Source organism: Colwellia sp. Bg11-28 (genome assembly GCF_002836245.1).
GTDB classification, from domain to species: Bacteria; Pseudomonadota; Gammaproteobacteria; order Enterobacterales; family Alteromonadaceae; genus Colwellia; species Colwellia psychrerythraea_A.
The window spans coordinates 115,344-173,014 of sequence record NZ_PJBA01000003.1 but is presented as its reverse complement, the minus strand read 5'-3'; the positions used below and the strand labels follow the sequence as shown (position 1 = coordinate 173,014).

55 protein-coding genes are annotated in these 57,671 nt (G+C 38.0%); 30 read left to right on the top strand and 25 right to left on the bottom strand.

The features are described from left to right. Nucleotides 1-175: 175 nt before the first annotated feature. Nucleotides 176-364, bottom strand: coding sequence for a hypothetical protein (locus tag CXF79_RS03680; RefSeq protein ID WP_011041246.1), 189 nt, complete (start codon nt 362-364; stop codon nt 176-178). 515 nt (nt 365-879) lie between these two features. On the opposite strand from CXF79_RS03680, the gene CXF79_RS03675 reads away from it, so the two are divergent. The 6 genes from CXF79_RS03675 to CXF79_RS03650 all read left to right on the top strand — a co-directional run bounded on the left by CXF79_RS03675 (nt 880) and on the right by CXF79_RS03650 (nt 9,106). Next, a complete protein-coding gene (locus CXF79_RS03675) occupies nt 880-2,253 on the top strand; it encodes a DUF3422 family protein (RefSeq protein ID WP_157825831.1) in 1,374 nt (457 codons plus the stop codon). 158 nt (nt 2,254-2,411) lie between these two features. Further along, complete coding sequence (locus CXF79_RS03670; protein WP_101153994.1) at nt 2,412-3,833, top strand: aldehyde dehydrogenase family protein; 1,422 nt, start codon at nt 2,412-2,414, stop codon at nt 3,831-3,833. Between the two features lie 8 nt (nt 3,834-3,841). After that, entirely contained in the window at nt 3,842-5,245 is a 1,404-nt protein-coding gene (locus tag CXF79_RS03665) for an APC family permease (protein WP_101153993.1), read from the top strand. Between the two features lie 119 nt (nt 5,246-5,364). Further along, nucleotides 5,365-6,189 (top strand): helix-turn-helix transcriptional regulator, encoded by an 825-nt coding sequence (locus CXF79_RS03660; protein WP_101153992.1) that lies wholly within the window; start codon nt 5,365-5,367, stop codon nt 6,187-6,189. Between the two features lie 447 nt (nt 6,190-6,636). Continuing rightward, a complete protein-coding gene (locus tag CXF79_RS03655) occupies nt 6,637-8,034 on the top strand; it encodes an NAD(P)/FAD-dependent oxidoreductase (protein WP_101153991.1) in 1,398 nt (465 codons plus the stop codon). A 148-nt stretch (nt 8,035-8,182) separates the two neighbouring features. Beyond that, nucleotides 8,183-9,106: a manganese-dependent inorganic pyrophosphatase gene (locus CXF79_RS03650; protein ID WP_101153990.1), complete on the top strand. Its 924-nt coding sequence runs from the start codon at nt 8,183-8,185 to the stop codon at nt 9,104-9,106. A 79-nt stretch (nt 9,107-9,185) separates the two neighbouring features. On the opposite strand, the gene fadA is transcribed toward CXF79_RS03650, so the two are convergent. The 3 genes from fadA to CXF79_RS03635 all read right to left on the bottom strand — a co-directional run bounded on the left by fadA (nt 9,186) and on the right by CXF79_RS03635 (nt 15,308). Then, on the bottom strand, nt 9,186-10,346 hold the full coding sequence (fadA, locus tag CXF79_RS03645; protein WP_101153989.1) for an acetyl-CoA C-acyltransferase FadA: 1,161 nt from the start codon (nt 10,344-10,346) through the stop codon (nt 9,186-9,188). 15 nt (nt 10,347-10,361) lie between these two features. After that, entirely contained in the window at nt 10,362-12,530 is a 2,169-nt protein-coding gene (fadB, locus tag CXF79_RS03640) for a fatty acid oxidation complex subunit alpha FadB (RefSeq protein ID WP_101153988.1), read from the bottom strand. Between the two features lie 555 nt (nt 12,531-13,085). After that, nucleotides 13,086-15,308: a bifunctional diguanylate cyclase/phosphodiesterase gene (locus CXF79_RS03635; RefSeq protein WP_101154028.1), complete on the bottom strand. Its 2,223-nt coding sequence runs from the start codon at nt 15,306-15,308 to the stop codon at nt 13,086-13,088. 438 nt (nt 15,309-15,746) lie between these two features. On the opposite strand from CXF79_RS03635, the gene CXF79_RS03625 reads away from it, so the two are divergent. Continuing rightward, complete coding sequence (locus CXF79_RS03625) at nt 15,747-16,754, top strand: TIGR03899 family protein (protein WP_101153987.1); 1,008 nt, start codon at nt 15,747-15,749, stop codon at nt 16,752-16,754. Between the two features lie 168 nt (nt 16,755-16,922). Further along, the gene (locus CXF79_RS03620) at nt 16,923-17,303 is read left to right on the top strand and encodes a MerC domain-containing protein (RefSeq protein WP_011041257.1); all 381 of its coding nucleotides are present in this window, start codon (nt 16,923-16,925) and stop codon (nt 17,301-17,303) included. Nucleotides 17,304-17,382: 79 nt separating this feature from the next. Here the strand turns inward: CXF79_RS03620 and glnG are convergent, their stop codons facing one another. From glnG to glnA, 4 genes are all read right to left on the bottom strand, one after another. Continuing rightward, complete coding sequence (gene glnG / locus CXF79_RS03615; protein ID WP_011041258.1) at nt 17,383-18,783, bottom strand: nitrogen regulation protein NR(I); 1,401 nt, start codon at nt 18,781-18,783, stop codon at nt 17,383-17,385. Continuing rightward, nucleotides 18,780-19,895: a nitrogen regulation protein NR(II) gene (gene glnL, locus CXF79_RS03610; protein WP_101153986.1), complete on the bottom strand. Its 1,116-nt coding sequence runs from the start codon at nt 19,893-19,895 to the stop codon at nt 18,780-18,782. The genes glnG and glnL overlap by 4 nt, the downstream gene beginning before the upstream one ends. Nucleotides 19,896-20,055: 160 nt before the next feature. Beyond that, nucleotides 20,056-20,574: a DUF4124 domain-containing protein gene (locus tag CXF79_RS03605; protein ID WP_011041260.1), complete on the bottom strand. Its 519-nt coding sequence runs from the start codon at nt 20,572-20,574 to the stop codon at nt 20,056-20,058. Between the two features lie 246 nt (nt 20,575-20,820). Then, nucleotides 20,821-22,227, bottom strand: a complete 1,407-nt coding sequence (gene glnA / locus CXF79_RS03600; protein WP_011041261.1) for a glutamate--ammonia ligase — start codon at nt 22,225-22,227, stop codon at nt 20,821-20,823. 420 nt (nt 22,228-22,647) lie between these two features. Between glnA and CXF79_RS03595 the strand changes: the two genes are divergently transcribed. Beyond that, nucleotides 22,648-23,766 carry a DUF481 domain-containing protein gene (locus CXF79_RS03595; RefSeq protein WP_101153985.1) on the top strand — a complete coding sequence of 373 codons (1,119 nt, stop codon included), beginning with the start codon at nt 22,648-22,650 and terminating at the stop codon, nt 23,764-23,766. A 117-nt stretch (nt 23,767-23,883) separates the two neighbouring features. After that, the gene (locus tag CXF79_RS03590; RefSeq protein ID WP_101153984.1) at nt 23,884-25,002 is read left to right on the top strand and encodes a DUF481 domain-containing protein; all 1,119 of its coding nucleotides are present in this window, start codon (nt 23,884-23,886) and stop codon (nt 25,000-25,002) included. Nucleotides 25,003-25,011: 9 nt separating this feature from the next. Here the strand turns inward: CXF79_RS03590 and CXF79_RS03585 are convergent, their stop codons facing one another. Further along, nucleotides 25,012-26,133: a hybrid-cluster NAD(P)-dependent oxidoreductase gene (locus CXF79_RS03585; protein ID WP_101153983.1), complete on the bottom strand. Its 1,122-nt coding sequence runs from the start codon at nt 26,131-26,133 to the stop codon at nt 25,012-25,014. Nucleotides 26,134-26,242: 109 nt separating this feature from the next. Here CXF79_RS03585 and mpl point away from each other — a divergent pair, with 109 nt between their 5' ends. From mpl to CXF79_RS03565, 3 genes are all read left to right on the top strand, one after another. After that, nucleotides 26,243-27,682 (top strand): UDP-N-acetylmuramate:L-alanyl-gamma-D-glutamyl-meso-diaminopimelate ligase, encoded by a 1,440-nt coding sequence (gene mpl, locus CXF79_RS03580; protein WP_101153982.1) that lies wholly within the window; start codon nt 26,243-26,245, stop codon nt 27,680-27,682. A 323-nt stretch (nt 27,683-28,005) separates the two neighbouring features. Then, nucleotides 28,006-28,506 (top strand): peptide deformylase, encoded by a 501-nt coding sequence (gene def / locus CXF79_RS03570; protein WP_101153981.1) that lies wholly within the window; start codon nt 28,006-28,008, stop codon nt 28,504-28,506. 66 nt (nt 28,507-28,572) lie between these two features. Beyond that, on the top strand, nt 28,573-29,193 hold the full coding sequence (locus CXF79_RS03565) for a flavin prenyltransferase UbiX (protein WP_011041269.1): 621 nt from the start codon (nt 28,573-28,575) through the stop codon (nt 29,191-29,193). Between the two features lie 95 nt (nt 29,194-29,288). On the opposite strand, the gene CXF79_RS03560 is transcribed toward CXF79_RS03565, so the two are convergent. From CXF79_RS03560 to CXF79_RS03545, 4 genes are all read right to left on the bottom strand, one after another. Next, the gene (locus tag CXF79_RS03560; protein WP_011041270.1) at nt 29,289-29,753 is read right to left on the bottom strand and encodes a chemotaxis protein CheX; all 465 of its coding nucleotides are present in this window, start codon (nt 29,751-29,753) and stop codon (nt 29,289-29,291) included. Nucleotides 29,754-29,877: 124 nt separating this feature from the next. Beyond that, the gene (locus CXF79_RS03555; protein ID WP_101153980.1) at nt 29,878-30,402 is read right to left on the bottom strand and encodes a DUF6702 family protein; all 525 of its coding nucleotides are present in this window, start codon (nt 30,400-30,402) and stop codon (nt 29,878-29,880) included. Continuing rightward, nucleotides 30,402-32,780 (bottom strand): M1 family metallopeptidase, encoded by a 2,379-nt coding sequence (locus tag CXF79_RS03550; RefSeq protein WP_101153979.1) that lies wholly within the window; start codon nt 32,778-32,780, stop codon nt 30,402-30,404. Before CXF79_RS03550 ends, CXF79_RS03555 begins: the two co-directional genes overlap by 1 nt. 174 nt (nt 32,781-32,954) lie before the next feature. After that, nucleotides 32,955-33,395 carry a transcriptional repressor gene (locus CXF79_RS03545; RefSeq protein ID WP_011041273.1) on the bottom strand — a complete coding sequence of 147 codons (441 nt, stop codon included), beginning with the start codon at nt 33,393-33,395 and terminating at the stop codon, nt 32,955-32,957. A 317-nt stretch (nt 33,396-33,712) separates the two neighbouring features. Here CXF79_RS03545 and CXF79_RS03540 point away from each other — a divergent pair, with 317 nt between their 5' ends. The 6 genes from CXF79_RS03540 to rplI all read left to right on the top strand — a co-directional run bounded on the left by CXF79_RS03540 (nt 33,713) and on the right by rplI (nt 37,983). Then, complete coding sequence (locus CXF79_RS03540; protein ID WP_101153978.1) at nt 33,713-34,789, top strand: acyltransferase family protein; 1,077 nt, start codon at nt 33,713-33,715, stop codon at nt 34,787-34,789. 141 nt (nt 34,790-34,930) lie between these two features. Beyond that, on the top strand, nt 34,931-36,286 hold the full coding sequence (locus tag CXF79_RS03535; RefSeq protein ID WP_011041275.1) for a hypothetical protein: 1,356 nt from the start codon (nt 34,931-34,933) through the stop codon (nt 36,284-36,286). A gap of 192 nt (nt 36,287-36,478) precedes the next feature. After that, complete coding sequence (gene rpsF / locus CXF79_RS03530; protein ID WP_011041276.1) at nt 36,479-36,910, top strand: 30S ribosomal protein S6; 432 nt, start codon at nt 36,479-36,481, stop codon at nt 36,908-36,910. A gap of 34 nt (nt 36,911-36,944) precedes the next feature. Beyond that, nucleotides 36,945-37,232 carry a primosomal replication protein N gene (priB, locus tag CXF79_RS03525; RefSeq protein WP_101153977.1) on the top strand — a complete coding sequence of 96 codons (288 nt, stop codon included), beginning with the start codon at nt 36,945-36,947 and terminating at the stop codon, nt 37,230-37,232. 53 nt (nt 37,233-37,285) lie between these two features. Further along, the gene (rpsR, locus tag CXF79_RS03520) at nt 37,286-37,513 is read left to right on the top strand and encodes a 30S ribosomal protein S18 (protein ID WP_011041278.1); all 228 of its coding nucleotides are present in this window, start codon (nt 37,286-37,288) and stop codon (nt 37,511-37,513) included. Nucleotides 37,514-37,530: 17 nt separating this feature from the next. Further along, nucleotides 37,531-37,983: a 50S ribosomal protein L9 gene (gene rplI, locus CXF79_RS03515; RefSeq protein ID WP_011041279.1), complete on the top strand. Its 453-nt coding sequence runs from the start codon at nt 37,531-37,533 to the stop codon at nt 37,981-37,983. Between the two features lie 271 nt (nt 37,984-38,254). Here rplI and CXF79_RS03510 read toward each other — a convergent pair whose 3' ends face one another. The 3 genes from CXF79_RS03510 to CXF79_RS03500 form a co-directional block, all read right to left on the bottom strand. Further along, on the bottom strand, nt 38,255-39,430 hold the full coding sequence (locus CXF79_RS03510) for a BamA/TamA family outer membrane protein (protein ID WP_101153976.1): 1,176 nt from the start codon (nt 39,428-39,430) through the stop codon (nt 38,255-38,257). A gap of 106 nt (nt 39,431-39,536) precedes the next feature. Next, nucleotides 39,537-40,466 carry a LysR family transcriptional regulator gene (locus tag CXF79_RS03505; protein WP_101153975.1) on the bottom strand — a complete coding sequence of 310 codons (930 nt, stop codon included), beginning with the start codon at nt 40,464-40,466 and terminating at the stop codon, nt 39,537-39,539. A gap of 192 nt (nt 40,467-40,658) precedes the next feature. Then, nucleotides 40,659-41,534, bottom strand: coding sequence for a LysR family transcriptional regulator (locus CXF79_RS03500; protein WP_101153974.1), 876 nt, complete (start codon nt 41,532-41,534; stop codon nt 40,659-40,661). Nucleotides 41,535-41,620: 86 nt separating this feature from the next. Here CXF79_RS03500 and CXF79_RS03495 point away from each other — a divergent pair, with 86 nt between their 5' ends. Further along, the gene (locus CXF79_RS03495; RefSeq protein ID WP_011041283.1) at nt 41,621-42,049 is read left to right on the top strand and encodes a PACE efflux transporter; all 429 of its coding nucleotides are present in this window, start codon (nt 41,621-41,623) and stop codon (nt 42,047-42,049) included. 138 nt (nt 42,050-42,187) lie between these two features. On the opposite strand, the gene yrfG is transcribed toward CXF79_RS03495, so the two are convergent. Beyond that, nucleotides 42,188-42,880: a GMP/IMP nucleotidase gene (gene yrfG, locus CXF79_RS03490; protein WP_011041284.1), complete on the bottom strand. Its 693-nt coding sequence runs from the start codon at nt 42,878-42,880 to the stop codon at nt 42,188-42,190. A gap of 126 nt (nt 42,881-43,006) precedes the next feature. Between yrfG and nudE the strand changes: the two genes are divergently transcribed. The 3 genes from nudE (at nt 43,007) to CXF79_RS03475 (ending at nt 45,711) form a co-directional block, all read left to right on the top strand. Beyond that, on the top strand, nt 43,007-43,558 hold the full coding sequence (nudE, locus tag CXF79_RS03485; protein ID WP_011041285.1) for an ADP compounds hydrolase NudE: 552 nt from the start codon (nt 43,007-43,009) through the stop codon (nt 43,556-43,558). Nucleotides 43,559-43,614: 56 nt separating this feature from the next. Continuing rightward, a complete protein-coding gene (gene cysQ, locus CXF79_RS03480; protein ID WP_011041286.1) occupies nt 43,615-44,436 on the top strand; it encodes a 3'(2'),5'-bisphosphate nucleotidase CysQ in 822 nt (273 codons plus the stop codon). 477 nt (nt 44,437-44,913) lie between these two features. After that, complete coding sequence (locus CXF79_RS03475; RefSeq protein ID WP_011041289.1) at nt 44,914-45,711, top strand: DUF1338 domain-containing protein; 798 nt, start codon at nt 44,914-44,916, stop codon at nt 45,709-45,711. Nucleotides 45,712-46,154: 443 nt separating this feature from the next. Here the strand turns inward: CXF79_RS03475 and CXF79_RS03465 are convergent, their stop codons facing one another. The 4 genes from CXF79_RS03465 to CXF79_RS03450 form a co-directional block, all read right to left on the bottom strand. Next, nucleotides 46,155-46,391 (bottom strand): YheU family protein, encoded by a 237-nt coding sequence (locus CXF79_RS03465; RefSeq protein WP_011041290.1) that lies wholly within the window; start codon nt 46,389-46,391, stop codon nt 46,155-46,157. A gap of 346 nt (nt 46,392-46,737) precedes the next feature. Next, nucleotides 46,738-46,875 carry a DUF3149 domain-containing protein gene (locus CXF79_RS03460; RefSeq protein WP_011041292.1) on the bottom strand — a complete coding sequence of 46 codons (138 nt, stop codon included), beginning with the start codon at nt 46,873-46,875 and terminating at the stop codon, nt 46,738-46,740. A gap of 78 nt (nt 46,876-46,953) precedes the next feature. Further along, a complete protein-coding gene (locus tag CXF79_RS03455) occupies nt 46,954-47,694 on the bottom strand; it encodes a tetratricopeptide repeat protein (RefSeq protein ID WP_011041293.1) in 741 nt (246 codons plus the stop codon). A gap of 56 nt (nt 47,695-47,750) precedes the next feature. Next, a complete protein-coding gene (locus CXF79_RS03450) occupies nt 47,751-49,676 on the bottom strand; it encodes an ATP-binding cassette domain-containing protein (protein WP_101153972.1) in 1,926 nt (641 codons plus the stop codon). A 202-nt stretch (nt 49,677-49,878) separates the two neighbouring features. Here CXF79_RS03450 and CXF79_RS03445 point away from each other — a divergent pair, with 202 nt between their 5' ends. Then, nucleotides 49,879-50,082 carry a YheV family putative zinc ribbon protein gene (locus CXF79_RS03445; RefSeq protein WP_011041295.1) on the top strand — a complete coding sequence of 68 codons (204 nt, stop codon included), beginning with the start codon at nt 49,879-49,881 and terminating at the stop codon, nt 50,080-50,082. Between the two features lie 180 nt (nt 50,083-50,262). Here the strand turns inward: CXF79_RS03445 and CXF79_RS03440 are convergent, their stop codons facing one another. Both CXF79_RS03440 and CXF79_RS03435 read right to left on the bottom strand, forming a co-directional pair. After that, nucleotides 50,263-50,526, bottom strand: coding sequence for a SlyX family protein (locus CXF79_RS03440; RefSeq protein ID WP_011041296.1), 264 nt, complete (start codon nt 50,524-50,526; stop codon nt 50,263-50,265). Next, entirely contained in the window at nt 50,508-51,491 is a 984-nt protein-coding gene (locus CXF79_RS03435) for a WD40 repeat domain-containing protein (protein ID WP_101153971.1), read from the bottom strand. Before CXF79_RS03435 ends, CXF79_RS03440 begins: the two co-directional genes overlap by 19 nt. A gap of 183 nt (nt 51,492-51,674) precedes the next feature. On the opposite strand from CXF79_RS03435, the gene CXF79_RS03430 reads away from it, so the two are divergent. Both CXF79_RS03430 and CXF79_RS03425 read left to right on the top strand, forming a co-directional pair. Continuing rightward, complete coding sequence (locus CXF79_RS03430; RefSeq protein WP_011041298.1) at nt 51,675-52,442, top strand: FKBP-type peptidyl-prolyl cis-trans isomerase; 768 nt, start codon at nt 51,675-51,677, stop codon at nt 52,440-52,442. A 304-nt stretch (nt 52,443-52,746) separates the two neighbouring features. Next, on the top strand, nt 52,747-54,006 hold the full coding sequence (locus CXF79_RS03425; RefSeq protein ID WP_011041300.1) for a glycosyltransferase: 1,260 nt from the start codon (nt 52,747-52,749) through the stop codon (nt 54,004-54,006). A 529-nt stretch (nt 54,007-54,535) separates the two neighbouring features. Here CXF79_RS03425 and CXF79_RS03415 read toward each other — a convergent pair. Next, nucleotides 54,536-55,012, bottom strand: a complete 477-nt coding sequence (locus CXF79_RS03415; RefSeq protein ID WP_011041301.1) for an acyl-CoA thioesterase — start codon at nt 55,010-55,012, stop codon at nt 54,536-54,538. Nucleotides 55,013-55,402: 390 nt separating this feature from the next. Between CXF79_RS03415 and CXF79_RS03410 the strand changes: the two genes are divergently transcribed. The 4 genes from CXF79_RS03410 to sodX are packed head-to-tail and all read left to right on the top strand — an operon-like array spanning nt 55,403 to nt 56,898. Further along, nucleotides 55,403-55,843, top strand: coding sequence for a hypothetical protein (locus CXF79_RS03410; protein ID WP_101153969.1), 441 nt, complete (start codon nt 55,403-55,405; stop codon nt 55,841-55,843). Nucleotides 55,844-55,867: 24 nt separating this feature from the next. Beyond that, entirely contained in the window at nt 55,868-56,050 is a 183-nt protein-coding gene (locus CXF79_RS03405) for a hypothetical protein (protein WP_101153968.1), read from the top strand. A gap of 25 nt (nt 56,051-56,075) precedes the next feature. Further along, nucleotides 56,076-56,579, top strand: a complete 504-nt coding sequence (gene sodN, locus CXF79_RS03400) for a superoxide dismutase, Ni (protein ID WP_101153967.1) — start codon at nt 56,076-56,078, stop codon at nt 56,577-56,579. Nucleotides 56,580-56,601: 22 nt separating this feature from the next. Further along, on the top strand, nt 56,602-56,898 hold the full coding sequence (sodX, locus tag CXF79_RS03395) for a nickel-type superoxide dismutase maturation protease (protein ID WP_101153966.1): 297 nt from the start codon (nt 56,602-56,604) through the stop codon (nt 56,896-56,898). A gap of 67 nt (nt 56,899-56,965) precedes the next feature. Here the strand turns inward: sodX and CXF79_RS03390 are convergent, their stop codons facing one another. Further along, nucleotides 56,966-57,511, bottom strand: a complete 546-nt coding sequence (locus CXF79_RS03390; RefSeq protein ID WP_101153965.1) for a DUF2780 domain-containing protein — start codon at nt 57,509-57,511, stop codon at nt 56,966-56,968. Between the last annotated feature and the right edge of the window lie 160 nt (nt 57,512-57,671).

The window sequence follows — 57,671 nt, the reverse complement described above, 5'->3', positions numbered from 1 at the left end:
TTCTTCTTAATTCTTACTGGTCGTAGTTTTAAAAGGCACTGTTCTATCTGTTGGAGGGGTATGTAATGAGTAGGCCTGTTCTGTGCCGCGTAGATATCGAGTATGAATCTATATGGTATAACACTGACTCAGAAAGGCTGGGAACTGTTCAGTGAAGTATTACTTTGAATGACGATTAATTGTAACCGAGCACGTAACAGCTATTCGCTTCTTGTTCTACATATAAGCGTTTTTTAAGTAAGTTAACTGCAAAGTTACTACTGAATTCAACATCAGAGTTGAAAGTAGCTTCCTGAGATAAGCTCTCTTCATTACTTGCTGTATTTAACTCCTGAGAGGTTTTTGCTTCGTTACGGTTATTCATAATCACTCTACCTATTGTCGTAATGTGTAGTATTAGCTTATTACAATTTCAGAAGTAACTTGATTAATAAATACCCGAACGGGGGGATTACTCACGTTAGTAATGCAATGCCGTTTTAGTAAATCCACCCAGTTCATCTGTTGAAACGAAAGTACTCCTTAAACACAATTCACACTCATCGAGAGGCATTTTTATGGGTGATTGTGCGTGCAAAAAGATCTATTAAGTTTGATAGATGTAAAACTTAACGTGTATTGTTTTGTATTTAACATAAGCTTAAATTGTTATTCAATAGATAAAACAGATTACAGTGCAGATTGTAATCACTCATCCTGCCAGAGTTAATGGAGTAATGCAGGCATTGTGAAGACTGAACTGGCTTAACAATGTGGTCAACTAAATCGGTTAATGAGCGCGTCCGCTTATTAAGTAATTAGTTTAACTTAATGATACCTAACCAAGATGACTTGGATCTGAACTAGTTAAGCTAAGTGACGAAAATAAGAGGAAGTAGATTGGAACTTTTTACCGCGAATGAGAGTCCGGAAAAACTGGGGATAGGCAAAGCTAATATCTTTATTCAACCGAATCATAAAGCGTATGGCCAACTGAATAAACATGCCTATTTCAGTCAAAGTTATGCCGATTTACATGCTAGACCGTTTCCTGTTTCAAATGTACCGCTTCGCGTTTCACAAGTTTGCTTTCTTCATCAAGAGGGTGATAGTCAAGCCGTTGAATTAGCTCACTTACATGAGTTATGTCATCGATATAGCGTCAATCCTCCTTTAGCCAATGCATCGTGTTTTTACCAAAAAATGGGTGAATACGAAATTAGGTGGGAGCGCCATACAGAATTTAGTAGTTACACCTTTTTAATACATGACAGCGGATTGAAACCCTTTGACTGCCCACCTGTAGCGCTAGTACCCATTGATTGGCTTGAGGGGATATCAGGTGAGTTAATTGCTGCCGTTCATATTGATGCGTTAAGTGAAGGAAGCGTGACCTTAGAAAGAGATCATTTACGTCAATATTTTGAGGGACAGCGGTTAATGGGCTCTGAATTACATAATGGCGAGGCTATTATACTCAGTGCATTGCGGTTACATGAGGATAACTTTAACCGAATATTGTTGGTTAATACTAGTTTGAATGAATGTCAAAGTGGCCGCGTGCTTAGAGCACTATTAGAGATTGAAGCCTATCGAAATATGACCTTATTGGCTTTTCCGCTTGCACAACAAGTGAGTATCAAAGTCAGCAAAATGGAATCGCAATTGGCCATGTTGCTCAAGAAGCAAAAAGATATTAAGTCGTCGAATGATGAGCAGAAACAACTGGCTGAATTGTCATCAATGGCAGCTAATATTGCTGAAATCATCGCTAGCTCACGTTATCGCTTTGATGCAGGCAGTGCTTACTATGAAATGGTAAGAAGTCGGTTGGCTGAATTAGAAGAAAAAGACATTAATGAATTACAGACTTTTAGTGCCTTTATCGACCGACGATTATCTCCGGCATATCGAACCGTACTTGCGGCAAAACGTAGGCTTGATGATTTATCGAGTCGAGTCGATCGCGCGAGTGACTTTTTACGCACCCGTATTGATATGGCGATTGAAGCACAAAATCAAGCATTGCTGACATCAATGGATAAAAGAGCGCAGATGCAATTCAACTTACAACAAACAGTTGAAGGGCTTTCAGTAATTATTATGACCTATTACGTACTGGCACTGTGCAAGTATTTATTGGATGCCAGCAGTAGCCTTGGTTATACATTTAATAGGGAAGTAGCCTTGACGTTGTTGATGCCAATTGTACTTATTAGCGTCTGGATGTTTAGCCGCCGGATAAAAAATGCAGTACAAAAAATTGCACCCTGATTGAAATAATCTATTGGTTAACAATGAAATAAGTTCGTTATTTATACAGTTGTAAATAGAGTTTTGAATGGTTTGGTTTGTGTACTCCCCTAAAGGGGGTACTTAACTTGATAGGGCTAGCATAGTCTAAGTTATTATTTTTATAGCGGGATCAAAAAATGTATACATATAACAAGCTCTATATTAATGGTGACTGGCAATTGCCAAACACTGAAGACACCATTGATGTGATCAATCCGGCTAACTCAGAACTTTGCGCTAAAACACCCAGTGCATCAATTGCAGATGTTGATAAGGCAATAGCAGCAGCAAAATATGCATTTGCGCAATGGTCAGCAACAACACCAGCAGAGCGAAGTCAGTTAATTACTGCTATTGCTGATGAAATGCAAAATAGAATAGATGATTTTGCGAGTGCTATATCTACCTCTATGGGCTGTCCTAAACATCTTGCTTTTGATATTCAAGTGCAAGGCGCGATCGACGCCTTTAGAGGTTATGCCGACATGGCGTCTTATGTTGATGAATCATCAACAGAACATGGCGTGATGCAATGTCATTCCGCAGTTGGTGTTTGTGTTTTAATCAACCCATGGAATTACCCGTTATCTCAATTAGTTGGCAAGATAGGTCCAGCATTGGCAACCGGTTGTACTATTGTTGCTAAACCCGCAGAGCAAACGCCTTTGCAAGACCTTATTTTGGCTGAAATCTTTGACAAAGTTGGCGTACCTGCTGGCGTGTTTAACGTAATTACCGGTTATGGTTTCAAAATTGGTGAGCATTTATGTTCACACCCTGACGTTGATATGGTTTCGTTTACTGGCTCTACAGGAGCGGGTATTAAAGTTGCTCAAGCGGCGTCAACAACAGTTAAACGTGTTTGTCAGGAACTTGGTGGAAAATCTCCGTTTATTATCACTGACGATGCAGATTTAGCTGCAGCTGTTCGGTATGGCGTTGAAGATGTCATGATTAACTCGGGTCAAACATGTTGTGCATTAACTCGTATGTTAGTGCCTGAATCACTTTATCAGCAGGCGATTGTTATCGCCAAAGCCGTAGCAGAAGAAAATGTGGTTGGTGACCCACAAGACGAAAACGTTACCATGGGGCCTTTGAGCTCGTCCTTACAACAAAAAAGAGTTTTAGACTATATCAATATTGGTATTAAAGAAGGTGCTGAACTTGTGACCGGTGGACCAGAGATCCCCGCTCGATTACAACAAGGCGCTTATGTAATGCCAACTATTTTTACCAATGTAACCAATGACATGACCATAGCACAAGAAGAAATATTCGGACCTGTGTTATGTATGATCCCTTATTCAGACGAACAAGAAGCAATTAAAATTGCCAATGATACTGTCTTTGGGTTGTCATCAGGTGTTTTTGCAAAAGATGCAAATGCTGCACTTCAAATAGCTCGAAAAATCCGTGCTGGACAAAGTTATATTCAAGGCACTTATTTCAATTCTCATGCACCGTTTGGTGGCTTTAAGCAGTCAGGAAATGGTCGTGAATGGGGAATTGAAGGATTACGCGAGTTTATTGAAGTGCAGTCTATAATTATAACTTAGGGGAAAGTATGAGTGAGCTACATTTACATGAGAAAACGCTTGGAAAAAGGGATATATTTTTATTCTGTATTTCAGCCGTATTATTACTAGATACCTTAGCTGCTGGGGCCGTAATGGGACCAACAGTTATCTTTTGGTGGGTAATACTGACTATCTTTTTTTTAGTACCTTTCGGTGCTATCAGTACTGAACTTGGATCAGCTTACCCTGAACAAGGCGGTATTTATGCTTGGGTAAAAAGGGCATACGGCCAAAAAATGGCATCACGAATTAGCTGGTATTACTGGTCTAATGTTGCCGTTTGGGTACCTGCTATCTTCATTCTTTTTGCGGGCGTATTCTCGCAAATATTCATGCCTGATATGTCGCTAACAGCACAAATCATCATGGGTGTGGTACTGATATGGGTTGTGGTTTTTGTTAATATTGTTGCCTTAAATGTGGGTAAATGGATCCCAAATATTGGGGCAGCGATCAAGTTAATTATCTTTGCATTATTAATTATCGGTGGCATCTTGTATGGCATGGAGCACGGTATAGCAAATGAATTTACCTTAGCTACGATGATCCCAAGCACAGAAAATGGCGGCTTGAGCTTACAATATTTACCTGCAGTTGTTTACGGTATGCTCGGTTTTGAATTAGCCAGTGCTAGTAGCGCTGAAATGAAAGACCCACGTAAAGATTTACCTAAAGCTGTTTTCTCATCAATTGCTGTAGTGGTAGGTGCATATATCTTAGCAACTACTGCGATATTAATTGCACAACCTGCTGATAAAGTTGATGTAGTTGATGGTTTGATGGATACCTTAGGTCAGTTCTTCGGTGGCAGTCCATTGGGTGATGCTTTCGTTGTTGTTCTCGGTGTTGGTGCACTTTATACCTTCTTCTCAAATGGTGCAACGTGGGCAATGGGTGCTAATCGTGCAGCAGCAGAAGCGGCTATTGATGATGAATTACCGGCATTGTTTGCGGTTGAATCTAAGCATGGTACACCCGTAGGTGCGTCTATATTACTTGGTATTTCTGCTTCAATATTACTGATTTTATATGGTGTGATGGCGGGTAATAACGAAGATTTATTCTGGTCTTTATTTGCTTTTAGTGGTGTTATTTTTATGTTGCCTTACGTTGCTGTGTGTACAGCATTTGTTAAAATACGTGAAACGCATATTGGTATTAATGGCAAAATTGCAGAGGATGGCACGTTTAGATTTCCAGGTAGTCCTAAATTTGTAAAAGCTTGCGCCTATCTTTGTGCCGCCATATTAATGGTAACGATAACGTTATTTATTTATGTACCAGGCGAGGGTGTTGCTTGGGAAGTATTATGGGGTGCCATTGGTGTTATCATCATGGGTGAAGTAGTTACTTATCGTGGCATGAAAAAAATGAAAACAGCTACAGTGTAACCAATATTGGTTTAGGTATTGTAATCGCTTGAAACAGCGACTCTTTTGAGTCGCTGTTTTGTTTGTATTTCAAACTTTACTATTATTAAGTAGAAACTTTTGTTAAGTGCGGTCATTTTATGAAATTAGATAAATATAGTTTAGCGCTAATTGAGCTAACTCAGCATGTTGGTACAGAGCACTTTTATTCTAAATTGAAAGACTTTTTTAAAATCACTTTTGATTTTGATGAGCTAATTGTTCTGCAATTTCATAAGTCTGCAGATACAAAGTTACATTATCGTTATGGAAATGATGGTAAAAAAAACATGCTGTATGGTGAGGAGTCTTGGCGCTATTTAACACGCTTATATGTACTAGATCCTTTCTACCGAGTGTTTGCTGATAAAGGGAAAGAGGGCTTTTTTTCTCTAGATGAAATAGCGCCGGATGAGTTTTCAAACAGTTACAGTTCTTACTTTAATTTTTTATCACTGACTGATGAGGTAGGTTATCTATTTCCGATAGATAAGGATAATTGTTTACACCTTGATATCTCTCGATTTGGCAATAGTGAGAAGTTCTCGTCTTTGGATAAAACACTTTTTGCTCAGTTAGTAACCCCCATTCAAAACCTATGTAATAGCCACTTGGCTATGATTGGTGAAAGCAGCGAAACTACCCACTCAAATGTTGAAAATGTACTGCTTAATTTCGGCAAAGACATCCTAACCAAGAAAGAATATCAGGTATGCCAACTATTGCTACAAGGGCATTCCACAAAAGCCATTGGCACTATTATGACCATTGGCTACGAAACAGTAAAAATGCATAAAAAAAATATTTATAGCAAAACCTTTTTATCAAGCCAGTCAGAACTATTAGCCTTGTTTATTGATATTTTACAATCAGAGTCATTAGACAAAGATGTCGATCATTTATCTTTTTATGTCGATGGACAATAACTCCCACCAATAAATTTTATTAGCTACCTTTTAGGGGGTATCTAAAAACTCTCATCAGGTTAACTTAGTACTATAAAACTAAGATGGTGTGTACGAGGAGTATTTATAAAAGTAAGGCTTTTATAAATAACTTACTTTGTTATATACCCGCTCCACTTGAAGATGCTCGTTTCATGAAGTCTGAGCGATTCATAATCAAGGCGTATTTTTTTATTAAGGGCTTTCCTTAAAAAGAAATGTAACGCAGAGTATGATTTACTCAGCCTTCCCCAAGGGGCTGGTTTAGAAACGCTTTATGCTGCGTTATTGATTTCGACAATAGAATAACTATTTTCTTCAATCAATGCCTTGCCTAAAGGCGTTTCTAATTCCAGCTGAATCATGCATCTTCAAGTGGAACGGGTATAGATGCTCACACCAATGTAATATTATAGAGGAGTTAGTACTGTGCAAGACCAAGCTAAACTAGCATTAGAAAACACGAAATTCACCCCTTTTTGGTTAGACAATCCAGATCGTCCAGCTGCTGAAGCTCATCTCACAACAGCGATTACCACCGATTTATTGATTGTTGGTAGTGGTTTTACTGGTTTGTGGACGGCGGTACAAGCCAAAGAACAAAACCCTGATCGAGCAATTGTTGTGATAGAAGCCAATACTGCTGCAATTGGCGCATCAGGTCGTCCAGGTGCTATTTTATCTACTTCGCTAATGCACGGTATGGAAAACTCTAACCGTTTATTCAAAAATGACATGGAAGAGTTGGAACGTCTCGGTAAAGAGAATATGGATCAGTTCCGTGACACCATTGAAAAATACAGTATTGATTGTGATATTGAATGGACAGGTGAATTAACGGTTGCCGTCGGGAAACATGGCATTGACGATATTGAAGGTGAACATGAGCTGTACGTTAAATTTGGTCACGATGCCCATTTATTAGATAAAAAACAAATTCAAGCAGAGATTAACTCTCCATTTTTTGAGGGAGGTCTTTGGTCTAAAAAACGCTCAGGAACTATTCATCCTGCAAAAATGGCCTGGGGCCTAAAACGCGTTGCAAAAGATCTCGGCGTAGTGTTTTATGAAAATACACCTATGCTGACAAGTAAAACGCGAGGACAACAAGTTTTTATTAATACGCCTGAAGGCAGTATTACAGCGAATAAAGTTATTTTAGCGACCAACGCATTCACTAAACATAAAAAGAAAATCAGTACACGTGTAGCGGCCATTCGTGATCGTATTGTGATGACTGAGCCGCTAACTGAAGAGCAGCTTGCCGAGCTAGGTTGGAAAAATAGACAAGGTATTTACGATACTCGAACGCAGTTAAACTACATGCGCTTAACAAAGGATAATCGTGTCTTATTTGGTGGCCGTTTAGGTTACTTTTTTGATAACGATACCGATCCTGAACATGATAAAACCCCTGAGCCATTTATTAAACTGGTGGGAATGTTATACAAAACGCTACCCGCATTAAAAGATATTAAAATATCGCATGCGTGGAGTGGGCCTATTGCTTTGACAACCAGAATGGCGGTGCATTATCAGTATTATCACGGTGGAAAAATGATCTATGCGGGCGGCTATTCTGGGTTTGGTGTTACCGCAAGTCGCTTTGCCTCTCGCGTTGCTTTGGCGATTGTTGACGATGTTGATATTCCCGAGCGTAATTTAGAATTTGCCAAAACAGTACCTGCTTGGATCCCACCTGAGCCATTTCGTTGGATTGGTGCCAAGATCACTATGTATGCATTAGATACCTGTGATGCAAAAGGTGGCTGGAGAATACCTTGGTTAACCCTTGTTGATAAAATGGGCTTCCCTTTAAAACCTTAAGCTATTTATAAGTAACGCTAAAGCGCGACTGTGATCACCTGAACTAGGTGATCATTTAAGTTATAATATATCGTTAAGCACTGCGTGATGAGCATACACAATCCATAGTTATTTTGGTAGAATGGAATAATTTAAGGAGAGCACTTTTATGCCCAATTACGTTGTAGGACACAAAATACCTGATTCAGATTCTATCTGTTCAGCTATCGCATTATCATATTTGAAAACCACTTTAGGCGAGGAAACTGTTCCTGCTCGTCTAGGTGAACTTACCCCTGAAACACTGTTTATCTTAGACAAGTTTGGCTTTGAACAGCCAGAGCTAAAAACTAGCTATGCTGGCGAAGGTGTTTATATTGTTGATCACAGTGATATTGAACTTGCTCCTGATGATATTGATCAAGCGACTATCTTAGGTATTATTGATCACCACAAACTTGGTGATTTAACGACGTCTACACCGCTTGAAATATGGGTCCGCCCGGTAGGCTGTACTAATACAATCATCAAGATGATGTATGATTTTAATAATGTTGAGATCCCGAAAAATATTGCGGGTGCAATGTTATGTGCCATTTTAAGTGATACCGTTATTTTTAAATCACCAACCTGTACAACTGCAGATATTAAATGTGTAGAAGCATTAGCTGAGATTGCCGGTATTGAAGATTTTAAAGAGCTTGGCATGGACATGTTTAGAGTAAAATCTGCTGTTGAAGGTACTCCTGTTAGAGATCTAGTAAAACGAGATTTTAAAGATTTCAATATGAACGGTAAAAAAGTGGGCATAGGCCAACTTGAAGTTATTGATTTAGCCGTTTTTGATGACATTAAAGATGCGTTATATGCTGATATTGCTGAGTTAAAAGCTGAGGGTGACCGTCACAGTGTTTTCCTACTATTAACTGATATCATGAAAGAAGGCTCAGAGCTTTTAATTGCCAGCGATAGCGATACGTTAGCTGAGCAAGCATTTGGTGTTACACCAACAGATGGTAAAGCTTGGTTAGACGGTGTACTTAGCCGTAAAAAGCAAGTTGTACCACCACTGCAAGAAATTCTTCTTAAATAGTTATAGCAAACGGATTAATTTATTTAAGACAATAAAAAACCCAGCAATTGCTGGGTTTTTTTATGGCGATAATTAAATATTACGCACGTTCAAATACTGTTGCGATACCCTGACCTAAGCCGATACACATAGTAGCTAAACCAATATTAACATCTTGCCCTTCCATCAAGTTAATCAACGTACCTGAGATACGTGAACCTGAGCAACCTAAAGGATGACCTAATGCAATAGCACCACCATTTAAGTTAATTTTATCCATTTTATCTTCCACTTTTAATGAGCGAACACAAGACAAGGCTTGTGCAGCAAAAGCTTCATTAAATTCAAATAACTCAATATCTGCAATAGATAAACCGGCACGTTTTAATGCTTTCTTGGTAGCAGGAACAGGACCAAAGCCCATGGTCGCAGGATCGCAACCAGCAACAGCCATACCACGAATTTTAACGCGTGGTGTTAAACCTAGTTCTTTTGCTTTAGCAGCAGACATAACCAACATTGCTGAAGCGCCATCTGATAACGCAGATGAAGTTCCGGCAGTTACTGTACCGTTTGCAGGGTCAAATACTGGACGTAATGCTGATAAGCTTTCTGCCGTTGTTTCAGGGCGGATAACTTCATCGTGCTCTACTAATGTTAATGCACCAGTAGCATCATGACCTTGTGTTGCAACAATTTCATTATCCCAACGACCAGCCAAGTGTGCTTCATGCGCTTTTTGATGCGAACGCGCACCAAAAGCATCTTGCATTTCACGCGTAATGCCGTGTTGTTTACCTAATAACTCAGCCGTTAAGCCCATGTTACCAGAGGCTAAAGCGATATTTTTATTCAGTGCTGGATCAAAATCAACGTCATACATCATAGGTACGTGACCCATGTGCTCTACGCCACCAATAAGGAATACATCGCCTTGTCCTGACATGATGCTAGTACTTGCTTGATGTAACGCTTCCATAGAAGAGCCACATAAGCGATTTACCGTAACGCCACCAATGGACTTTGGTAAACCAGCAAGTAATGATGCATTACGTGCAATATTAAAACCTTGTTCTTTAGTTTGCTTCACACAACCCCAAATAACATCTTCAATGTCTTCTGGGTTTAATGCAGGATTACGTACTAAAATTTGTTTCATTAAGTGTGCTGATAGTGCTTCAGCACGTACATTGCGAAAAACACCGGCCTTAGAGCGACCCATTGGAGTTCGTATGCAGTCTACAATTACAACTTCGTTCATTTTATTCTCCTCGGCTTAAGCTAATTTAACATCGGTAGTGAAGTAAGATTTACCTGATTTTGCCATTTCACGAAGGCCATCAGTCACATGATAAATTTCACCTAAATCAGTATACTTATCAGCCATTGCGATGAAGTTATCTAAACCTAGAGTTTCTAGGTAGCGAATTGCACCACCTCTAAATGGAGGGAAACCAACGCCATAGATTAAGCCCATATCGGCTTCAGCTGCAGTATCAACTACACCTTCTTCTAAACAACGAACCACTTCATTAACCATAGGGATCATCATTCGAGCTATGATTTCTTCGCTGCTAAAGTCTTTTTTATCAGCACAATGTTGACCAAGTAACTCGTAAGCAACAGGAGCTGGAACTTTCATTGGACGACCACGCTTGTCTTTGATGTGATCGTAAAAGCCTTTACCGTTCTTTTGACCTAAGCGCTCGTTAGCATAAAGAGTGCTAACAGGGTCATTGTCAATTTTTTTCATTCGCGTAGGGAAACCAGATGACATAACACCTGTACAGTGATCAGCAGTATCAACGCCAACAACATCAAGTAAATAGGCAGGGCCCATTGGCCAACCGAATTGTTTCTCCATTACTTTATCGATAGCGGTAAAGTCAGCACCTTCAAGTACTAATTGGCTAAAACCAGCAAAGTATGGGAATAAAACACGGTTAACATAGAAACCAGGACAGTCATTAACAACAATCGGAGATTTACCCATTTTAGCGGCATAAGCCACGACTGCCGCAACCGTTTCATCTGAAGTATCTTTGCCACGAATAACTTCTACTAATGGCATTTTATTTACAGGGTTGAAAAAGTGCATACCACAGAAGTTTTGTGGACGTTTTACGCTTTGTGCCAATAAATCGATCGAGATAGTAGAAGTATTTGACGTTAGAATCGCATCTTCACTGATCACACCTTCAACTTCAGCTAAAACCATGCCCTTAACTTTAGGGTTTTCTACAACCGCTTCAACAACAATATCTACGTCTTTAACACTGTCATAACTTAAAGATGGAGTGATGTTGTTTAATACACCTGCCATTTTCTTAGCATTCATACGACCACGTTCAACTTGTTTAGTTAAAATGCCCGTAGCGGTTGTTAAACCTAAATCAAGTGCTTGATCATTAATATCTTTCATAATGATCGGGGTGCCTTTATAAGCTGATTGGTATGCAATACCACCACCCATAATACCAGCACCTAATACAGCCGCTTTATTGACAGCTTTTGTCGCAAGTTTACTTGCTTTCTTAGCTTTGCCTTTAATCACTTGGTCTGCCATAAACAAACCAATTTGTGCTGTTGCTGCATCAGTTTTCGCTAATTTAGCAAAACCAGTATTCTCAGCAGCCATTGCACCAGTGCGATCTAAGTTAGCACTAGCAATCAATGTATTTATCATAACCATTGGTGCTGGATAATGTTTACCCGCTTTAGCGGCAATCATACCTTTACAGGTAGTTGATGACATGATGAGTTCTGTCGGCGATAACTTTAATGCTTCCAATTTCGGCTGGCGTTTCGCGCGCCAATCTAGTTTGCCGTCAATTGCCAGTTTAAGCATGCTAATAGCAGCAGCTTGTAAATTTTCTGGTTCTACAACGGCATCAATAGCACCTTGTGCTAGTGCTGCTGCAGGTTTGAATGCTTTACCTGTAGACATCCAAGTTGCCGCATTATCAAAACCAATAAGTCGAGGTAGTCGTACAGTACCACCAAAACCAGGCATCAAACCTAGTTTAACTTCTGGCAGTCCGATACTGGCAGTAGTCGCTGCAACTCGGTAGTCACATGCCAGCGTCATTTCACAACCACCGCCTAAAGCGATGCCATTGATAGCGGCTATAGTGGGTAATTGAATATCTTCAAATGAGTCAAAAACGTCTGAGGCTTTTTTTGCCCAAGATGCTAAGGCATCTTCTGGCTGACTAAATGAAACTAAAAATTCTGTAATGTCAGCACCAACAATAAATGTTGATTTGCCTGAAGTAACTATTACGCCTTTAGCTTCACTGCAGTTATTAATTGCGGCCACTACGGCTATATATTCTTCAAAAGTTGCTTGATCAAACTTATTTACTGAACCCTGAGCATCGAACTTAAATTCTACAATGCCGTCTTCGAGTAATTGGGCTGAAAGGCTCTTGCCTTGATATATCATGCTTTGTCTCCTTCACCTAAAAGTGGTGTTGATGTTTTGATGATTAATCTAGATTTTTTAGTGCCATTCTGCACTCTAAAAAAACGTAGATAACTAATAATAGCTGACTGAGTGTGCCTTGAAAAAAAGTGAAATGCAATGAATTTAAAACAAGTGTTTTAATTGTGTGTATGTTTATTCTTTGTATATACCCAAACTCGTTGGAAATACATGATTTCAGCGGGAGTTTAAATGGTCAAATACAAGGTGTTTATCTTAAGCATAGTCATTCTATGGTTATTATAAATAGTGCGGTAGTTGGCCATTTAAAACCCGCCCGTAGGGAGTTTCTCAGGTAAGTAATCACAGCGTAACATCAATTTGAAAGGCAATAAGCATTCCTACATTGGTGTACTTTGTGCTGACTCACCGGAGTAACTCTGAAACACGCATTATCAAGGAGCTTGGGTATAGCGATTAATAACAGGCAAAAAAAAAGCACTCCACCCATACTTAGGGGAGTGCTTTCATAAATTTTATCGTTTTTGAGCGGACTACAATTTATATTTGGAAGAATTAACTTTGTTGATGTAAAAAATTGATGAACTCATCTGCCGGCATTGGCTTAGCATAATAGAAACCTTGTACCTCATCACAACCTAATTCAATTAAACGCTCTTGCTGTTCAATTTCTTCAATGCCTTCAGCAATGACTTTTAGTTGCATCTTTTTACCTAAATTAATAATAGTTTCAGCAATAACTGACTGACCTTCTTTATTAATATCGGTGACAAAAGCGCGATCAACTTTTAGGCGATTTAGAGGCAATTTTTGCAAGTAACTTAATGAAGAGAAGCCAGTACCAAAATCATCGAGTGCTATGCTTATTCCTTGAGCTTTTAACTTGGTTAGCGCATCAATGATGATTTGTGGCTCATCCATTAAAATGTTTTCTGTAATTTCTAGTTCAAGTTTGTTTGGCTTAATTCCATGCTGAGTCATTGTGTTTATTATATTATCGACAAAATTATCTTGTCTAAACTGTGGGATAGAGACATTGACTGAAATACTAAGCTCAGAGAAATTTTCTTCTAATATTTTTAGTTGCTTACATGCCTGACTAATAACCCAGTCTCCGATTTCAATAATTAATCCTGAATATTCAGCTAAAGGAATAAAAACAGCAGGAGAAACAAATTTACCATCAGCAGTTCGCCAGCGAAGTAAGGCCTCAGCACCAATAACTTTACCAGTAGTTAATGATAATTGTGGTTGATACCAGAGTTCAAGACAGTTATTTCCAAAATCATTACGAAGTTGGCGAATCATGTTTAGGCGCCATTGCATTTGATCTTCTATATCTGAGTGATAATAAGCAAAATGTTCTAAACGATTCTTTTTGGCAATATTCAACGCAATATTAATTTGATTCAATACTTGTACGCCGCTGCTTTGAGCATGTTCTTTAGTACATAAACCAAAACAAGCATTGATGGGAAGGTGTTGTTCACCTGCAGCAAAAGGCTGGTGGAATAAAGCGATTAAACTTTCAGGGGTTAAACAATCGGCCGGACCAATAATGCCAAAAACGTCAGCACCTACTCGTGCCAGTTGGCAGTCAGAACCTATACTTTGAATTCGTTGACCTACAGCAGATAGCAGCTTATTGCCAATATCTTGTCCTAAGGCATCATTGATATCACTGAAATGATTTATATCAATTAAGGCTGCAACCGTATTTTTACAATCATTTTGAGCAAAACTATCAAGTAAGCGCACAAATTCAAGACGATTCGGTAAGTTAGTTAACCAATCTCTGTAAGCCGCATTGGTGAGCTTTTGAAATAGGTGGACATTTTCATAACCTACAGCGACTCCGGTTAAAAATACATTCAATAGTTGAGTTTGGATTTCGGTTAACGGGCTAGAAAGCCTGACATGAATGACTGCACGGTAATCACCTTTAGCAACATAAAGATCAAGGCTATCATCAAGATATTGATGTTTTTGTTGTAAGAAGCACGCTTTTACTTGTTTGTTCGCTTGGTTATCTTCTAACGTATCAATTTTTTGGTTCAGTAAGCTATCATCAAAGCCAATTTGTGCTAAAACATAAAAACTCAAGTCATCAATATTATCAATAATACCTTGGCCTCTAGCGCAAAAAACTGCAGATATATCATCACTTATGAGGGTTCTTAATTGGGATAAAACACTTTGACTAAAAGTAGGGAGAGAGTGCTGTGACGATAATTCGGTAGCACCAGAAACTATTTTCTCAAGACCTTGACGGTTCTCATTGACAGTAGCTATTTGTTGGAAAGAGCGAATAGCGGCAAAAACGGTAGTGACTAACTTTCGACGAGTTAGCTCGGTCTTTGTCTTATAATCATTGATATCATATTCTTTTATGACACTTTCTTCGGGGGCATAGCCAGGTTGCCCGGTACGTAAAACAATGCGGATATCTTTTCGCTGTAATGTTTCTCGGATATATTTGACAACATTTAAGCCAGCATCATCAGTTTCCATAACTACATCGAGTAGTACTAGAACAATGTCATCATTATTTTCAATTAGTTGACAAGCATCTTTACCTGAATAAGCATGTAAGTACTCAAGACGACGTCCTAATACGACCAGATCTGATAATGCTAATTGAGTCACTGAATGAATCTCTGGATCATCATCAACAATTAGAACTTGCCAAGTTTCATTACTGCCAAACGCTAAAATCTCGTCTTCATCACTATCATCGATGAATAAAAAGTCATCATGGGAATTTTCTGATGCTTGCATACCGCCCTCATAACTAAGCATATTATCTGGGAATATAAATAGTTAAAATTGAAATTTATTGTATTGAGCTTAACTATAACTCAGTACTACTTTTTTACACCATTGGGCGTGATAATGAAACCTGTTTGGTCATATTTTATTTGTTTTATTTTACTGGGTTATAATAAATTGAATTTAATCATGTATCGTTAGCCTTGCTTTTGACATAGTGTGTTAAAACGTATATACCCATTCCACTTGAAGATGCATGATTCAGCTGGAATTAGAAACGCCTTTAGGCAAGGCATTGATTGACTAGAATAGTTATTCTATTGTCGAAATCAATAACGCAACATAAAGCATTTCTAAACCAGTCCTTTGGAGAAGGCTAAGCAAATCATACTCTGCGTTATCTTTCTTTTTAAGGGATGACCCTTAATAAAAAAATGCGCCTTGATTATGAGTCGCTCAGAATTCCTGAAACGAGCATCTTCAAGTGGAACGGGTATAGGCATCAAGTGGAATATTTCTGCTTATTTTAAGGGTACTAAAAAGGGAGGTAATACAGTGAGTAAAGACAAATCAGATGTTGTGATACTTGAAAAGGATGTTAATAAAGACGGTGATAATACTGCCATAGTAAAGAGTAATAAATCGACTCAAAACTCAACAGAAGCCGGCGTCTCTCAACAGTTTTTGAAGCTCGCTAAAAGATTTGTTATTGATGGCGCTTTGTTACCTGAAGAAAAACAAATGCTCATTGAAGATCGCACTGTGAAGCGAGCAAGACTGAGCCAATTACGCAAGCAGCAAAATATCGAAAATATTATGCAGAAAACGCTTGGTTATTGTGCAAGTTTTGAAATCGGGCAAAGAACAGATCATGACTGGTTCAGTCGCTATATTGCGTTATCTGAAGAAGTCAGTAATCCGACCATGCAAGATTTGTGGGCAAAGATTTTAGCAGGAGAACTCACTAAACCTGGGTCTTTTTCATTCAAGGCTTTGCAAGTTTTTCGAGATATGAGTATTTATGATGCGAAACTATTAGCGAAAGCTTGCTCATTAGCGATAAAAGATCCCAATAAGAAAAATATTAGGCTAATCACTGGTGCTTATCAACAACCAGGTCTGTTCAATTTTTTCTCTAAGCAGCGACAGCAATATTGTAACTTAAGTCACTATGGTTTGAATTATGCGGATCTACTTGCGTTATCAGAAAATCATCTTATCTATTTGCAAGAAAGTGAGTCTAGCTTATTAAGTAAGGACGACTCTCTGCAATTTACATACAATGGTTTACCATTAAAATTAACTGCAAAAAAATCAAATGTTTGTTTACAGTTTTATAAGTTTACCCCGCTAGGAGCGGAGCTTGCTCATCTGATTAGTGATAAAAGCAATGATGAGTTTTTTGATCATTTAAAAAATATGTTAACTCATTACTTTGCAGTTAATAGTGATTAAATAGCAGAATCTTTTAGTAGATGCACGTCCTAGAGGTATGAAGAACCCTCACTTGCATCCTTAGCGTAAATTTACTAATGTTATATTATATCAATTGTGATATTATCTCACTTTGAAGGTCAACGCTGGCCAGTTAACAGTAAATTACTCTAGATTCGCGGAATAAACATGTTAGATAGAATAGGCATTACAGCAACTTCCTTATGTGCATTACATTGCATTTTATTACCTATTATATTGCCAATGCTACCTTTGCTTGGGTTAAGTTTTTTAGCTGATCATGCTTGGGAACATGTTTTTCTTCTGATGACTGCGGCTCTTGGTACTATCGCATTATTTTCTGGTTTTAAACGTTATCACAGACGTTTGTATCCCTTCTATTTGCTTTATTTGGGCGTGACTTTATATTGGATTAAACATGACTTTTCTGAAGCGTTAGAACCGTTTTTTATTATTGGCGGCGCAAGTCTTATTATTGCAGCCCATTTCATTAATATTAAGTTATGTAATAGCTGTAAACAATGTGATGATGAAACTTGCAGTAGCTAACTTCCTTATCGAAAGTTAGCTAACAGTTCGTTCAATTTCTTCTTATACCAGTCGGATCAATCAATTAGTCAAATTGGTATTACTTATCAAATTCTTTCAATTTTCTCGTTAAGGTATTTCTACCCCAGCCTAATTTTTTGGCTGCATCTTGTTTATGACCCTGAGTAAATATTAACGCTCGTTCAAGCATTATCTTTTCAAATTCAATCTGAGCATAATCTAAAATGGCATCTTTCCCCTGTGCTAGTTCTTGGTCCATCCAAGTACTTAGTACGTCTTGCCATGCATTTGAATCATTCTTCAACGATGTTGATTTCTCAACTAATTCATTAGGTAAATCTTCAATAAGAATTTCCTGACCACTTGCCATAACCGTTAAAAAACGACAAATATTCTCTAATTGTCTAACGTTCCCAGGCCAATGGCAGTTATTGAGGAAGTTACTTGCTTTTTTACTTAATGTTTTGACCTCAACACTTAGTTCATTGGCTGCTTGCGTTAAAAAGTGCTGGCTCAGCTGTGGAATATCTTCTTTTCGTTCTCTAAGGCTAGGTAAATGAATACGAATAACATTGAGCCGGTGAAATAAATCTTCTCTAAATTCACCTTTCTTCACACGTTCCTCAAGATGTTGATGAGTAGCGGCAATAATCCGTACATCGACTTGAACGGGTAGATGCCCGCCAACACGATAAACCTGACCATCAGACAGTACACGTAACAGACGAGTTTGAATGTCTAATGGCATATCGCCAATTTCATCTAAAAATAAAGTCCCTCCATGTGCTTGTTCAAACCGTCCTTGTCGAATAGCATTAGCTCCGGTAAAGGCACCTTTTTCATGACCAAATAATTCAGATTCAATTAAATCTTTTGGGATGGCGGCCATATTTAACGGAATAAAGGGTTCATTTACGCGAGGGCTATGAGAATGAAGCGCTTGAGCAACTAATTCTTTACCTGTTCCTGATTCACCATTAATTAGCACACTAATACTTGAGCGGGATAAGCGACCAATAGCACGAAATACTTCTTGCATGGCGGGGGCTTCACCAATTAGGCCGACGGCTAAAGGTATATCTTTTTGATTTTTATTTTTCTCATTTTGCTCTCTTGCATGAGTGAGGGCACGTTTACTTAAGTTGATGGCTTCGTCAATATCAAATGGTTTAGGCAAGTATTCAAATGCACCACCTTGATAGGCATTAACAGCGCTGTCTAAGTCAGAGTGAGCTGTCATAATAATCACAGGAATATGAGAATGTTGCTTATTTAACCTTTTTAATAACTCCATTCCATCGATATTTGGCATACGAATATCAGAAATAATGATTTCTGGTTGACCATGTTCTAATGCAATCAATAAATTTTCAGCACTTTCAAAAGCAGCACAACTTATATTTGCATTAGCAAAAGCTTTCTCAAGTACCCATCTAATTGAGCTATCGTCATCAACTATCCAAACTTGTTCGGTGATCATAATGTACTCTCTTGTGATAAAGGTGCTCGATTTAAAGGTTGCTGTTTTAATGGCAGTAGAATTGTAAATTCAGTATGACCAGGGCGGCTATGACACGATAGCTTACCTTGGTGTTGATTTATTAGTGTTTGTGAAATAGATAAACCTAACCCTGTACCATTAGAACGGCCAGAGACCATAGGATAAAAAAGTGTGTCTTGAATTTTAGTGGGGATACCAGGTCCATTATCAATTATGCTAATTTCAATGGCTAACTTGATTCGTTTGCCATGAATGGTTCTATTACTAGCAATTCGAGTACGTAGGGTTATGTTGTGTTTTTCATCAATGGCTTGAATAGCATTGTTAACAATATTAAGCACTGCTTGTTGCAGTTTTTCTTGATCACATTCAACCGTAGGAAGTGAGGGATCATAATCGCGTAACAAATGAATTTTTTGTCCATTTGAATAGCCGACCAATTGGCATACCTTCTCAAGTATGCCATGGACATTTTGTGCCTGCATTTGGGGCAGTTGGTTTGGACCTAATAGACGATCAACCAAGTTAGTTAATCTGTCAGCTTGCTCAATGATCATGCTGGTATATTCTTGTTGCTCACTAGTCACTTCTTTACTAAGTAACTGTGCTGCGCCTCTTAACCCCCCAAGCGGATTTTTAATTTCGTGAGCCAGACCTTTAATAAGATCACGTGCAGCAAGCCATTGCTGATGTTGAAAAACTTCTAAGCTAATTTGCTTTTGTTGATCTATTTGTTTGAATTCGAGCAATACATGGGGAGTTCTTTCAAACTCGACTGAAGACGCGGTTACTTCTGCCGTAAATCGGTGGCTTTCATTTAGCTCTACAACAATGTCGCAATCTGTAAATTCTTGACCGGTGGCAAGCAGTTGTATTAAACGTGAGCGATTGATACTGGTATTAGCAAAAATCATTTCAGATTCTGTATTGAATAAACGATACAAGCTTTTATTTAATAGTGCTTCAGCGGCTGGGTTCACATAAACGATGGAGAGTTTTTCATTGAGAATAATTACAGCAGTCACCAACTGATTGGCAAGTGATTGCTGGTAAGACAACTTGTGATCTTGTATATAACTACGGCTATGCATAAAAACCCTTAGGAAGATAATTTCATGCACCGTTTTGGTGCGTGCAATTTAAGTTTACTAAAGAAAGGTTTTATTTGCAGTGTTAATTTTGCTTGGAACAAAAGTGCTAACTCTTTTATACCTCTTTAATAGCAAGGGGTTAAAAGTAATGGATGTTAACCTAGTTTGTTGAAGCTCTATGCATATAAAACGTTACTGATGCTGATGATGCAATAACCTTGCCTTTTTCATCTAGTAGTAACATTTTTATTTTATGCTCGCCTCTATCAATATCTCTTAGTGAAAACATAGAGTGCTTTTGAGGCTTTTGATGGGGTTTACCGTCAAGTACTAATTGTACTTCTAATCCAGGCTTAAATCTTGGCTTGATACCTCCACCAATATATATGGAGCCTGTGTTATCACGTATAGTGGCATTATTTTTAGGGGTACTTATCGCTATTTCGTATTCTTCTACCGTTTCTTGAGGAGTGATATCGAGTACTTCAGTATCAAGAGAGGTACTTGATTGAATGATATTACCAGGTTTAGTTTTTACCTCTTCAGCGCCAGGCATTGGAGAATCAGAAAAAACCAATACACCTTGTTCATTACGCCATACATAAATTTTGGCTGTTTTTGGGTGTACAGGAGCAGCTAAGGTGACGCCTAGTAGTATAAATAGTAATAACTTGATCATAGTTCCTTATATTTCCCTGTGCTTTGGGTAGTCAATATTTACATCATTCCATAATGTAGGCTAATTTAAGTATATATCTATAGTTTATACAAAAAAATGTTTTTTAATATTTTTCTATCAATAAGTGACTTTAGTGAGTGGAATGTAAGTAAATTGTGATTTTTATTTTGGTTGTAAACATAAAAAAGCTCACCTAAGTGAGCTTTTTATTGACCGTAAAGCGCTTCAAAGTGAAGCTAAGCGAGATTAAACGCTGTAGTAAAGTTCAAACTCTAACGGGTGAGTAGTCATGTTTACACGTCGAGACTCTTCACGCTTAATAGCAATATAAGCATCAATCATATCTTTATCCATAACGCCGCCAGCGGTTAAGAATTCAAAATCTGCTTCTAAATTATCAAGTGCGTCATCAAGAGATGTTGCTACTTGTGGAATTGATGCGGCTTCTTCTGCTGGTAAGTCGTATAAATCTTTATCCATAGCATCGCCAGGGTGAGTTTTGTTTTTAATACCGTCAAGACCCGCCATTAATAAAGCAGAGAAAGCTAAGTATGGGTTACATGCAGGATCAGGGAAACGTGCTTCAATACGCATTGCTTTTGGTGATGGTACAAGTGGAATACGAATTGATGCAGAGCGGTTACGTGCAGAGTATGCAAGCATAACAGGTGCTTCAAAATGTGGAACTAAACGTTTGTATGAGTTAGTCGCAGGGTTAGTAAACGCGTTTAATGCCTTAGCATGTTTGATGATACCACCAATGTAGTAAAGCGCTGTTTCAGACAAACCGCCGTACTTATCACCAGCGAATAAGTTAACACCATCTTTAGCAAGAGACATATGTACGTGCATACCAGTGCCGTTATCACCAACTAAAGGCTTAGGCATGAAAGTCGCTGTTTTACCGTAAGCATGTGCTACGTTATGAACAACATACTTATAAATTTGAACTTCATCAGCTTTTTTAACCAGTGTATTAAAGCGACAAGCAATTTCGTTTTGGCCACAGGTAGCTACTTCATGGTGATGTGCTTCAACAATTAAGCCCATATCTTCCATAACTAAGCACATAGCTGAACGTAAATCTTGTGATGAATCAACTGGAGCTGTAGGGAAATAACCGCCTTTAACACCAGGACGATGACCCATATTGCCTTCTTCGTATTCAGTACCTGAGTTCCAAGACGCTTCTTTATCATCAATTTTATAAAAAGAACCACTCATATCAGTATGGAAACGTACATCGTCAAATACGAAGAACTCTGGTTCTGGACCAACTAATACATCATCGGCAATACCAGTACTACGTAGATATTCTTCAGCACGATTAGCAACAGAACGAGGATCACGGCTGTAACCTTGCATTGTGCTTGGTTCTAAAATATCACAACGGATATTTAAAGTAACAGCATCAGTAAAAGGGTCTAGGATCGCTGTTGATGCATCAGGCATCATAACCATGTCAGATTCGTCAATGCCTTTCCAGCCTTCAATAGATGAACCATCAAACATTTTGCCATCTTCGAAAAAGTCTTCAGTTACTTGATGATGAGGAATAGAAATGTGCTGTTCTTTACCTTTTGAATCAGTAAAGCGAAGGTCAATAAATTTGACGTCGTGTTCTTTAATTAAGTCGAATACTGCTTGTGACATTGTGTCTCTCCACTGGGGTTAATTGTATAAAATGTTGTAAATAATTCAGTAAGTCGTAAAACGGATGAAGTTATAAAGGTTGGTTATTATCATTATTCATCTATTATTATTCGTTTAATAGCTAAAATCGTGCCAAGAGGAAGGTCATTGATTAATAAGCTTTTTTATTCTATTCATAAACTTTGTTGCACCTTAGTGGTGCTTGCTGTGCGTTATATTGGTGCACATGGGTAATTGTAAGAATCCCACTATAGAATATATTTAGCCGCTTGCCTTTAATAATTTATATTTTTTTTTGTCTTGTTGTGTTTAAAATACTCAGCTGAGAACACAATATAGATCATCAATTTATATTAATCTTCGCTATATTTATAATTTATTGTCTTTAATCTAAAAAATACCTTAAAGGTATGAGGTTTTATGAATAACACAATAGCAACTCTAATAACTTTTACTTTTCTCCTTTCGTTAACACTTTCTACTGTCAGCTATGCAGAGGACGATAAGAGTAAGTGGCAGAAACCCACACCAGTTTTTAAGCAAGATTTTGATTGGATAAAATTGACATCTGATGAGTGGCTTAAAGGCGATATTGTTTCGATGTATGATGAAAAACTCGAGTTCGATAGTGATGAACTTGATATGCAAACAATTGATTTAGAAGATGTTGCTGAGTTACGGAGCAAGTCATGGCAAAGTATTCGAATGTTTGATGGCACCATTGCTGAAGGATATTTAGTGATAAAAGATGGGCAACTATCTTTAGTAAAAAATGGTGTGACCACTAATTACGAGCTTAGTAATCTTTTATCCATTGCATCCTCAGGAAAAAATGAACGAGATTTATGGGATGGCTATGTTAATTTAGGTATTAATTTACGTGAGGGTAATACTGTTCAATTTGATTATACCTTTTCTGCCGGAATACAGCGACGAAGCTCGAGCAGTCGTTTTAAAACGGATTACACCGCAGATTACAGTCGCTATGAAGATCAAGACAATGGGGAAACAATAGTTACTGCCGATAGCGATCGATTAACGTCCTCTTATGATTGGTTTTTCAATCCTAAAATTTATTTCCGAGCGGCAGACTTTGAATACATGACCGATGAATTTTTAAACATCGATTATCGAGTCCATTATGGTATCGCATTGGGTTATCATATTATCGATACTAGTCGTACTAGCTGGGATATCAATCTCGGTCCAAGTTACCAAAAAACTAAATTTATTGATGTTGGAACAGATGATAGTGATAGTGAGAATTCTTTAGGGGTAACACTTGGTACCGATTTTACTTTTGAAGTTACCAGTGATATTGACTACGAAGCATCGTATAGTGTACAAGTGATTGATGAAGCCTCCGGTGGCAATATTCATCACTTTCAAACAGGTCTAGAAATTGACCTGACTAACGACTTTGATCTTGATTTAACCTTTTATGCCGATCGTACGGAAAATCCAAAAGAGGATAGTGAGGGTAAGGTACCAGAGAAAAATGATTTCCGCTTAGTAGTGGGTTTAGGTTACGATTTTTAACTAATTAATCCAGTGTTTTTATACGCAAGCATCGTGAAACACTAATTTTCAGATAGCCTGGGTATATATAAGGCTTGTACCTCAACTAGTACAAGCCTTTTTTAATGTAATTCAGTAGTGAGAGTAACCACACTTAATATTGTGAATAAGTATTTATTATTAGCGCTAGTTTTAATTACCTTTAACAGTGAAGGGCAACAAAGTTCAGAACATACCGAGGTATGGAGCCCGCCAACGCCTGTTTTTTCACAGCAATTCGATTGGCTTAAACTACGCTCAGGGGAATGGCTCAAAGGCGACATTATTTCCATGTATGACGATGAGTTGGAATTTGAAAGTGATGAGTTTGATACCATCACTTTTGATTGGGATAAAGTAACAGAACTTCGCAGTCGATTTGATCAACAAATACGTTTTGCTAATGGGGAAGTGAAACAAGGCTTTCTCATCGTTAAGGATCAGCACCTTGTTATAATCAGTGGTGGTACTGAGCAGCACTATCCATTATCGGAACTTTTATCGATCACGTCCTCTTCTGATGTTAGAAAGGAGTTATGGGATGGTAAAGTCAGTTTAGGCCTTGATGTTAATACCGGCAACGTTAGTCAGTTAGATTACTCGGTCAATGCGAGAGTTCAACGAAGAACACCGTTTACCCGTTTTAACGTTGAATTTACTTATAATTATAGTAAATCGACTGAAGATGAAAATGAATTAGTTATTACGGATGCTAGTCGCTTAACGTCAAATCTTGATTGGTTCTATAGTCGAAAAGTCTTCTTCCGAGTGTTTGACTATGAACATGTTACAGATCTACAGCAAAATATTAAGTCTAAAAACACCCTAGGGTTTAGTTTAGGTTATCACATTTTTCAAAATAAGCGTTTACAGTGGGATGTAACCCTTGGACCAAGTTATCAACAAACAGTGTATAACAGTAATACTGATGAAAATGACCAAAAAAGTGGTGTTATCGCTTTAGGTACATTATTTGATTACAGTATTTCAAGCAGATTAGATTTCTTATTTGATTATCAATTACAATTTGTAGAAGAAAAATCAGGTAAGCGAAATTCACGTTTAAAAACCGGTTTTGAATTCGAACTTCAAAATGATTTTGAGTTAGATGTTATCTTCTATTGGGATCGCGTAGTTAAACCAGTTGCCGTTACGGGGGCTACTCTTCCCCAGGAAAATGATTACAAACTAGTGCTCAGTCTAGGTTACGACTTCTAGTATTATAAATTACTCATGACTTACTTCGACATCAGTTAAAGCATTGCAACTGCATAGTAATATGTAACCTTGTTGTTGTTCACTTGCGGATAATCCATCTGTTGAGTTTTGCTTAACCTGACCACTAATTAGTTTTGCTTTGCAACTGCCACAAGACCCCGCGCGACATGAATAAGGTAAAATTAGTCCCGCTGCCTCTCCTTGATCTAGCAAAGAATCTTGTTTATTACCTTGAACTCGTTTTTTCCATCGACTAAAGTAAATCGACACTTTAGCTTTGCTGCTTTGGTGTTCTAAGTTTTGTGGTCTCACTTTTTGGCTTTCTATTACGGGAGCTAATGGAGGGGTACTTTCTTCAGTATTAATGGTTTGTTCTTTTGAATATTCATGTGCACCAAAACTCTCCTCATGGTAGTTACTTGGTTGTAAGCCTAATTTAAATAATAGCGCTTGAGTGGCTTTGCGAAATAATTTGGGTCCACAAACAAAAGTTTGATAATGACTAATTTGTTCAATATTGCCAAGTATTTGTTCATTTAGACGTCCTTGATATCCATACCACTGTGAATTAGCACCTTGAGTAAGGGTGTAAATTATTTGGCAATTACCATGTTGCTTCGCTAAGTTACTAATTTCAGTTTGAGCAATTAGGTCCATTTTCTGTTTTGCGCTATGAACAAATATTACTTGGTTCTTACATTGTGTAGCGACCATAAAACGTAACATAGAGAGCATTGGCGTGATGCCACTACCAGCGCTGATAAGTAAAACATTTTTAGGCATTGGGTCGGTTAAGTAAAAGTGACCAGCCACCCCTTGCACATCAATTGATTGTTCTACTTTAAAATGATCATGAAAGTAGTTCGAAACCTTGCCTTGAGGAATTCGTTTTATCGTAATGCTGACATAATCAGAGGTTGTAGGTGAAGAGGAAAGGGTATAACAGCACGTTTGCATTGTACCGGCCATATTAACGGTAAAATTTAAGTATTGACCAGCGTGATAGTTAAAACCTATTTGTTGCTTAGGCATAGAGAAAATGAAAGTTTTCACATCACGGGTTTCTATTTGGATTTTTTGGCAGACTAAGGTAAATCTTTGCTTGGTGACAGTATTGCTCGATAGAGTCATTTATTATTTTACTCGACTAAGTTTATAGCGCGTATTTACAGATAAAGCTTAGTTATTAAGGTATGATATCGCCAATTATAGCGCTTCTTTATGTTTTGATTATTATACTATGACTAATAAAATTCAACACCTTCATATCTTAGGTATTTGTGGCACTTTTATGGGAGGGATCGCTGCTATAGCCAAGCAACTTGGCTTTAAAGTTAGTGGTTCTGATGCCAATGTCTATCCGCCAATGAGCACTCAGTTAGAGCAGTTAGGCATTGAGTTAATGTCAGGTTATCAAGTCGATAATTTCTCTGATGATATCGATTTGGTTATTGTTGGCAATGCGATGTCTCGTGGAAATCTAATGGTGGAATATATGCTAGATCGCAATATTCCTTATACATCAGGCCCACAATGGTTGCTTGAAAATGTATTAAAAGATCGTTGGGTCCTTGCCGTTTCGGGTACGCATGGTAAAACAACGACCAGTAGTATGCTGGCGTGGATTTTAGAGTATGCTCATATGTCGCCAGGTTTTCTTATCGGTGGAGTACCACAAAATTTCTCTAGTTCAGCTCGTTTAGGTGATACACCTTTCTTTGTCATTGAAGCTGACGAGTACGATAGCGCCTTTTTTGATAAACGATCTAAATTTGTGCATTACCGTCCACGAACTCTAGTGATTAATAACTTAGAGTTTGATCATGGTGATATTTTTAATGATCTCAGTGATATTCAAAAACAATTTCATCACCTCATCCGTATGGTGCCAAGTAATGGTTTGATTTTATCACCCGCTAATGAAGAAGCTATTACTGAAACGTTAGCTATGGGCTGTTGGACACCGACCGAATTCTCTAATGGAGAGCTTCAACAAGATGAACCGTCCGATGCAGGTTGGCAAGTCGAGAAATTAAATGCTCAGGGCAGTGAGTTTATCGTTAAGTTTAACGGTAAAGAGCAAGGTGTGGTCAAGTGGGATCTTATCGGTGATTTTAATATCGATAACGCAGTGATGGCAATAGCGGCAGCACGCCATGCGGGTGTGCCAAGCGCAGTCTCTATTGAAGCGTTAGCCGAGTTTATTAATACTAAGCGTCGTTTTGAGCTTCGAGGTATAGTTAATAATATTAGTGTGTATGATGATTTTGCTCATCACCCAACGGCCATAGCAAAAACATTAGCTGGTGTACGTGCTAAACTTTCACAACAAGAAAGTGAGCAAGAACAAGTTGGGCGCATTTTCGCAGTATTAGAGCCAAGATCGAATACCATGAGATCAGGAGTTCATAAAGAATCATTACCTAAGTCATTGATTGATGCGGATCAGGTTTTTATCTATCAAGGTGAACAGGTGACTTGGTCAGTGAGTGATTTAATCAAACAATGCAAGCCAGCGTGTCAAGTTGAAGACAATGTTGAACGCTTAGTTGAAGCTATTGCCCAACAAGCGCAAGCTGGCGACATAATTGTTGTTATGAGCAACGGTGGTTTTGCCGACATTCATAATAAATTATTGAACCGTTTAGCGAATATACCCGTACCACTTGAAGATGCATGATTCAGCTGGAATTAGAAACGGCTTTAGGCAAGGCATTGGTTGAAGATAATAGTTATTCTATTATTGAAATCAATAACGTAGCATAAAGCGTTTCTAAACCAGCCCCTTGGGGAAGGCTGAGCAAATCATACTCTGCGTTACATTTATTTTTAAGGGAGTAACCCTTAATAAAAAAAGTGCGCCTTGATTATGAATCGTTCAGACTTCCTGAAACGAGCACCTTCGAATGGAGCGGGTATATAGCCCTATAAACAGTAAACCTTTAGAAACAAAACAGTTTAACCAATTTAGTTTAATCAAAATAGTAAAGAGAACTTAGCACAATGACAGTATTAACTATACTTACCGCACCTAATGATAAGCTTATAGAGCAAGCAAAACATGTATCTGATGTAAGTCAAATTCAGATGTTAATCGATGACTTAATTGAAACTATGTACGATACCGAAGATGGTATCGGTTTAGCGGCAACTCAAGTGGGTCGTAGTGAAGCCGTAGTGGTTATTGATATTTCAGATAATCGTGATGAACCACTTGTATTAGTAAACCCTGTGATAACTCACGGAGAAGCAACAGCCAAGGGGCAAGAAGGATGTTTATCTATCCCTGGCTACTATGCAGATGTTGAGCGTTTCACTCATGTTACGGTTGAAGCGTTAGATCGCAATGGAAAAGAGCTTACTATTACCAGTGATGAATTTCTTGCGATTGTGATGCAACATGAAATAGACCATTTAAAAGGTAAGTTATTTATTGACTATTTATCGCCGCTTAAACAACAAATGGCACTAAAAAAAGTTAAGAAAACGATTAAAAATGGTTAAGGATAGTCATAGACTACATAGTGAGTTTGTTAATTAATGCTACAAAATTCGAACAAGGTGGGTAAGGTGAACAATGATTTTAATGGTAAAATAACCCTTGCCATCACCGGTGCCTCGGGTGCTTCTTATGCTATGCGGCTAATAGAGTGTTTAATCGCAGCAAACTATCAGCTCTATATTTTGTGCTCAAGTGCCGGTCGTATTGTTTTAGATACTGAAGTGGGCGTTAAAATACCCAGTTCTCCTGATGCTGCCAGTAAATTTCTCACCGAAAAATATCAGGCCAAAGATCAACAAATAACGGTTTTTGGTAAAGAACAGTGGTTTTCTCCTGTTGCTTCGGGCTCTTCAGCACCGAAACAAATGGTTGTTTGTCCCTGTTCTACTGGAACAATGGCCGCTATTTGTCATGGTATGAGTGACAACTTAATTGAACGTGCCGCGGATGTGGTGATAAAAGAACGTGGTCAATTGATTTTAATGGTAAGAGAAACACCCTTTTCAACGTTACACTTGCAAAATATGCTCAGCTTATCTCAGCAAGGAGTCACTATTATGCCTGCGTCCCCTGGATTTTATCATAAGGTTGAAACCATTGAAGATCTCATCGATTTTATGGTGGGTAGAGTATTAGATCACCTTGGTATTGAACAAGATATTATGCCGCGTTGGGGTTATAACATTTAAATGTTAAGCGCGAATTAATACTGAGGGTACAAAAAAAGCGACTATAGTCGCTTTTTTTATGAGTAAATTACAGGTAGTCGACTTACTTGTTTGTTTTACTCATCAAAACTAAATTCAATATATGCTCTACCTAATTCACTTTTAAGTGGAATGATAACGATAGGGCCTTTAGCCTTATGATGAATGGAGTGGTTTGGTCCAGACACCACAATCGGAGTTGCCATATCAAACTCGATGCCCTTTTCACTCAGCATACGTTTTGCACCGCCGGTAACCATATTTGTTATTTCACCGATTAAATCGATAATCTCTTCATTGACTTCATCGGGTGCTTCACCGACCATTTTTTTCATTGTGGCTAAGGCTAAGGCCCCTTCAAAAGTTATGGATAATGAACCCTTTGCTTGATCACTCACCATGCCAATTAAACCTGAAACATCACCCATGGCGACTTCATTTTTTTTAAGGCGTGGCTTCTCCGGAATTAATTCCATTTGAGCCATCGTTGACATGACATTAAGCATTGAAGATAAAAATGGGTTGATAAACTCTACATTCATGGAGATTCCGAATCGTAACTGTTTAGATAAAGTGCTTTATTTGATTCTGCATGCTTATTTTACAAATGTAAATCAAATAGCGTAATAGTTTTATAATTTATGGTGTTAAGTGCTGGTGGCTCAACTACTGGCTAGTGTCCGATGTAATTATTGCTTCTTTGATCCTGTAGTCAAAAGTTAAGCTGCCAAAAAGAGCTTCACCTTTAACATTTACACCTTGAAAGTTAACTGTATTCACTTGCTTAGGGTAAGTATCGATGAGTATTGCATTCTTTACCACTGTTTGCGGTAATAAATTTCGCTGGCTACTTTCTTGGTAGGCAATAATTTTTCCTGAAGTTACTTCAAAACCTAACCAAATTAGTGGGATTTTCACTTGATTTTTTTCTAGTGAAAATTGTTGTTCAAAATATTGCTGGATATATACATCATAGTTTTTATGTTCAGCTGAAAAGTGAACCTGTTTTTTTTCTGCAATTGCATTTTCAATATCATGGGTAGTAAATTGATGTACTATTTCCAGATGCTTAGTTTTAGGATTGATAGATACATCACTAACCCCAAAAAAATAGGTATGACTTGTAGCTGAAGCTACAAGTCCTATGTAAAAGCCGATAGCAATTAAATACTTGCTAAATACTTTGCTCATTATTTCCCTTCTTCTTGATGCTCTGCTTCATTGTTGATTTTCTCAGCTGAGATATCTTTAAGCGCTTCATTATAATCGCGCATCATATCTTTTTTCTTTTCTTTATAAAGATCAAAACGAGATTGGATAGGGCGTGCTGGCCAGTAATTATTATTAATGTTCACATCAGCTGTTTGCCACTTGGCATCTAGTGCAATTTCAGTGATCTCTTTATCACGAATTAATAACTTAGATACTTTTTTACTATTTTTACGCCAAATTTCAGCGGGAATGTAAATATGTTCAGTTGTGTTATCAGCATACGTAATATCGAGTAAAATTGGCATTACTAGGCCACCATGATTAGAAAAATCGATGACATAGAATTTGCTATTATTAGTTAATAGGTCTTTTTGCCAAGACTCTAATTTTTCATGTTCTTCATTGTATTTATTACGGTCAGCATTGGTGGCGGTAAATTTATCATGGTCATTGTAAAAATCTAATAACTCAGGTTTATCTTGAGTGCGTACCCATTGGTTTTTATTGCGTAAATCACTGATAAATTCAGGTTGCTCGTTATCTAGTGCACGTTCCCAGGCTTCTTCCACATCAGGATTTTGACTATTTGGGCGATATAAATAGACATTATCAATAGCTAAATCAACGTGGTCGGTGGTGTAGAACCAACCACGCCAGAACCAATCTAAATCGACCGCTGAAGCATCTTCCATAGTGCGGAAAAAGTCAGCTGGCGTAGGACGTTTGAACTTCCAACGTAGGGCATACTCTTTAAAAGCAAAGTCAAATAATTCACGACCCATGATGGTTTCACGTAAAATATTTAATGCTGTCGCGGGCTTGCCATAAGCATTATTGCCAAACTGTAAAATAGACTCTGAGTTAGTCATAATGGGTACTTGATTATCACTCTTCATGTAACTTGTAATATTTGTCGCATGGCCACGGCGAGATGGATAACCTTCTTCCCAAGCCTGCTCTGCAAGGAACTGTAAAAAGGTATTTAATCCCTCATCCATCCAAGTCCACTGTCGCTCATCAGAATTGACAATCATAGGGAAGTAATTATGACCGACTTCATGAATAATAACGCCAACTAAACCGTATTTGGTACGGCGAGAATAGGTTTTTTCGCCAGTTTCATCATCAAGTGTTGGTCGAGGTCCATTGAAGGTAATCATTGGGTACTCCATACCACCGACAGGGCCGTTAACTGAAATAGAAACAGGATAAGGGTAATCAAAAGTATATTTACTGTATTGTTCCATCGTATGGATTATGGCTTCGGTTGAATACTTCTCCCAAAGCGGGTTACCTTCGTTAGGGTAAAACGACATGGCCATAGTATTGCTATTACCTTGTTGATAACCTTGCGCATCCCAGATAAATTTTCGGCTTGATGCAAAGGCAAAATCACGAACGTTTTTGGCTCTAAAGTGCCATGTTTTTGTCTTACTACTACGTGACTTTTCATTCGCTAATGCTTCTGCAGGTGTAATGATCAATACAGGTTTTTTAGCTTTCTTGGCTTGTTTTAAACGTTTTCGTTGCGTGCTAGTGAGTACTTTACTTTCATTTTGTAAAACCCCGGTAGCAGCAACAATGTGATCGGCAGGCACGGTAATTTTTACATCATAGTCACCAAACTCTAACGTGAACTCGCCGTTACCCAAAAATTGTTTGTTTTGCCAGCCCTTTGCATCGTAGTAGGCTGCAGCTCTTGGGAACCAACTAGCAACTTCATAGAGATAGTTATCATCTTCTTTGAAGTATTCATAACCAGAACGACCACCAAGCACTTTTTGCTCATGTAGTTGGTAATGCCAATTAATATTTATTTCGACACTTGCACCTGACTTTAATGGCTTAGGTAAATCAACACGCATCATAGTGCCATTGATAACATAATGTAGCGCTTTACCATTACTTGCACTGACTTTAGTTATGCCATAACCACCATCGAAAATAGGTGATTCAACCAATCGTCGAAAGCTATCAAAAGTAACTTTCTTCTCGCTGGGTGCTCTGCTTGTCATCTTATAAGCGGAGTCGCGTTTCATGCGATTTTGATCTAGCTGTAACCATAAGTAGCGTAAAGTATCAGGAGAATTATTTTGATAATCCATTATTTGCTCGCCAGTTAAACGCTGTGTTTTGTCATCAATGGCAATGGAAATATCATAATCAACTTGTTGTTGCCAATACTTATGGCCTGGCGTACCAGAGGCGGTACGGTAAATATTTGGCGTTGGTAAAACTTCACCTAATTGACGAAATTTATCGTCGAAGGCCGCTTTACTTGCCTGACTATCGACTGATAGTAAGCCAGAAAAAGCCAGTACTAGGCCAATTAAGGCTGTAGAGGTTGAATATTTCATAATTTTCCAAAGTAGAGAAGGAGTACGTTTTTAAGGTTTTTTATAGAAGGTATACAATATTTAATACTGAACGTGGATTTATACCACAATCAGAAACACCTTGTTATTTGTAAGGTGAAAATTTGCGATAGAAAGCAGTATTTATAAGATTAACGGTGAGATAACTTAGTGGAATTAAACGTTATTACAGTTTTTACAGCTACCGTGTGCTTCAACTATTTGATGACTGATAGTGAAGCCATTAGCATCAGCCATTGTACGTAATGCTAAATCAAAGTTATTAGATTGTATTTCTTCTACATGACCACACTCATCGCATATTAATAGCTGAACAGGGTGATCACACTCGCCAAAATGGTGACACATAATGAAAGCATTAATAGATTCTATTTTATGGACAAAACCCTGTTTAGATAAAAAATCTAAAGCACGGTAAATAGTAGCGGGCTTAGCAGCAGCATCTAACTCTTTTAGTTCAGCTAATAAATCATAAGCGCCGACGGCGCCTTGACGGTTAGCTAATAATAAAAAAACTTGCTCTCTTACTGTAGTAAAACGAGCGCCTTTTTTTTTGCAAACGAATTGTGCTTGTTGTAATAAAGATTCTGCCGTCATGGTGCTATTCGGTTATGTTTTGTCTAAGAATGGATGAGTTTGCAGTGTATCATAGCTAGATATATGCGCGTAAGTATTTTTAGTTAAGTCAATGGCTCTAGCTGATTAGGAAACTTATATAGGTGAGTAAGATACGTCGATAGTCGTCGCCTTGCAAAGTCATGCTAGATCATTTTGAAACATGATTGATAACAGGTATGCATTTCTGCTTATAAGTAATTTAGTATTTATCCACCTTACATTAAAATGAGGTTTTCTTGTAAAAGACAGCGCTGTCTTTTACAATGGTTAACTACAAATTCTGCTAGGAAATTAACATGACTCGTTATCTCGCGCTCGATGCTTTTAGAGGCATTACTATAGCTTTAATGATTTTAGTGAATACGCCGGGAACATGGTCACATGTATATGCGCCTTTATTACATGCAGAGTGGGATGGCGCAACGCCAACAGATTTAGTGTTCCCATTCTTCTTATTTATTATTGGCTCAGCCATGTTTTTCTCCTTCAAGAAAAGTAACTTCTCTGCTAGCCCTGAGCAATTTAGGAAAATAATTAAGCGTGGTTTCATCATGTTTTTTATTGGTTTTATGTTAAATGTTATTCCATTTACCGTTAATGCTGAAGATTGGCGAATTATGGGTATTTTACAACGCATAGGTATTGCTTACACTGTGGCCGCTTGTTTAGTACTAACGCTTAATCGAACAGGAGTTTTTATTGCGTCAGCAGTCATATTATTAGCTTATTGGGCATTACTCCTTAGTATGGGAGAAGGGGCTTTAACCATTGAGGGCAATATTATTCGTCAGTTTGATTTAGCGGTATTTGGCGCTAATCACATGTACACCATGCGTGGCGTTGCTTTCGAGCCTGAGGGGCTTTTAAGTACTATTCCAGCAATAGTAAATATGCTACTTGGTTTTGAATTAACACGTTATTTAACCAGTATTGAGGATAAAAGAAGTAGTGTAATCAAATTAACGCTTATTGGTGGCTTAGCAGTGGGGTTTGGTGCGCTATGGGGGGTAGTCTTACCTATTAATAAGTCGTTATGGACACCGTCTTATGTCATTTATAGCACTGGTTTTGCATGTTTATTACTGGCCGCCTTCATCTGGTTAATTGATATAATGAAACAAGTGAAATTGGCAGAGCCTTTACTGGTTTATGGGACTAACCCATTATTTGTTTATGTATTGTCATTTTTAGTGGTAACAATATACTTAAACATTAATATTGGCGATGTTTCCATGTATGCTTTTTTATATAAACAGCTTAGTGGCGTGTTTACACCGAAATTAGCTTCCTTTATTTTTGCTTTTTCACATGTAGCATTTTTCTGGTATGTTTCATTAAAGCTATATCAACGAAAAATATTTATCAAAATATAAGAGTCATGCTTCAGGCCTTAATTTTAATGTTAGATTAAAATTAAGGCCTGAAAAACCTGCCAAAAAGTCCTTGTTTTTGCTATGCTTAGCTCATGGTTTTTAATCATGAATCATCATAAAAATAAGGAATCTTTTTTACGAGTGAATAAAACTAAACTTAGCCAAGATGAAAACTTGTCCTTTAAGGTTAGCCATCAGTTATTACCGCAAGATTATCAACGTATTGATCTGTACTTCTCACTGCCGGTTGAAATGGGTATTAATCCCAGTACTCTAAATGAAGAAGAGTTTTTCTATTCTAATATTAAAAATCATAGTGCTTACTATGCAGACCAACTACACCTGCCTTTAGTCAGAAGTCGTTTTGTCAGCCAAAAAAAAGGTGAGCAAAGTGATTATCGGTTAAACCTTAATTTGTACTCCTATCAAGTTAAAAAAGCACTCGATGCTGATATCAAGCAAACATTAAAGTTAAAAGCGGCAGAGGAATTTTATCCTGCGGCAGTTGAATTGGCAGAGCAAACTCTTTCACTGACTAAAAAGTTAAGGCGTTATACGCCCTCCGATAAGAAGCTAAATTCCTTTTTTGAAAATGCAGATAACTATTTAAGTTGGCATATCGAACAATCTTTCTTAAAGTTACTGTCTCGAGGCCCTAAAAGCTCAGAATTCACAGCTGAACGCGAGCTACTTTTAAGTTTATGTCGAAGCGAAAATGATTATCGTATTGAAAATAAATATAACTCACAAGTTACTCTTGATGATGCTAACCGCATTACTAACAAAATGCGCTTGTTACAAAGATTAATAGAATACGGTGTGGTCTTTCAGAGGAAAACTCGGTATTTAAATGTTAATTTAAAACGTTTTGTCCGTGGTGTTGTTACTGCTGTTATTATGGCTTTTGTTATGTTGTTAGTGCTTAATGCCCGAACTAACTTTACCGAAGTAACGGTTGCGTTAGTGGCTTTCTTGGGCCTTATTTATGGTTTACGGGAAACTTTTAAAGAAGATTTAACTAGCCTGATATGGCGTAAAATTCAAAAAGGTCGGCCTAAGTGGCAAAACCTATTTACGCATAGCGTCACTAAAAAGCGTATTTTGAGCCAAATTTTGTGGTTAGAGTACATAAGCAATAAAGACTTACCTAAATCGGTTAATGCATTGTTTCAACAGCGCAGGCAACAAAATAAGCAAGCTGCACAATTATTGCACTTTCGCTGTGACAATAAGGTTATGGCTAAAGAGTTCTTACCTGGTTACGACGAAATTCAGCAGCAAACATTTTTCAATTTAACCCCTTTTGTCCGCTTTTTGAAAAAAGGAGCGGGTCGACTATACAGTTTAGAAGGGCAAAAAATCTCAAGCCAAGGTGTTGAACAGCGTTATCAAATTAATCTTATTTTACGCCATTTCTGTAAAGGTGAAGAATCTTTACAACGTTTTAAAATAACCTTGAATCGCTCAGAAATTGTCAATATTGAATCAATAAACTAGCTGCACTTTTAATTTCAAAGGTAGGTGCAGCCTACTGTTCTCTAGGTAAGCAGAGAACACTTCGTTATTGCTTGCTTTTACAGGTTGTTTTCCCTACAATACGCCTCCTTAATTCAGCCTGAACTTTTGTTCCTTGTCTCAACTGGTGTTGGCTGTGCCAGATTATGAGACTACAACCGTAAGGAGCTCGTAATGCGTCATTACGAAATCGTATTTATGGTTCACCCTGATCAGAGTGAACAAGTGTCTGGTATGATCCAGCGCTACACAGACTTGATCAATGCTGCTGAAGGCAAAATCCACCGTCTAGAAGACTGGGGCCGTCGTCAATTAGCATACCCAATCAATAAATTACACAAAGCACACTATGTTCTTATGAACATTGAAGCGCCACAAGTAGTTATTGATGAGCTTGAAACTGCTTTCCGTTATAACGATGTTGTTATTCGTAACATGATTATGCGTACTAAAGACGCGGTAACTGAAGCATCGCCAATGGCTGCTGCTAAAGAAGAGCGTCGTGACGATCGCCGCGAAGTTAAGAAAGATGTTGCTGCTGCGCCAGTTGAAGCTAAAGAAGACTCTGTTGAAGAGAAATCTGAAGAAGCTGCTAGCGAAGAATAAGTAATCTGTGATTGTCTCGCAAGAGAATTGCCTAGTGTTGATCGGTGAGGTGGTGAGAACCCCTAAGCAATCAACCAGCCCTGCAGGTATTAGTCATAGTCAGTTTTCAATAGACCATAAGTCTATACAAAATGAAGCTGGCATGAATCGACAAGCATTTGTCCGAATACAAGTAGTTGCTACAGGTGATTTATCACACTTAACTCGTGAATTAATTGCAGGGAATGTAGTAAAAGTGACCGGTTTTATAAATCGCCACGAATCTAGAAACGGTAATCCGCTTTTAGCATTACATGCTCAGCAAATTGAAATGATTAATTAGGCTTTATTTACTAACAAAATAGTTAACTAAATAAAACCATATTGGAGAACTCCATGTCTCGTTTTTTTAGACGTCGTAAGTTTTGCCGCTTCACAGCGGAAGGCGCAACATCTATCGATTATAAAGATATTGCAACTTTAAAAAATTATATCACTGAAAGTGGTAAAATTGTTCCTAGCCGTATCACTGGTACTGCTGCTAAATATCAACGTCAATTAACTCGTGCGATTAAACGCGCTCGTTACTTGTCATTGTTACCATACACCGACTTACATAAGTAAGCTAATAGGGGTTTAAAATGGAAGTAATACTTCTTGATAAAATCGCCAAATTAGGCGGCCTTGGTGACAAGGTATCTGTTAAATCAGGTTATGCACGTAACTACTTATTACCACAAGGTAAAGCAGTATTTGCATCAGAAGCTAACGTTGAGCACTTTGAAGCTCGTCGTGCTGATATCGAAGCTAAATTAGCTGACGTATTAGCAACAGCCGAAGCTCGTGCAGCTAAAGTTGTTGCATTAGCTGAAGTTACAATCGCATCAAAATCTGGTGACGAAGGTAAATTATTCGGTTCTATTGGTACTCGTGATATCGCTGATGCGATCACTGAAGCTGGCGTTGAAATTACAAAAGCTGAAGTACGTTTACCATTAGGTGCTATCCGCGAAACAGGTGAATTCGAAATCGCAATTCACTTACATCACGATGTTGATACTAGCATCAAAGTTGTAGTTATCGCTGAAGCATAATTTATAACTAAGCATTTGCTTAGCTTATAAAACAAAATACCGCATTCTCCTAGAGATTGCGGTATTTTTTTATGGCTATTTTTTAGTTGCTAGTTGGTCGATGAATAATGGTAATGCCGTTAATCGTTGTCTTAACAAAGATGGGGCCTTCTGTTTACTAAGGGGAAGGAAATTACGACGAAAAAATTTATAAGAGTAAGGCATTTGATTGAGTAATAGTTCGCTATTCCGAATGAAAATAACGAAGCTTTTGGGAATTTTAACTAGTAATTTACCAAGCAGATCCTGCTTGGATGTAGAACACCGTATCTTCGGGGCCTTTGGCAATGTCTATGCCCATATTAAAGTCGTAACGCCTTGCAATTAGGTAACGAAATCCTGCTCCTTTACTGACACGACTGTCGCTATCTGAAAAATCAGAAAAACTATCACTGGCTTTCCCTATGCCGGCAAATGCACTCAGCTCCCAACGTAAATTGATTCTATATGCCACTTCAAGTTCTGATAAAGCAACTGATTGCCCTTGATATCGAGCTGCTGGAATACCGCGCATCGAAATATAGGGTGTCGCATAAGGAGGTAAGATTTGTTCAGAGTCGACATAATTAGCTTCAACTCTAATCGCTGTACGCCAATGATCAGTGATCTTGAAGTAATTAAGTGCGGTTAACTCAGTTAAGGTGTAGTCAACATCCGAGCCTATAACATCATCGAACCAAAGGTAATTCAGCTCGTACTTTAGTCCGTCAGTAGGCGAAAAAAAATTATCTCTTGAGTCGTATTCCAATGTTAGGCCTGCACCAGAAGTGACAATGTTAGTAGAAAGTGCTGGTCGTAAATTACTTGGAATCTTACCAGAGTTGACTATGCTAACCTGCGCATCAACGTAGCGATGCATAGGTCCAAAATAAAAAGCGCTGTTACCCAGTTTAAACTTTAGCGTTTGCATTATCGCAGTCGCTTGTGTGTTGATTTTTAAGGGGGCAGGTAGGGTTAGATCACCAAAGCCGTAAAAGTTAAGGTTTATATCGCCATAACCGCCGCCGCCCATATAGCGAATGCTACCTTTATTGAAAAAACCGAGGTGACCACCTCCAATAAAATAAGAGTCGTTACCTGTATAAGCACCAAAAGCGGCAGAAATACTTGGCGGCATTAAACTGTGTGATGCTCTATCATTACTTTCATCTTGCATTGTTTTTAATCGAGCTGCTTGTTCTTCTTCTGACTCATGAAAAAACAAACCCATCATGCCTAAACCCCCATCTACAGCTGGGTCAGTAATGATGATAGGCACAGGTAAAAAACCATAAGCATTTTCTGAAAGGTAACGTGAAGCATCAAGATTGCCATCGAGTTTATCGGTAAAAATTCCTGAAGCTGCAAAAGTACTGAATGAGGACAGAGGTATCAAAATAAGCGAGATGATTTTTTTTAAAAGGGTCATGATCTACTCTTTGAAGTATTAGTGATAATCCCGACTTTGACGTTGGACTACATGCTTATTATTACAGCAATCTTCTACTAGAAACTAATGATTAGCAAGGGATGAATTATAAAGTCTGCTGCAATACTTTATCTCTTAGCCATTGATGTGCTGAACTATTTACTGTGCGCTGATGCTGAAGTAAAAATAATTCAACCATATTACTGTCTGTTTGCTCGAATTGATAAACACTGACCAACTCTTCTTTATAGGTAGAAGAATGTATAAAAAAACTGGGTGCTATCAGTAGGGTGTTTGATGATTTTAATAACTCAACCAGAATACTCAATTGACTAGTTTTTAATTGTATATCACGTTTGAAGTCCTGCTTGAGTAGAATACTATCAATAGGGTTGGTAAAAATAGCGCCAGAGTCTTCATTTACATTTAATTCAAGAAAACGATAAGTTAGGCAGTCAGCGAGTTCAACTTTATGTTGTGCCGAGAGAGGATGGCTTTTTCTCGCAAAAATCGATAATGATAATTTTCCTAAAGAAGTCGCGATAAAGGCAGTATCGGTTGGCTTTTCGATATGAATAGCGAAATCTAGAAAACCTGATTCAAGTGATTTGTTTGAGCTCATCTTTGCTGAGTATTCAGATAATTGCACCGCGGGTGCTTCATTATTTATAGCCTGTACTAAGGGTAAAAAAATAGCATGGCTGGTCAGCGATGGTAACGAGATAGAGAAATGTTTATCACAAGTCTGAGGTGAAAAATCGTCATCGTGTAGTATTGATTCTAATTTTTGTAATAAATCAGGCAATAAAGCCTCAATACTGTGCGCTTTTTCTGTCGGCACGATCCCTGAAGCTGAGCGATGAAAGAGCGGGTCATCGAAAAGATCTCTCAAGCGTTGTAAAGTTCTGCTCATGGCAGACTGTGACAAATAAAGACGCTCAGCCGCTCGGCTGACATTTTTTTCTTTTAATAAAACACTCAGTGACACCAATAAGTTAAGGTCGACTCGTGCTAACTTCTGCTCTAATAAAGCCATCTTTTACCTAATCATTACCCTGTGATGATTGGAGTATACATCACTATATAAATTATGCGTATTACGCATATTTATCAAAGTAGTTAGACCCTTCAACACATAAGTTATTAGTCACCTATTTTTTGATTAGCAATCTGTAGCTTGGTAAAAGAGAGAGACTAGCAACAGATAATGAGGTTTAAATACTCTTACCTATAAAAGATTTCGTAATAATAGCCTAAGTACTTTAAACACCGCTAAGTTACTGTGTCGTTGATGTTGAACTACATCGACATTAGCCTGCCACCCCATTTCTTCAAACTCAAGTGGTAGCTTAACTAACTGACCACTTTCAACAGATTCATTAGCAATATGCTTAGGCAACAAACACCAGCCATTTCTTTGTAATGCCAGTTCAAGCAAAAGAAAGTAATTATCAGCATACCAAACATTAGGGCTCAGCTTTAACTGAAAACTACTTGATTGTGTATTTCGAGATCGAATAAGCAACTGACGATGCAGTCTTAAGCTATCAATATTTTTACATACTTGGTTTGCCAGTGGATGAGATTTAGCAACGTATAAATCAAACTTTATTGAACCAATACATTCAAAGTCTAAATAACTAGGAATGGTTAGTTCACTAAAAACAATGCCCGTTAAAGCTTTTTCATTTTTTAACATATCAATGATATCGGGACTTGAGGCACTTAAAAATTCTAGTGTGATATTTGGAAATTCATCTTGTAGTTTACTAATAATGCCTGAGATGAGTTTAAATGAGATCCCTTCGTCTAACGCTATTGTTATTTCTTTTGGGGTGTTATCTGTTAATGATAAAGCCGAGTTTTTTAAACGCTGATGCTGATCAATCACTGCCTGCGCATGTGGTAATAACTTTTCACCTGCTTCTGTGAGTGCTGGATATCGTCCTGAGCGGTCAAACAATAGGGTATTACAGTCTACCTCTAAATTAATTACATGCTGACTGACTACGGATTGAACTTTATTTAAACGACGGGCGGCAGCAGAAAAGGAACCTGTTTCTACTGTTGTGATAAAAGCTTGAAGTTGTTCAATACTAAACATATCGCTTTAACCGATGGTATATAGTTATTTAATATCTTTATTCTAGATTAAAATAGTCACATGGTCACTAAAGAGAGAAATTAAAAATGAATACCATTGAGCGAATTTATCAGGCTGTTCTATTTGAGGTTATTGCCCTAATGATAGTTGTACCAACGACAGTATTAATCGCTGGTTACGAAACAGATAAAATGGCGATTGCAGGTATCGCTTTATCTATTTTCGCTATGTTTTGGAACTATATATACAATATCGTTTTCGATAAATTAGCAGGCTATAACCGTGTAGAACGTGGTTTAACGGTACGTATTATTCATGCTATAACATTTGAGTTTGGCATGATTTTAATTACTTTACCGTTATTAGCATGGTATTTAAATATTACTTGGCTCGAAGCAACCTTTTTAGAGGCAGGCTTTTTAGTGTTTATTTTAATTTATACTTTTATATTTAATTGGCTATACGATAGATATCAACCTTATAAAAGATTGATTAGTAATGAGCAATATAGTTAAAGCTTAGTGAGTAATGCTTTGCTTGCTAATTCTGTGAACGGGCGAGACTCATTGACACTGTTTAAGTACTATTAAAACAGTGTCAATGAAGAGCAATATAATGCTATGTATTTTTGTTGGCAGCTATCAGTTATGCCGCTAATTACTGGTGCTGTTGATCAATTCTTTACTCAGCTGTGCTGTTAATAGATCAAAGCTAGTAATAGCAGGGAAATCGGTAATGACATTCGCTGTTTTTTTACTATCAGGATTAGCAACCGCGAGTAAATGTTTAATACCGTATTGTTGAGCAGACTGAAGAATCTCTATACTGTCATCAATAAAGAGTGTCGAATCACAATCAAAGCCATGCTTTTCTTGCAAACGTTGCCACAATAACTGTGACTCCTTGGTAACACCAAAGTCATGGGTTGAGTAAAGCACATCAAAATATTGATCTAATTGAGTACGTTCAATTTTCAATGATAATGATTCGGGATGCGCATTGGTCACTAATACCACATCTCTGCCACTTGCTTTTAGTGCAATTAAAAAATCTCTCGCGTCAGTGCGTAATTGAATCAAATGTTGTATTTCTCGTTTGAGCTCGGTAATTGGCATTTGCGTTTGCTCAGCCCAGTAATCGAGGCAGTACCATTTAATCGTACCAACAACAGATAAATAATCAGCTTTGAGCTTTGCTTTGGCAGCATCGAGTGAAATTGACATTTTTTCACTATAACGCGCAGGCAGATGTTCTAACCAAAAGTGATTATCAAAATGTAAATCTAAAATGGTACCGTCCATATCAATTAAAACAGTAGAAATTTCTGACCAATTAATACTCGCCATTTTAGCCAATCCTCAAAAAAACATTCAGTGTAATAAATAATACCATTTTGCTATTCCAAAAGTATTGATTATCGTGTCATTATAGTGATATCTAAGGAAAAGCAATTAACCAATGTGGCTAGAATTATGGCAGATGAAAACCAGTTACCTATCATTACTCATCGCCAACAAGTGGCTAAAAGTGCACTATTTGGCATTGAACAAATCGACCTTACTTTTAGTAATGGCGAACAAAGGCAATATGAGCGCATGATGGGCTCTGGGCGTGGTGCTGTGATGATAGTGCCAATGATTGATGATGAAACACTATTATTGGTCCGTGAATATTGTGCAGGTACGCACAGTTATTTGTTAGGTTTCCCCAAAGGGCTGATTGACGAAGGTGAGCTTGCAGAACAGGCTGCCAACCGAGAACTCCAAGAAGAAATTGGTTATGGTAGCGAGCAAATGCATCAGATATCAGAAATGATGATGGCTCCTGCTTTTTTTAATGCCAAAATGACCATCTTTTTAGCTAAAAACCTATACAGTTCTGAACTTGAAGGGGATGAACCCGAGCCATTAGAAGTGGTGTCTTGGCCCATTAAAGACTATAAAGAACTATTACAACAAACAGATTTTACTGAAGCACGCAGTATTGCAGCATTAATGTTGGTACGTGACCTGCTTGCAGTTTAACCTTTAGTAATTTGAAAAGTGACATAGTACTAAAGCAGGAAGAAAGAGGTATAACGATGAGCCAAGATAAATTATTGAGCATTGCTTTAGAAAGCGCAAAGAAAGCTGGCGTAGAAGTAATGAAGTATTATCGTCAAGGAAACTATACTGAAGAAACCAAAGCTGATGAAAGCCCAGTAACCAGTGCCGATTTAGCCGCAAATGACATCTTGATGGATCAGCTCAAAACACTGACACCAGATATCCCTATTATTTCTGAAGAAGTGGGTACTGTGCAGTTAAATGAGCGAAAAGATTGGTCTCGTTATTGGTTACTCGACCCTATTGATGGCACTGGCGAATTCATCATCGGTAGCGGTGATTTTGCCGTAAATATCGCGCTCGTTGAAAATGGTTGGCCAACACTGGGTGTTATTCACGCGCCGGATCACTGCCTAACCTATTATGGTCAAAAAAATCTGGGTGCTTTCAAAGATAATAGCCAAGCCAGTCATGCAATTCGTGTCGCTGAGTATCAAGAAAACCGTCGTATTAAAGTCGCCATTAGTCGTCGTCAGCAGCTGGAACTCATGGGACAATATTTAAATAATGACTATGATTATGACTATGTTGCTTTAGGTAGTTGTTCATTAAAAAACTGCCTTATCGCTGAAGGTGGAGCCGATTGTTATATACGAGTAGGAGTCACTGGCGAATGGGATACCGGAGCTAGTCAATGTATCTTGGAACAAGCCGGCGGTGATATCATCGATAGTGAGTTTAATCCTTTAAGTTACAATAAACGAGAAAGCTTACTTAATCCTGATTTTGTCAGTTTAGGTGCGAGAGACTTTCCATGGCAAAAAATAATTAAAGCACATAGAAAAGTTTATGAATAACAAACAGCTAGATCTAATTATGAAATTAAATTATTCCGGCTAATATCGCCTTTCATTACTGTTGTTATGAAGAGGTTCGTTTTGCTTACGATTTGTGCTAAATTAGCGCTATTCATCGAAGTGAGCTTACTGGCAACTTCCCGTACTCTCGTGATCAGGTAATTTTGTTTTAGCTATGTTATCAAGCGTATTAAAAAAAAATATATCTCACCATCAAGCAGGACGTCGTCCTTGCTTCTTTAAAAGTATCGATCAAATCTAAATTTTTGGTAGATGGCGCATGCTGTCAACCAAAATATCATTTTGTTATTTTCCCGACCGTTTTGCTATCTGCTACTATTTCAGCTATTAATTTTACCTGTATCAATACTTTTATCTGTAAAGTTAATTGTCTGAGTTATAACCACTAATATTTAATTAATACCCTTAAATTAGTATCACTAATATATAACCACTCAATAAGTAAGAGGAAAAACCATGGCAGCGCAAGTAACCGCACTTTTTAATGAGATCTGGGAACAATATCTCAGCGTGACTCCGTCAGCAAAAAAAATTCACCAATTACTAGGTAATGGCAATGATGTAATTAACGATCATGTTGCTTACCGTACCTTTAACCATCCTAAAATTAATTTAGCGCAATTAGCTAAAGGACTGTTGGCTTTGGGTTACACCGAATGTGGCCAATATGATTTTTCGGCTAAAAAACTGGATGCTAAACATTTTGAGCATGCAGATAGCACTATGCCTAAAGTGTTTATTAGTGAATTACGTGTTGAAGAATTCTCTAGTGAAGTACAAGACATTATCACTGGCTTAATCGCACAGTTACCAGAAGATGTTAGTGACCGAGCTGACTTTCTTTATGCTGGTCGCTTGTGGGAAATTAGTTCAAAGGATTATGATACTCTGCTAAATGTTAGTGAGTATGCCGCATGGTTAGCTGCCTGGGGTTACCGTGCAAATCACTTTACCGTGAGCATTAATCACTTAGCTAACTACGAAGATATAGAAGTAGTCAATGCAACACTTAAGGACGCTGGCTATGCTCTCAATGCTAATGGCGGTGAAATCAAAGGTGATGAAGCGGTGAAATTAGAGCAATCATCGACACTTGCGGATAAAGCACCAGTAGATTTTTCTGATAAAACAATGGAAATTCCAAGCTGTTTCTATGAATTTGCTAAACGCTACCCTCTAGCAAGTGGTGAACTGTACACAGGATTTGTTGCCGCCTCAGCAGATAAAATTTTCGACAGTACCAATGCTAAATAGCTCAACCTTTCACTCCACTTTTTTGGCAATGTGATAAAAGTATTAAATTATTGAGCCAGTGCCATACCCATGCTACCTCAAGATGCAGGATTCAGCTGGAATTAGAAACGCCTTTAGGCAAGATCTTGATTGAAGATAATGGTTGTTCCCTTATCGAAGTCAATAACGTAGCATAAAGCGTTTCTAAACCAGCCCTACGGAGATGTCTGAGCAAATCATGCTCTTCGTAACCTCTGTTTTTCAGGGAACAACCCTTAATAAAAAGATGCGCCTTGAGCATGAATCGCTCAGGCATCCTGAAACCCGCATTTTGAGGTAGCAAGGGTATAATTTACTGGCTTTTTTAATGGCTATGTTTGTTTATGTAAACTTTGTAGTGAGACGTTATATTCGGATAGCTTGAGAAAGTTAATCATCAGTGTTATTGAATGGTAGGCATCAATCTATATTTCTTCTTCCATTCCCACCTTAAATTGATCGCTAGGTAATATATTGATGCTTTCATGCAGCTCAGAATAAACTAATACCGCACTACCTTGTTCAAGTTGTTTTTTCACTTGAGCAATCTTAGCTTCCTTACTCACATCTTCAGCGCCATATTCAGTCCCTTCACGTAAGATGAAGCCTTCAATAATAGCGGTTAAGGTTTCGTGTGATAGTTGATCTAGGGGGATAATCATAAGGAGTACTTTAGGATTTTAAATAATGAATAGTCATTGTACCGCTGAATCACTTTATCCCAAACGGATTAATTTACTGCACGAAAAATTGCGTCAGCCGAGAGCTTAAAGTAATAATGTAAACAGTATGAATTTCTATTTCAGGGATGGCGTTATCAGCTTGTTTACAACGCTCAAAAGGGCATTTACCTTATAACAAAGTTAAAGGCTTAAATTGGCTGTTGAAAGTCCTGTCGACAACATAATAATATTTTAACAGACTAAATTAAAACATTGTTACTTAACAGTATAACAATTGAGATCTATCTAGCCTGTATAAGGAGAATTAATGTGGTTGATATAATACTTAATTTTTTTTACTATCGTCTTGAATATGCTTAATAAAGTAATAAACATAAAAGGCACAAATACCGAGCATAATGGCTATACCGCCAAAAGAGAACATCACTACTGGGTCATTGGTTAACATTGATAATAAATTCATATTGAGCTCCATAATTTTCTAAGTCATTGTTGATATACCTAGTGTAATTAAGTCGCTCAATGATTAAGCTGATTTAGATCAATAGAAGTTCTGCTTTTCTGCCATTTTTGCTTTCATTTCCTGCTGATCTCTTATTTTTTGATAGATATCATTCGCTTTTTCGATACTTTTTTCAATTTTAAGCTTAGATAAATCTCTTTCATCCATTAAACGACTTTTTTCAGCATTAGGGTAGCCGTTCCATGATGCTATGGTATTCCAGACATAGGACAGTTCAGTACTTTTCTCTACACCTTTACCTTCACTATAAAGTAACGCCAAATTAAATTGAGCTAGGGCATAATTTTGATTTGCAGCACGCTGATACCAACGCGATGCTTTAAAATCATCTTGTTTAATCCCCGTACCGTTAGCATACATTACTGCCAAATTAAATTGCGCACTAGGTAAGTCTTTGTTTGCCGCTTTATGAGTAAGCTCAAACGCTTTTTTAAGGTTTTGTTTTACTAACTTACCGTCTGAATAAATTAAGGCCAGTTCAAATTGTGCATCTGGGTAGTTTTGTGCAGCAGAAAGTTCAAATAACTCCAGTGCTTTCATACTATCTTTACGAACAGAATAACCGTGAAGATATACCAAGGCCATTTGATATTGGGCTGGAGCATAACCTTCATTAACCAGTGGACGAAACTGCTCGATAGCCGCTTTAAATTCCCCTCGGTTTAATTCATACATTCCCTGCTCAAGGTCATTACCTTGGCTCAATACTGAAAAACTGCTTAGCAGTGTGAAGGTAAGCAGTAATATTTTAGTACGCATAATATTTCCTCTTCTAACGGTAACTATCGAGTATAGGCTAAGTGTAGATGAAAAAATCAATCAGTGACTGACATCATCTCTTCAATCTGCTCGGCTAGTTCAAGCCATAGCATTTCATTTTCTTCAATATCACCTTTCAAGTTAGCTTGTTTTTTCAGTAAGTCTGTTAGTTCAGCTTTACGCTCTGATTGATAAATATCGCTATCACTTAATAAAGCTTCAATCTTGGTTAGCTCTTCTTGCCACTGATGAACCTTTTTCTCTAATTTATCAGCTTCTTTGCGCATTGGGGCAGATTTTTTTCTTAGCTCCGCTTGTTGCTGACGAAGTTGTTTTTTATCTAAACCTTTATCACCGCTTTGTTGATCGGTTTTGATTGATTTAATCGCTTGTTTTTTATCATCATTGAGCCATTGCTGGTAATCATCAATATCACCGCTAAAATCACTTACTCGACCGTTGGCCACAAGGTAAAACTCATCAACACATGACTCTAATAAGAACCTATCATGAGCAATCAAAATAATGGCGCCGCCAAAGTCTTGCAATGCCATCACTAATGCTTGGCGCATCTCTAGATCTAAATGGTTGGTCGGTTCATCAAGTAGTAATAACTGTGGTTTTTCTAAAACAATCAAAGCCAGTACTAAACGCGCTTTTTCACCACCGGACATGGTTGAAACTTGTGATAACGCTTGGTCGCCACTAAAACCGAACTTTCCTAAAAAGGTTCGGGCTTGTGGTTCACCTAAAGCAGGTTTAGCACGTAAAATATGATCAACAGGACTTGATGGCGCATGCAATTGCTCTAATTGATGCTGAGAAAAATAACCTACGGTTAAGTCTTGTGCGCAGTATCGTTCACCACCAAGTAAGGCAAGTTCACCGGCAAGGGATTTAATTAAGGTTGATTTACCTGCGCCATTTCTACCTAATAAACCAATGCGGCTACCAGGTATTAACGTTAAGCCAACGTCATCTAGAATAATCGCTTGCTCACCATGATCAGATTTAGGGTAACCACACTGGCTTTTATCAAGTGATAAAAGTGGGTAGGGCAAACTTTCAGGCTCTGCAAAGCTGAAGGTAAATTGACTATCAACATGGGCAGGCGCTAAATCAGGTAACTTTTCTAAACGCTTCAATCGACTTTGCGCTTGTTTTGCTTTACTTGCTTTCGCACGAAAACGATCAACAAAAGCGGTTAGATGTGCAGCCTCTTTTTGCTGCTTTTGAAATTGTGCGTCTTGTTGTGCTAAATGCTCGCGGCGTTGACGTTCAAAAGCGGTATAGTTGCCGCTGTATAATTTAGCGCGCTGATGCTCAATATGTAATATTTGACCAATAACCGTATCGAGAAAGTCACGGTCATGTGAAATGAGGACTAAGGTACCGGTAAAGCGTTTTAACCAGCGTTGTAGCCAGATAACTGCATCTAAGTCTAAATGGTTGGTCGGTTCATCGAGTAATAACAAGTCAGCTCGAGATATTAGTGCTTGGGCTAAGTTTAATCGCATGCGCCAACCACCAGAAAAGTCTTTCACTGGATTATCAAGTTGTGATTGTAAAAAACCTAAGCCATGCAACAACTCACCAGCGCGAGCTGGTAAACTGTATCCGCTGATGGTATCTATTTTATTGATAATAGTGGCTTCGAGGTTACCGTTATCCATTATGCGGGCTTGTTCAAGCTCGTGCTCTAATTGGCGAAATTCTTTATCGCCATCCATCACGTAATCAAGTGCCGTTTGCTCTAACGAAGGTGTTTCTTGCCTTACGGTGGCAATATCCCAGCTTGTCGGTAAAGCTAAATCGCCAGAGTCAGGTGATAAGTCACCTAATAGCGCAGCGAAAAGAGAGGATTTCCCACAGCCATTACTGCCGACTAAGCCAACCTTGTGGTTAGGGTGTATAGTAAAGCTAGATGATTTTATTAGGTTTTTAGCCCCTCTATCTAAACTTAAGTCTGTGGCGATAATCAATGGTATTTCCTCGGGAAAATGGCATAGTGAGGCAGAGATAATACCCACTAAAAAAATGCTGATGCATTGTCGCTTTTCCTATGACCACAATTCAAGGTAAAATAGCGATAATTCTGGATTTAATGTCGAGCCTGTTGAACTTTCCTGCTGAAGAAACAATCAGCGAAAAACAACAGCGCCTAATAATAAGTAGTAAATAGCAATGAGCAAAGCCCTAAAAAAGAGATTTATCGCTGGCGCAGTCTGTCCTAAATGTAAAGCAATGGACACTATGGCACTAACCAAAGAAAATGGTGTTGAAAAAGTAACCTGTGTGAGTTGTGGCGAACAAATGGTGCAAACGGAAGAACAAGTTGAGAAGGTTGTTCGTGAAAACGAACAGGTGATTGGTGTATTTAAACCTTGATAACATGAATTTTTTTGTGGTATTGCGCTAAGGCGTTGTGATTAAACAACGCCTTAGCGCATTAAAAACACTCATTGATAGCCATCAACTCCGTGCTTTGTTATCTCAAATTAAAAGTTTCTAATTAAACCATACTGCTTCAAATACCATTTTTAGCTATTTAGGGTTAATAGTATCTGTTTAGTAATGCGGCGGCGGTGGTTCAATTTCTTCGGCGTCACCCGATAAGCTACCAGCATCTTTTAAACGATTAGCCACTAATTGAATTTGATGTTTGAGCTCTGAAATTTCATGTTGATGTGCAGCTAACTCTTCACTTAATTGATCAATGACATCGTCTTGAAAAACATTGCGTGATTCTAATGAATCTACTCGTTCTTCCAGTTGCTGAATATAGTTGGCGTTTGTGCTGTGCGCACTTAAAGTTATTTCGTGATTGGCCATGATTCAACATATCCTGATGAGCTTATCGTTAATAGATCGTTATTATCGCCAAATGCGACACTATACACAACCGCTCCCGTAGGTCTTTTTGCCTCTTTAGGCGTAACAAACCAATGTGAAAGGCGTTTACCTGTCGCAATGTCCCAAACGCTGACTTTTCTGGTAGCGGCGCCGGTGATTAGTGTTTTACCGTCGGGAGAAAAACGTACGGTACTAAAAACCTCATGACGTTTTGTACCTTGCAGGCTACTAATACGTTTACCGGTTTTTAAATCCCAAATATATGCACCTTTCATACTGTCGGCAGAAAAGGCATAACGAGCTTTAGCATCTAAGGCTACTTTTGATACCCTTGAGCTATGGTTAAATTGATAAACCACTTGCCCTGATTGAGTATCCCAAACATACGCGGTAAAATCATTACCACCGGATATAGCTACACGGCCATTGGGCAGCATATCTACCGAGTTTATTTTCTCTTTGTGACCTAAAAATTCTAACCGTCTTCCGGTATCAACGGCAACGTGCACCACGGTACCGTTGCTTTTTCCAATAAGTAAGTAATCACCATTATTACTGACCGCTATATCTCTAATGTGAGACTCTCGCACTTTCCAATAACCTTCAGACTTACCTGATTGCAAGTTCCACAGGGCAAAGTTATCTCTATTTGCTGTCAGTACATGGCTAGCATTGTCACTAATATCAATAGAGAGTACTAAATTATCACTGGTGTTTTGTTCTTGCGCCCAGTTATATATGCGTTGGTTCTTGTCTAAATCCCAGACACTCAAACCATGATGAATAGATGAGATGACTGAAAACTTGGCATCACTAGAAATCTGACCAGCATAGGCACCTTCAACAGACTGTTGCCAGCGTTGCAGTGGTTCTTGCGTTACAGGCTTACAAGCCGTGAGTGTCGTCAATAAGACGAGCGGAAAAATCCAATTACAATTTAACAATATATTAATACTTTTTTATTTGCGCATTTATCGTTAGTATAAGTTCTTTTTTGAAATTGTTTAGTGTTATCTGTACTTAAATGTAAAGTTTACCTTAAAGTTAAATTTTACAAGATAACATTATAATTTTTAAGTTTTTAATTGGGGAAACTCTCCAATTGTATTGTATAAATGGAGATATAAATGAAATTGTTTAAGCCTACCTTAGTAGCCCTTGCCTTATTTGCCGTTGTTGGTTGTAACGAAAAAGCTGTTGAAGAAGTAAAAGCACCGGTATTAGATACTGAAGTGCAAAAACAAGCCTACGGCTTAGGTGCCTCAATTGGTATGTACATGCAACGTAACTTAGAAGAGCATGACAAACTAGGTTTAACGTTAGATAAAGAGCTTATCGTACGCGGTTTTGTAGACAGCATTGACGGTAAATCTGTTATTGAAAAAGAAGAAATTCAAGCCTTATTGATGAACCTTGATACTAGCATGAAAGAAAAACAGCAAGCAGCTGCAATCGCCGCTTCTGAATCTAGCCTAGCTGACGGCGCTAAGTTTCTTGAAGACAACGCTAAAAAAGAAGGCGTAACAGTAACTGAATCAGGTATTCAATACGAAGTATTAACCGCTGCCGAAGGTGATACACCTTTAGCAACTGATACTGTTAAAGTTCACTATAAAGGTACTTTCTTAAACGGTGAAACCTTTGATAGTTCATACAAACGTGGTGAACCAGCAGTATTCCCACTTAATCGTGTAATCAAAGGTTGGACTGAAGGCGTACAATTAATGCCTGTAGGCGCTAAGTACAAGTTCACTATCCCTTCAGACTTAGCCTATGGTCCTAACGGTAACCCACCAAGTATTCCGGGTAACTCAGTATTGCAATTTGAAATTGAATTATTAGAAATTCAAAAAGCAGAAGAAGCTCCAAAGGCTGATGAACACGCTGCTCACTAGTTAGTTATTATAGATAATACTTTCGCTTATCTATAATCAATACTAGATAACAATTTAAAGCCACCCGTAATCATTTACTGGTGGCTTTTTGTTTCCTGCATTTGAATAATTATATTTAGCATTGGCCTTTATTATTTGCTTTATTAAATTCAATTCAATTAGCTATGAGTGATGACTCAATGTGAGTAAATGTTCAAGAACAAGGCGCTTGATTGAGCAATAGTGGGCTATTGTGATTGAAAGCAACGAAGTTATTGTATATTTATGCCATTGAAAGTGATTGTAATTGGTATAAAATACTTAAATGAAAAAACTTCTTATTATTGGCTATGTATGGCCTGAGCCTAACTCTTCAGCGGCAGGTAGCCGTATGATGCAGTTAATCCACTTTTTCCAATCCCAAAGCTATCACATAACCTTTGCCAGCCCCGCGCAACAAACTGAGCACATGGTCGATTTACGCGCTTTAAATATTGACGTTGAAAATATTAGCCTCAACTGCACTAGTTTTGATGACTTTATTAAAGAGTTACAACCTAATACGGTGATGTTTGATCGCTTTATGATGGAAGAGCAGTTTGGCTGGCGTGTAAGTGAACAATGTCCACAAGCGCTTCGACTATTAGATACCGAAGATTTATTTTGTCTTCGCAATGCTCGTCATCAAGCCTATAAACTAAAACGAGATATTACCGATGAGGACTTACTTACCAGTGACATGGCTAAGCGTGAAGTTGCCTCTATATTTCGTTCTGATATCAGCTTAATGATTTCAAGTATTGAAGTGGCATTACTAAAACGCTTATTTAAAGTCGATACCAGCTTAATTCACTATTGCCCCTTTATGTTAAGCCATGCGCAGTTAGCACAAGAAAACCCGAGTTTTCAACAGCGTGAAGATTTCATGGCGATAGGAAACTTCCGCCATGCGCCTAACTGGGACGCAGTATTGTGGCTAAAACAGCAAGTATGGCCACTTATTCGTAAACAATTACCTAACGCGAAACTCAATATTTATGGTGCTTATCCGCCACCCAAAGCGACTGACTTGCATGATGAAAAATCAGGATTCTTGGTGAAAGGCTGGGTGGATGATGCAGTACTTGCCATGCAAAGTGCCAAAGTGTGTTTAGCACCACTGCGTTTTGGCGCAGGTATTAAAGGCAAGTTAGCCGAAGCTATGTATTGCGCTACGCCATCAGTGACGACAGATATTGGTGCAGAAAGCATGCAAACTGATTTACCTTGGGCTGGGGCAATAGCCAATGATCCACAAGCCATTGCAGATGCTGCGGTAAAACTCTATCAAGATGAAAGCACTTGGCAAGTTTCTAGTGACTTAGGGCAACAAAATGCCATGTTAATGTATCAGCAAAATAATGTCTTAACTGAGTTAGCTGATTGTTTATCAAAACTGGAGGCTAATCTTAGCTCACATAGACAGGCGAATTTTATTGGTAGCATGCTGAATCATCATCATCATAAAAGTACCCAATATATGTCACAGTGGATTGATGTCAAAACGCAATTAAAAGTAGTCGAAGAGAAGATAGCAGAAGAATAAAATAGTGATTGAACTTCAGGTTATAAAGACAGTTCAAGTATTCGGATAAGTCGCTGTCCTGTTTTGCTAAAGACAAATGTTCAAAACAAGCTAAAACACAATTTTATGACCGAACTTTGCTAGTGCAAAGCTCGGTTGGCTAAAGAGTATAATACCGCCAACGCATAACAGTCATAACAGTTATTTCAATGTGGCGACTTATACCAATTCCATTAAATTCATTCCCAGCTCAGAGTTATGTCAGAGAAGTTATAACAAATAAAATTTCTGCTGACATAGTCATCCTATATCTAACAAATTTGTGCAGTTATTGATTTTCTGACAAGCTCCCAAGGGCGAGTACCTAATAAAAAGTAAAGGCTTACATACTGCGTTATTGGTTTTGATAAGGACGCTGCATGGATGCAGCTTATTAGAGAATGCAGGAGCATATTCTCCTGAATAACCATTCTCTTCGATCAATGCCTTGCCTCTAAGCCTTTTAATTCTCGCTGAGTGGGAAATAACTTAATGGACTTGGTATTAGAGTCTAATCGACAAAAATTTGCATTTCTTCACCAATTTGTTTGCGCATTTCCATCAGTTTCACCGCGGACTCATGTTGTTTTTTATCTGCTTCCGTTTGAGGTTGCCATTGCGGCACACGTTCAGATTGACCATTTTGATCAACTGCGACCATGATAACAATGCAGTGAGTGGTTAAACGACGGTTTAAGGATTTAGGATCGCAAGCGTTTACTTCTAGCGCTATATGAATTGATGAGTTACCGGTGTAAATAACTTTAGCTTCTACTTCAACTAAACTACCAACATGAATAGGGGCAACAAAACGAATACCACCAGCATAAGCGGTAACACAATAACGACCACTCCAACCAGCAGCACAAGCATAAGCAGCTAAATCTATCCATTTCATCACAGCGCCACCATGCACTTTACCACCAAAATTTACATCTTGTGGCTCGGCTAAAAATCTTAAAGTTATGTCACGTTGTGGTGCATTCATGAATGTGCTCTTTATCGTTAATGTGTTTAATTGTGGGGTTCTTAAGAAGATTGCTCAAAATATATTGTTAGTTGTTAATTAGCAAATAATATCTGTCAGTAAATTTGATAAGGTGAGTATATGGGTGACTTCAGGATTTATAATTAGCTGATAAACATAAATATTTAATATCAACCTTCCTTTACAGATAAACACAGTCTATTGCATTTTCATTTGCTATTTAATGGTCGCGTTTTGAGAGTGATTAATTACCTTATATTGATAGTTTGATTATCACACCTTGCCACTGCTAGCTTTTATATCAAGCCAATTTGTTTTTGCCAGTTGCTACTTTACACAACAGAATAAATTTATTATAATGCGAACGGTTATCATTTGTATTGGTGGGCTATGGAAGTTTGGCAATCACTGCTATTAAAAGGTAACGATAGTTTTAACAAACTGTCGTTACCTTTAGCTGAAGAATATTATCATCAAGCCATTGAGTGTCTAGAGCATGAATGGCATGCCGATATTGAAAATAGTAACTTACTCATGGCATGGATCAGTGTTTTTCATAATTTGGCTGTTCTGTATGAAGAGCTAGGTCAACCAAAAATAGCCTTCCGGTATTTACAAATTCCCCATCAACGCATGACGGAATTATCACAGCAATCTCAATACAGTGATGATCTAAAGTTTGTTGCGTTACGTACATTAAAAATAACGTTAATGCCCTTGCTGGCGTTTAGTAAAAAATACCCTGCGTGCGTGCGTGCGTGCGATGGATGTTTGTCATCGCTTAAAAAAATGGAAATTGCTGTCAATGCTAGCCAACCGGTAATGCATTAGGTTACTTACTATTAGGATATTACGATGAAGAAAGTTGTTATTATTTTTGCTGGCTTGGGAACATTACTAAGTAACCCATTACTTGCCCACCCAGGACATGATCATGGTGCTTCTGGCTCAGGTTTAGTGAACTTACTTTGGCTAGTGCCTGTTATTGTTGCCGCCGTTGTTCTGGTGTTTAAAGAAATCACTGCCCCAAAAAGGTGAGCAACTATGATAGAAGGAGAGAATGATGCTTTACGATATTATTGCTAAATTTGATAAAAAACTACACTTTCCAGTTGTTATGGCGCACTGCGACATTCCTTGTAAAATTTATGATCCTATCGGAGCACAAATTTCGGTACTGACTATCATTCGCATGGTGGACTTACTCAATGAATTAAAAGCCAAACCATCACTTACTTTAGATGAACAAGCAGAATTTTTAAGACTGGTAAATCAAAAAGAAAACCATGGTATCAAAGTGAAAGAAGAAATAAGCGTAATTTGGGGTGATTACATTAAAGCGCCACAATTAACGCAATTTCCAGAGTTACATGAATTAGTGCATAACATTATGTTAGCAAGTTCACAGGCAAAACAGCATATCAGTAAAGAGGCTGCGCAAATATTATTGCAGCAAGTAAACCGTTTTGCTGAGATCTTTTGGGCAACTAAGAAAGTCGCTACATTTAGCGCTATTTGTCCCTATCCACCTGAAGAATCCCTGATATATCCTAACTTACAGGGTTAACCATTTTATACGAGAGTAAATTATGTTTGGTTTTCATTTTTGTAAAGTGACAGGGGTGAGCATGTCACCTCTTATTCCAGAGAACAGTTATATTTTTGTTGTGCCTTGGTTGAAAATATTTAACTTAAAAGAAGGTAATTTACTCAAGGTGTTTCACCCTCGCTATGGCTACATTGTTAAGTCATTGGCGCAAGTAGATAGAAATGGTTTGTTTTGGCTAAAGGGCCATCATAAAACTAGCGTGCCTATTGAGAAATTAGGCCCGGTGGGCAAATCACAAATACAAGGAAAAGTATTGTGGGTATTTCCGCCTAAATAGGTAAAAAAGAGTGGAGGGAGTTATAGCCAGCGATTTTCAATCGTGGCTATATAGAACGACCAAGTGCTTATAGGAAGCTTAAACCCTTCTTTAAGGCTGATGCAGTGCCTTCATAACCACTCTTGTCTAAATAACTGCTAAAGCTATTGATTAAGCCAGGTACTTGTTCACTAGAAATGCCTAATTTGTCAAAGGCTGAGTTTAAGTAATCTAAACTCTCTGCTTTTTTACCGGCTTCGCCAGCACTTGATAATAAAGAACTCATTGAAGACTTAGTTACTTTCGGCGCTTTTTCTACATAGCTTTGTGCATCAGGTACAGCTTTGCTGATGAGAGAAAAGTTTTCCGGGGATAAATTATCTTGCGCTACTTTAAGAAGTGAGCCAAAGCTAGCTGCTACAGTTGCTTCAGATAAATTTAATTGCTTCGCAGCATATCCGATCATAGCGCTTGTTTCTAATGGTACACCGATATCTTTAGCGGCCGTTTTAAGCTGCTCAGATGAAGATTTAGTAATGGTGCCTAAGTCGATGGCACTGGCTGTGAATGAGGTTAAGCCAGCTAAACTAATAAGTGCAACTGAGGCTGATAGGCATATAATTGATAATTTCACGATTAACTCCATGTTAAAATTTTGTAATAGATTACTTTAACATGCTTACTGAAAAAATTTACAGGAATTGTTTATTGAAAGTATATAGCGTTGCACAAATAAAAAGGCCCTTCTCGAAGAGAAAGGCCTGAAATGCTCGCATATTGGTCTTGTTACCAAG

Excerpts from the sequence above, each read along its gene's own strand:
- CXF79_RS03680 (WP_011041246.1), bottom strand. The coding sequence starts at position 364 with ATGAATAACCGTAACGAAGCAAAAACCTCTCAGGAGTTAAATACAGCA.
- CXF79_RS03670 (WP_101153994.1), top strand. The coding sequence starts at position 2,412 with ATGTATACATATAACAAGCTCTATATTAATGGTGACTGGCAATTGCCA.
- CXF79_RS03665 (WP_101153993.1), top strand. The coding sequence starts at position 3,842 with ATGAGTGAGCTACATTTACATGAGAAAACGCTTGGAAAAAGGGATATA.
- CXF79_RS03660 (WP_101153992.1), top strand. The coding sequence starts at position 5,365 with ATGAAATTAGATAAATATAGTTTAGCGCTAATTGAGCTAACTCAGCAT.
- CXF79_RS03650 (WP_101153990.1), top strand. The coding sequence starts at position 8,183 with ATGCCCAATTACGTTGTAGGACACAAAATACCTGATTCAGATTCTATC.
- fadA (WP_101153989.1), bottom strand. The coding sequence starts at position 10,346 with ATGAACGAAGTTGTAATTGTAGACTGCATACGAACTCCAATGGGTCGC.
- fadB (WP_101153988.1), bottom strand. The coding sequence starts at position 12,530 with ATGATATATCAAGGCAAGAGCCTTTCAGCCCAATTACTCGAAGACGGC.
- CXF79_RS03635 (WP_101154028.1), bottom strand. The coding sequence starts at position 15,308 with ATGCAAGCATCAGAAAATTCCCATGATGACTTTTTATTCATCGATGAT.
- CXF79_RS03625 (WP_101153987.1), top strand. The coding sequence starts at position 15,747 with ATGAGTCGCTCAGAATTCCTGAAACGAGCATCTTCAAGTGGAACGGGT.
- CXF79_RS03620 (WP_011041257.1), top strand. The coding sequence starts at position 16,923 with ATGTTAGATAGAATAGGCATTACAGCAACTTCCTTATGTGCATTACAT.
- glnG (WP_011041258.1), bottom strand. The coding sequence starts at position 18,783 with ATGATCACCGAACAAGTTTGGATAGTTGATGACGATAGCTCAATTAGA.
- glnL (WP_101153986.1), bottom strand. The coding sequence starts at position 19,895 with ATGCATAGCCGTAGTTATATACAAGATCACAAGTTGTCTTACCAGCAA.
- CXF79_RS03605 (WP_011041260.1), bottom strand. The coding sequence starts at position 20,574 with ATGATCAAGTTATTACTATTTATACTACTAGGCGTCACCTTAGCTGCT.
- glnA (WP_011041261.1), bottom strand. The coding sequence starts at position 22,227 with ATGTCACAAGCAGTATTCGACTTAATTAAAGAACACGACGTCAAATTT.
- CXF79_RS03595 (WP_101153985.1), top strand. The coding sequence starts at position 22,648 with ATGAATAACACAATAGCAACTCTAATAACTTTTACTTTTCTCCTTTCG.
- CXF79_RS03585 (WP_101153983.1), bottom strand. The coding sequence starts at position 26,133 with ATGACTCTATCGAGCAATACTGTCACCAAGCAAAGATTTACCTTAGTC.
- mpl (WP_101153982.1), top strand. The coding sequence starts at position 26,243 with ATGACTAATAAAATTCAACACCTTCATATCTTAGGTATTTGTGGCACT.
- def (WP_101153981.1), top strand. The coding sequence starts at position 28,006 with ATGACAGTATTAACTATACTTACCGCACCTAATGATAAGCTTATAGAG.
- CXF79_RS03560 (WP_011041270.1), bottom strand. The coding sequence starts at position 29,753 with ATGAATGTAGAGTTTATCAACCCATTTTTATCTTCAATGCTTAATGTC.
- CXF79_RS03555 (WP_101153980.1), bottom strand. The coding sequence starts at position 30,402 with ATGAGCAAAGTATTTAGCAAGTATTTAATTGCTATCGGCTTTTACATA.
- CXF79_RS03550 (WP_101153979.1), bottom strand. The coding sequence starts at position 32,780 with ATGAAATATTCAACCTCTACAGCCTTAATTGGCCTAGTACTGGCTTTT.
- CXF79_RS03545 (WP_011041273.1), bottom strand. The coding sequence starts at position 33,395 with ATGACGGCAGAATCTTTATTACAACAAGCACAATTCGTTTGCAAAAAA.
- CXF79_RS03540 (WP_101153978.1), top strand. The coding sequence starts at position 33,713 with ATGACTCGTTATCTCGCGCTCGATGCTTTTAGAGGCATTACTATAGCT.
- rpsF (WP_011041276.1), top strand. The coding sequence starts at position 36,479 with ATGCGTCATTACGAAATCGTATTTATGGTTCACCCTGATCAGAGTGAA.
- rpsR (WP_011041278.1), top strand. The coding sequence starts at position 37,286 with ATGTCTCGTTTTTTTAGACGTCGTAAGTTTTGCCGCTTCACAGCGGAA.
- rplI (WP_011041279.1), top strand. The coding sequence starts at position 37,531 with ATGGAAGTAATACTTCTTGATAAAATCGCCAAATTAGGCGGCCTTGGT.
- CXF79_RS03510 (WP_101153976.1), bottom strand. The coding sequence starts at position 39,430 with ATGACCCTTTTAAAAAAAATCATCTCGCTTATTTTGATACCTCTGTCC.
- CXF79_RS03505 (WP_101153975.1), bottom strand. The coding sequence starts at position 40,466 with ATGGCTTTATTAGAGCAGAAGTTAGCACGAGTCGACCTTAACTTATTG.
- CXF79_RS03500 (WP_101153974.1), bottom strand. The coding sequence starts at position 41,534 with ATGTTTAGTATTGAACAACTTCAAGCTTTTATCACAACAGTAGAAACA.
- CXF79_RS03495 (WP_011041283.1), top strand. The coding sequence starts at position 41,621 with ATGAATACCATTGAGCGAATTTATCAGGCTGTTCTATTTGAGGTTATT.
- yrfG (WP_011041284.1), bottom strand. The coding sequence starts at position 42,880 with ATGGCGAGTATTAATTGGTCAGAAATTTCTACTGTTTTAATTGATATG.
- nudE (WP_011041285.1), top strand. The coding sequence starts at position 43,007 with ATGGCAGATGAAAACCAGTTACCTATCATTACTCATCGCCAACAAGTG.
- cysQ (WP_011041286.1), top strand. The coding sequence starts at position 43,615 with ATGAGCCAAGATAAATTATTGAGCATTGCTTTAGAAAGCGCAAAGAAA.
- CXF79_RS03475 (WP_011041289.1), top strand. The coding sequence starts at position 44,914 with ATGGCAGCGCAAGTAACCGCACTTTTTAATGAGATCTGGGAACAATAT.
- CXF79_RS03465 (WP_011041290.1), bottom strand. The coding sequence starts at position 46,391 with ATGATTATCCCCCTAGATCAACTATCACACGAAACCTTAACCGCTATT.
- CXF79_RS03460 (WP_011041292.1), bottom strand. The coding sequence starts at position 46,875 with ATGAATTTATTATCAATGTTAACCAATGACCCAGTAGTGATGTTCTCT.
- CXF79_RS03455 (WP_011041293.1), bottom strand. The coding sequence starts at position 47,694 with ATGCGTACTAAAATATTACTGCTTACCTTCACACTGCTAAGCAGTTTT.
- CXF79_RS03445 (WP_011041295.1), top strand. The coding sequence starts at position 49,879 with ATGAGCAAAGCCCTAAAAAAGAGATTTATCGCTGGCGCAGTCTGTCCT.
- CXF79_RS03440 (WP_011041296.1), bottom strand. The coding sequence starts at position 50,526 with ATGGCCAATCACGAAATAACTTTAAGTGCGCACAGCACAAACGCCAAC.
- CXF79_RS03430 (WP_011041298.1), top strand. The coding sequence starts at position 51,675 with ATGAAATTGTTTAAGCCTACCTTAGTAGCCCTTGCCTTATTTGCCGTT.
- CXF79_RS03425 (WP_011041300.1), top strand. The coding sequence starts at position 52,747 with ATGAAAAAACTTCTTATTATTGGCTATGTATGGCCTGAGCCTAACTCT.
- CXF79_RS03415 (WP_011041301.1), bottom strand. The coding sequence starts at position 55,012 with ATGAATGCACCACAACGTGACATAACTTTAAGATTTTTAGCCGAGCCA.
- CXF79_RS03410 (WP_101153969.1), top strand. The coding sequence starts at position 55,403 with ATGGAAGTTTGGCAATCACTGCTATTAAAAGGTAACGATAGTTTTAAC.
- CXF79_RS03405 (WP_101153968.1), top strand. The coding sequence starts at position 55,868 with ATGAAGAAAGTTGTTATTATTTTTGCTGGCTTGGGAACATTACTAAGT.
- sodN (WP_101153967.1), top strand. The coding sequence starts at position 56,076 with ATGCTTTACGATATTATTGCTAAATTTGATAAAAAACTACACTTTCCA.
- sodX (WP_101153966.1), top strand. The coding sequence starts at position 56,602 with ATGTTTGGTTTTCATTTTTGTAAAGTGACAGGGGTGAGCATGTCACCT.